This is a genomic window from Acinetobacter sp. (assembly GCF_036659555.1).
Taxonomy (GTDB): domain Bacteria; phylum Pseudomonadota; class Gammaproteobacteria; order Pseudomonadales; family Moraxellaceae; genus Acinetobacter.
Genome location: NZ_JAVXCI010000001.1, coordinates 1 through 55,745 on the forward strand (window position 1 = coordinate 1; position 55,745 = coordinate 55,745).

The 55,745-nt window shown below is 48.7% G+C and carries 59 protein-coding genes and 3 pseudogenes (1 of these 62 running past the window's edge); 26 read left to right on the plus strand and 36 right to left on the minus strand.

What is annotated here, in order from left to right; translation table 11 throughout:
• Positions 1–70: 70 nt before the first annotated feature.
• Complete coding sequence (locus RSA72_RS00005) at positions 71–295, plus strand: hypothetical protein (protein ID WP_332623081.1); 225 nt, start codon at positions 71–73, stop codon at positions 293–295.
• 271 nt (positions 296–566) lie between these two features.
• The gene (locus RSA72_RS00010) at positions 567–1,739 is read left to right on the plus strand and encodes an MFS transporter (protein ID WP_332623082.1); all 1,173 of its coding nucleotides are present in this window, start codon (positions 567–569) and stop codon (positions 1,737–1,739) included.
• 183 nt (positions 1,740–1,922) lie between these two features.
• Here the strand turns inward: RSA72_RS00010 and RSA72_RS00015 are convergent, their stop codons facing one another.
• The 5 genes from RSA72_RS00015 to RSA72_RS00035 all read right to left on the minus strand — a co-directional run bounded on the left by RSA72_RS00015 (position 1,923) and on the right by RSA72_RS00035 (position 8,987).
• Positions 1,923–3,107, minus strand: coding sequence for a PilT/PilU family type 4a pilus ATPase (locus RSA72_RS00015; protein WP_332623083.1), 1,185 nt, complete (start codon positions 3,105–3,107; stop codon positions 1,923–1,925).
• 223 nt (positions 3,108–3,330) lie between these two features.
• Positions 3,331–4,458: a 3-deoxy-7-phosphoheptulonate synthase gene (locus tag RSA72_RS00020; protein ID WP_443098257.1), complete on the minus strand. Its 1,128-nt coding sequence runs from the start codon at positions 4,456–4,458 to the stop codon at positions 3,331–3,333.
• 715 nt (positions 4,459–5,173) lie between these two features.
• A complete protein-coding gene (locus RSA72_RS00025) occupies positions 5,174–6,328 on the minus strand; it encodes a fatty acid desaturase family protein (RefSeq protein ID WP_332632584.1) in 1,155 nt (384 codons plus the stop codon).
• Positions 6,329–6,348: 20 nt separating this feature from the next.
• A complete protein-coding gene (locus RSA72_RS00030; RefSeq protein ID WP_332623086.1) occupies positions 6,349–7,371 on the minus strand; it encodes a ferredoxin reductase in 1,023 nt (340 codons plus the stop codon).
• A 500-nt stretch (positions 7,372–7,871) separates the two neighbouring features.
• The gene (locus tag RSA72_RS00035; protein ID WP_332623087.1) at positions 7,872–8,987 is read right to left on the minus strand and encodes an S-(hydroxymethyl)glutathione dehydrogenase/class III alcohol dehydrogenase; all 1,116 of its coding nucleotides are present in this window, start codon (positions 8,985–8,987) and stop codon (positions 7,872–7,874) included.
• A gap of 132 nt (positions 8,988–9,119) precedes the next feature.
• Between RSA72_RS00035 and RSA72_RS00040 the strand changes: the two genes are divergently transcribed.
• The 3 genes from RSA72_RS00040 (at position 9,120) to RSA72_RS00050 (ending at position 12,134) form a co-directional block, all read left to right on the plus strand.
• Positions 9,120–10,673: a phospholipase D family protein gene (locus RSA72_RS00040; protein WP_332623090.1), complete on the plus strand. Its 1,554-nt coding sequence runs from the start codon at positions 9,120–9,122 to the stop codon at positions 10,671–10,673.
• 276 nt (positions 10,674–10,949) lie between these two features.
• Positions 10,950–11,387, plus strand: coding sequence for a hypothetical protein (locus RSA72_RS00045; protein ID WP_332623089.1), 438 nt, complete (start codon positions 10,950–10,952; stop codon positions 11,385–11,387).
• Between the two features lie 252 nt (positions 11,388–11,639).
• On the plus strand, positions 11,640–12,134 hold the full coding sequence (locus tag RSA72_RS00050) for a pyridoxamine 5'-phosphate oxidase family protein (protein WP_332624236.1): 495 nt from the start codon (positions 11,640–11,642) through the stop codon (positions 12,132–12,134).
• A gap of 7 nt (positions 12,135–12,141) precedes the next feature.
• Here RSA72_RS00050 and RSA72_RS00055 read toward each other — a convergent pair whose 3' ends face one another.
• Positions 12,142–12,753, minus strand: a complete 612-nt coding sequence (locus RSA72_RS00055) for a uracil-DNA glycosylase family protein (protein WP_332624235.1) — start codon at positions 12,751–12,753, stop codon at positions 12,142–12,144.
• A 92-nt stretch (positions 12,754–12,845) separates the two neighbouring features.
• Complete coding sequence (locus RSA72_RS00060; RefSeq protein WP_332624237.1) at positions 12,846–13,556, minus strand: SGNH/GDSL hydrolase family protein; 711 nt, start codon at positions 13,554–13,556, stop codon at positions 12,846–12,848.
• 180 nt (positions 13,557–13,736) lie between these two features.
• On the opposite strand from RSA72_RS00060, the gene RSA72_RS00065 reads away from it, so the two are divergent.
• Positions 13,737–15,119, plus strand: a complete 1,383-nt coding sequence (locus RSA72_RS00065; protein WP_332624234.1) for an alpha/beta hydrolase-fold protein — start codon at positions 13,737–13,739, stop codon at positions 15,117–15,119.
• A 189-nt stretch (positions 15,120–15,308) separates the two neighbouring features.
• Complete coding sequence (locus RSA72_RS00070; protein ID WP_332624233.1) at positions 15,309–16,061, plus strand: hypothetical protein; 753 nt, start codon at positions 15,309–15,311, stop codon at positions 16,059–16,061.
• Positions 16,062–16,083: 22 nt separating this feature from the next.
• On the opposite strand, the gene RSA72_RS00075 is transcribed toward RSA72_RS00070, so the two are convergent.
• The 6 genes from RSA72_RS00075 to RSA72_RS00100 form a co-directional block, all read right to left on the minus strand.
• The gene (locus tag RSA72_RS00075) at positions 16,084–16,719 is read right to left on the minus strand and encodes an alpha-ketoglutarate-dependent dioxygenase AlkB family protein (protein ID WP_332632586.1); all 636 of its coding nucleotides are present in this window, start codon (positions 16,717–16,719) and stop codon (positions 16,084–16,086) included.
• Positions 16,706–17,566, minus strand: coding sequence for a methylated-DNA--[protein]-cysteine S-methyltransferase (locus RSA72_RS00080; protein WP_443098256.1), 861 nt, complete (start codon positions 17,564–17,566; stop codon positions 16,706–16,708). Before RSA72_RS00080 ends, RSA72_RS00075 begins: the two co-directional genes overlap by 14 nt.
• Before the next feature lie 159 nt (positions 17,567–17,725).
• Positions 17,726–18,469, minus strand: coding sequence for an SDR family oxidoreductase (locus RSA72_RS00085; protein WP_332623701.1), 744 nt, complete (start codon positions 18,467–18,469; stop codon positions 17,726–17,728).
• Between the two features lie 31 nt (positions 18,470–18,500).
• Positions 18,501–19,199 carry a histidine phosphatase family protein gene (locus tag RSA72_RS00090; RefSeq protein ID WP_332623700.1) on the minus strand — a complete coding sequence of 233 codons (699 nt, stop codon included), beginning with the start codon at positions 19,197–19,199 and terminating at the stop codon, positions 18,501–18,503.
• On the minus strand, positions 19,196–20,317 hold the full coding sequence (locus tag RSA72_RS00095; RefSeq protein WP_332623698.1) for a phosphotransferase family protein: 1,122 nt from the start codon (positions 20,315–20,317) through the stop codon (positions 19,196–19,198). Before RSA72_RS00095 ends, RSA72_RS00090 begins: the two co-directional genes overlap by 4 nt.
• A 120-nt stretch (positions 20,318–20,437) precedes the next feature.
• Positions 20,438–21,679, minus strand: a complete 1,242-nt coding sequence (locus RSA72_RS00100; protein WP_332623697.1) for an acyl-CoA dehydrogenase family protein — start codon at positions 21,677–21,679, stop codon at positions 20,438–20,440.
• A gap of 94 nt (positions 21,680–21,773) precedes the next feature.
• Here RSA72_RS00100 and RSA72_RS00105 point away from each other — a divergent pair, with 94 nt between their 5' ends.
• The 6 genes and pseudogenes from RSA72_RS00105 (at position 21,774) to RSA72_RS00130 (ending at position 25,836) form a co-directional block, all read left to right on the plus strand.
• Entirely contained in the window at positions 21,774–22,691 is a 918-nt protein-coding gene (locus RSA72_RS00105; RefSeq protein WP_332623696.1) for a LysR family transcriptional regulator, read from the plus strand.
• A gap of 265 nt (positions 22,692–22,956) precedes the next feature.
• Positions 22,957–23,511, plus strand: a complete 555-nt coding sequence (locus tag RSA72_RS00110; RefSeq protein ID WP_332623695.1) for a thermonuclease family protein — start codon at positions 22,957–22,959, stop codon at positions 23,509–23,511.
• Between the two features lie 267 nt (positions 23,512–23,778).
• A pseudogene (locus RSA72_RS00115) lies at positions 23,779–24,066 on the plus strand (IS5/IS1182 family transposase); the annotation flags it as partial.
• Positions 24,067–24,131: 65 nt separating this feature from the next.
• Positions 24,132–24,674, plus strand: a complete 543-nt coding sequence (locus RSA72_RS00120) for a YbhB/YbcL family Raf kinase inhibitor-like protein (RefSeq protein WP_332623745.1) — start codon at positions 24,132–24,134, stop codon at positions 24,672–24,674.
• Between the two features lie 92 nt (positions 24,675–24,766).
• Entirely contained in the window at positions 24,767–24,931 is a 165-nt protein-coding gene (locus tag RSA72_RS00125) for a hypothetical protein (RefSeq protein ID WP_332623744.1), read from the plus strand.
• Between the two features lie 98 nt (positions 24,932–25,029).
• Positions 25,030–25,836 (plus strand): AraC family transcriptional regulator, encoded by an 807-nt coding sequence (locus RSA72_RS00130; RefSeq protein ID WP_332623747.1) that lies wholly within the window; start codon positions 25,030–25,032, stop codon positions 25,834–25,836.
• Between the two features lie 286 nt (positions 25,837–26,122).
• Here RSA72_RS00130 and RSA72_RS00135 read toward each other — a convergent pair whose 3' ends face one another.
• The 7 genes and pseudogenes from RSA72_RS00135 to RSA72_RS00165 all read right to left on the minus strand — a co-directional run.
• Entirely contained in the window at positions 26,123–26,233 is a 111-nt protein-coding gene (locus RSA72_RS00135) for a DUF2474 domain-containing protein (RefSeq protein WP_332623743.1), read from the minus strand.
• 15 nt (positions 26,234–26,248) lie between these two features.
• Complete coding sequence (gene cydB, locus RSA72_RS00140; protein WP_332623742.1) at positions 26,249–27,253, minus strand: cytochrome d ubiquinol oxidase subunit II; 1,005 nt, start codon at positions 27,251–27,253, stop codon at positions 26,249–26,251.
• Entirely contained in the window at positions 27,246–28,685 is a 1,440-nt protein-coding gene (locus RSA72_RS00145) for a cytochrome ubiquinol oxidase subunit I (RefSeq protein WP_332623741.1), read from the minus strand. Before RSA72_RS00145 ends, cydB begins: the two co-directional genes overlap by 8 nt.
• Positions 28,686–28,885: 200 nt before the next feature.
• Positions 28,886–29,350 (minus strand): DUF2946 domain-containing protein, encoded by a 465-nt coding sequence (locus RSA72_RS00150; RefSeq protein ID WP_332623740.1) that lies wholly within the window; start codon positions 29,348–29,350, stop codon positions 28,886–28,888.
• 62 nt (positions 29,351–29,412) lie between these two features.
• Positions 29,413–29,544 (minus strand): hypothetical protein, encoded by a 132-nt coding sequence (locus RSA72_RS00155; protein WP_332623739.1) that lies wholly within the window; start codon positions 29,542–29,544, stop codon positions 29,413–29,415.
• 91 nt (positions 29,545–29,635) lie between these two features.
• Complete coding sequence (locus tag RSA72_RS00160; RefSeq protein WP_332623738.1) at positions 29,636–30,127, minus strand: hypothetical protein; 492 nt, start codon at positions 30,125–30,127, stop codon at positions 29,636–29,638.
• A 305-nt stretch (positions 30,128–30,432) separates the two neighbouring features.
• A pseudogene (locus RSA72_RS00165) lies at positions 30,433–30,639 on the minus strand (N-acetylmuramidase domain-containing protein); the annotation flags it as partial.
• Positions 30,640–31,062: 423 nt separating this feature from the next.
• Here RSA72_RS00165 and RSA72_RS00175 point away from each other — a divergent pair.
• A complete protein-coding gene (locus tag RSA72_RS00175; RefSeq protein ID WP_332632587.1) occupies positions 31,063–31,773 on the plus strand; it encodes a hypothetical protein in 711 nt (236 codons plus the stop codon).
• Between the two features lie 151 nt (positions 31,774–31,924).
• On the opposite strand, the pseudogene RSA72_RS00180 reads toward RSA72_RS00175, so the two are convergent.
• From RSA72_RS00180 to fumC, 4 genes and pseudogenes are all read right to left on the minus strand, one after another.
• A pseudogene (locus tag RSA72_RS00180) lies at positions 31,925–32,659 on the minus strand (portal protein); the annotation flags it as partial.
• 124 nt (positions 32,660–32,783) lie between these two features.
• Entirely contained in the window at positions 32,784–33,251 is a 468-nt protein-coding gene (locus tag RSA72_RS00185; RefSeq protein WP_332624645.1) for a hypothetical protein, read from the minus strand.
• A 299-nt stretch (positions 33,252–33,550) separates the two neighbouring features.
• Entirely contained in the window at positions 33,551–33,940 is a 390-nt protein-coding gene (locus RSA72_RS00190; RefSeq protein WP_332632589.1) for a hypothetical protein, read from the minus strand.
• 200 nt (positions 33,941–34,140) lie between these two features.
• The gene (fumC, locus tag RSA72_RS00195; RefSeq protein WP_332632592.1) at positions 34,141–35,535 is read right to left on the minus strand and encodes a class II fumarate hydratase; all 1,395 of its coding nucleotides are present in this window, start codon (positions 35,533–35,535) and stop codon (positions 34,141–34,143) included.
• A gap of 61 nt (positions 35,536–35,596) precedes the next feature.
• Between fumC and RSA72_RS00200 the strand changes: the two genes are divergently transcribed.
• On the plus strand, positions 35,597–35,839 hold the full coding sequence (locus tag RSA72_RS00200; RefSeq protein WP_332632594.1) for a hypothetical protein: 243 nt from the start codon (positions 35,597–35,599) through the stop codon (positions 35,837–35,839).
• Between the two features lie 220 nt (positions 35,840–36,059).
• Here RSA72_RS00200 and RSA72_RS00205 read toward each other — a convergent pair whose 3' ends face one another.
• Positions 36,060–37,067 (minus strand): SDR family NAD(P)-dependent oxidoreductase, encoded by a 1,008-nt coding sequence (locus RSA72_RS00205; protein WP_332624355.1) that lies wholly within the window; start codon positions 37,065–37,067, stop codon positions 36,060–36,062.
• 70 nt (positions 37,068–37,137) lie between these two features.
• Here RSA72_RS00205 and tusD point away from each other — a divergent pair, with 70 nt between their 5' ends.
• Genes tusD through RSA72_RS00225 form a run of 4 tightly spaced genes read left to right on the plus strand, consistent with a single transcriptional unit; the run spans position 37,138 to position 38,545 of the window.
• Complete coding sequence (gene tusD / locus RSA72_RS00210) at positions 37,138–37,506, plus strand: sulfurtransferase complex subunit TusD (RefSeq protein ID WP_332624357.1); 369 nt, start codon at positions 37,138–37,140, stop codon at positions 37,504–37,506.
• Positions 37,507–37,549: 43 nt separating this feature from the next.
• Positions 37,550–37,900 (plus strand): hypothetical protein, encoded by a 351-nt coding sequence (locus tag RSA72_RS00215; protein WP_332624359.1) that lies wholly within the window; start codon positions 37,550–37,552, stop codon positions 37,898–37,900.
• Positions 37,901–37,927: 27 nt separating this feature from the next.
• A complete protein-coding gene (locus RSA72_RS00220) occupies positions 37,928–38,209 on the plus strand; it encodes a hypothetical protein (protein ID WP_332624361.1) in 282 nt (93 codons plus the stop codon).
• Between the two features lie 24 nt (positions 38,210–38,233).
• A complete protein-coding gene (locus tag RSA72_RS00225) occupies positions 38,234–38,545 on the plus strand; it encodes a TusE/DsrC/DsvC family sulfur relay protein (RefSeq protein ID WP_332624363.1) in 312 nt (103 codons plus the stop codon).
• Positions 38,546–38,583: 38 nt separating this feature from the next.
• Here the strand turns inward: RSA72_RS00225 and RSA72_RS00230 are convergent, their stop codons facing one another.
• Both RSA72_RS00230 and RSA72_RS00235 read right to left on the minus strand, forming a co-directional pair.
• Positions 38,584–39,057, minus strand: coding sequence for a winged helix-turn-helix transcriptional regulator (locus RSA72_RS00230; protein ID WP_332632599.1), 474 nt, complete (start codon positions 39,055–39,057; stop codon positions 38,584–38,586).
• Between the two features lie 82 nt (positions 39,058–39,139).
• Positions 39,140–40,039 carry a LysR substrate-binding domain-containing protein gene (locus RSA72_RS00235; protein WP_332624484.1) on the minus strand — a complete coding sequence of 300 codons (900 nt, stop codon included), beginning with the start codon at positions 40,037–40,039 and terminating at the stop codon, positions 39,140–39,142.
• A gap of 101 nt (positions 40,040–40,140) precedes the next feature.
• Between RSA72_RS00235 and RSA72_RS00240 the strand changes: the two genes are divergently transcribed.
• Positions 40,141–40,596, plus strand: coding sequence for a CidA/LrgA family protein (locus RSA72_RS00240; RefSeq protein ID WP_332632600.1), 456 nt, complete (start codon positions 40,141–40,143; stop codon positions 40,594–40,596).
• A 1-nt stretch (position 40,597) separates the two neighbouring features.
• Positions 40,598–41,293 (plus strand): LrgB family protein, encoded by a 696-nt coding sequence (locus RSA72_RS00245; protein ID WP_332624488.1) that lies wholly within the window; start codon positions 40,598–40,600, stop codon positions 41,291–41,293.
• Positions 41,294–41,420: 127 nt separating this feature from the next.
• On the opposite strand, the gene RSA72_RS00250 is transcribed toward RSA72_RS00245, so the two are convergent.
• The 8 genes from RSA72_RS00250 to RSA72_RS00285 all read right to left on the minus strand — a co-directional run bounded on the left by RSA72_RS00250 (position 41,421) and on the right by RSA72_RS00285 (position 49,789).
• Complete coding sequence (locus RSA72_RS00250) at positions 41,421–42,164, minus strand: adenosylcobinamide-GDP ribazoletransferase (protein WP_332624478.1); 744 nt, start codon at positions 42,162–42,164, stop codon at positions 41,421–41,423.
• On the minus strand, positions 42,161–42,763 hold the full coding sequence (locus tag RSA72_RS00255; RefSeq protein WP_332632602.1) for a histidine phosphatase family protein: 603 nt from the start codon (positions 42,761–42,763) through the stop codon (positions 42,161–42,163). Before RSA72_RS00255 ends, RSA72_RS00250 begins: the two co-directional genes overlap by 4 nt.
• Positions 42,764–42,815: 52 nt before the next feature.
• Positions 42,816–43,868, minus strand: coding sequence for a nicotinate-nucleotide--dimethylbenzimidazole phosphoribosyltransferase (gene cobT, locus RSA72_RS00260; RefSeq protein WP_332624727.1), 1,053 nt, complete (start codon positions 43,866–43,868; stop codon positions 42,816–42,818).
• Positions 43,865–44,386 (minus strand): bifunctional adenosylcobinamide kinase/adenosylcobinamide-phosphate guanylyltransferase, encoded by a 522-nt coding sequence (gene cobU / locus RSA72_RS00265; RefSeq protein ID WP_332624726.1) that lies wholly within the window; start codon positions 44,384–44,386, stop codon positions 43,865–43,867. The genes cobT and cobU overlap by 4 nt, the downstream gene beginning before the upstream one ends.
• Complete coding sequence (locus tag RSA72_RS00270) at positions 44,383–45,009, minus strand: 2'-5' RNA ligase family protein (RefSeq protein WP_332632604.1); 627 nt, start codon at positions 45,007–45,009, stop codon at positions 44,383–44,385. The genes cobU and RSA72_RS00270 overlap by 4 nt, the downstream gene beginning before the upstream one ends.
• Before the next feature lie 126 nt (positions 45,010–45,135).
• On the minus strand, positions 45,136–47,247 hold the full coding sequence (mtlD, locus tag RSA72_RS00275; protein ID WP_332623208.1) for a bifunctional mannitol-1-phosphate dehydrogenase/phosphatase: 2,112 nt from the start codon (positions 47,245–47,247) through the stop codon (positions 45,136–45,138).
• A 194-nt stretch (positions 47,248–47,441) separates the two neighbouring features.
• On the minus strand, positions 47,442–49,097 hold the full coding sequence (locus RSA72_RS00280) for a tetratricopeptide repeat protein (RefSeq protein ID WP_332623206.1): 1,656 nt from the start codon (positions 49,095–49,097) through the stop codon (positions 47,442–47,444).
• 170 nt (positions 49,098–49,267) lie between these two features.
• On the minus strand, positions 49,268–49,789 hold the full coding sequence (locus RSA72_RS00285; RefSeq protein WP_332623205.1) for a lysozyme inhibitor LprI family protein: 522 nt from the start codon (positions 49,787–49,789) through the stop codon (positions 49,268–49,270).
• A 306-nt stretch (positions 49,790–50,095) separates the two neighbouring features.
• On the opposite strand from RSA72_RS00285, the gene RSA72_RS00290 reads away from it, so the two are divergent.
• Positions 50,096–50,461 (plus strand): hypothetical protein, encoded by a 366-nt coding sequence (locus tag RSA72_RS00290; protein ID WP_332623204.1) that lies wholly within the window; start codon positions 50,096–50,098, stop codon positions 50,459–50,461.
• Between the two features lie 189 nt (positions 50,462–50,650).
• On the opposite strand, the gene ybaK is transcribed toward RSA72_RS00290, so the two are convergent.
• Entirely contained in the window at positions 50,651–51,118 is a 468-nt protein-coding gene (gene ybaK / locus RSA72_RS00295; protein WP_332623203.1) for a Cys-tRNA(Pro) deacylase, read from the minus strand.
• Positions 51,119–51,543: 425 nt separating this feature from the next.
• Here ybaK and RSA72_RS00300 point away from each other — a divergent pair, with 425 nt between their 5' ends.
• The 4 genes in view from RSA72_RS00300 to RSA72_RS00315 are tightly spaced (at most 36 nt apart) and all read left to right on the plus strand, a layout consistent with a single transcriptional unit that may run on beyond the window.
• Positions 51,544–52,170, plus strand: a complete 627-nt coding sequence (locus RSA72_RS00300) for a CDP-alcohol phosphatidyltransferase family protein (RefSeq protein ID WP_332623202.1) — start codon at positions 51,544–51,546, stop codon at positions 52,168–52,170.
• 29 nt (positions 52,171–52,199) lie between these two features.
• Entirely contained in the window at positions 52,200–53,963 is a 1,764-nt protein-coding gene (locus RSA72_RS00305; protein WP_332623200.1) for a bifunctional alpha/beta hydrolase/class I SAM-dependent methyltransferase, read from the plus strand.
• A gap of 36 nt (positions 53,964–53,999) precedes the next feature.
• A complete protein-coding gene (locus RSA72_RS00310; RefSeq protein ID WP_332632605.1) occupies positions 54,000–55,361 on the plus strand; it encodes a phosphatase PAP2/dual specificity phosphatase family protein in 1,362 nt (453 codons plus the stop codon).
• A protein-coding gene (locus RSA72_RS00315; RefSeq protein ID WP_332623334.1) for a hypothetical protein crosses the window boundary here: on the plus strand, positions 55,358–55,745 show its 5' portion. The gene runs 56 nt beyond the window's last position; 388 of the gene's 444 nt are visible here — the first part of the coding sequence; the start codon lies at positions 55,358–55,360; its stop codon lies beyond the right edge, outside the window. Before RSA72_RS00310 ends, RSA72_RS00315 begins: the two co-directional genes overlap by 4 nt.

Genomic DNA, 55,745 nt, shown 5'->3' on the forward strand with positions numbered 1-55,745 from the left:
AAAGAGGGGTTAGGGGAGATTTATCAATCAGTAATAATGAAATTACGCTTAACTAGTCAGCATCAGCCGAATGGCTGATTTTTTTATGCCTGCAAACTGCGTATTGACCGGCACAGCAAAAAAATCAGGCAGCTGGAAGATAGATGCCGCGGATAAGCCAGCCCCCAATTATTTAAGCCGCCTTTTTGAAGGAAATTCCCTAAAGATAGCCTTGCCAGCTGTTCCTATGCAATTCTCACAGCTAAAAACCGCAGCTGATTTAACCGGAGATAGACGGCTTTGCGAATACTTTTAGGTATTTCATCAGCTGTTTCCGGCAGGTATTAAGCCCTGAAAAACAAAACCAAAATAAACATTAAAATAATCAAATTAAGATATTTCACCTATATTTTTATCCGTATTTAATATTAAAAATACATAAAAATATCACTTAAAACTATACTTTTCATCAAAACCGCCTTACACTCTTGGCCATTCCCATGACGCCTTGACTGTATTCTGAGCGGACAATAATTTTAAAACGCTTAAGCCAAGCCGCCTGTCCGACCTCTGTATTCAGGTGAATTATGAACACTGCTGCTCAACATTTATGGAATAAGCCGTTTATTCTGTGCTTGGCCAATAACCTTTTTCTATTTATTTTCTATTTCGCGCAAACCGCCATTCTGCCCATCTACATTGTGAATGACTTAGGTGGCAGCCTGTCTCAGGCGGGCCTAGCCATGACGCTATTCATGGCTTCAGCCATTGCGGTGCGCCCATTCAGCGGCTTGATTATTGAAAAGCTCGGCGCAAAAAAAACCCTCTATATTTCAGAAACGCTGTTCTGCCTCTTCAGCCTGGCCTATGTCATGGCGGATAATCTGACGGCGCTGCTGCTGATCCGCTTCCTGCATGGCATCTGGTTCAGCATCTTAACCACGGTTGCGGTGCCGATTGCCCACGAATTTATTCCCGCTGCGCGCAAAGGCGAAGGCATGGGCTATTTTCTGATGTCAATCAATTTAGGCATCGTGCTTGGCCCGCTGCTTGGACTTAGCCTGATTCAAAGCATGCCTTATACTGCCATCGCAGGCATTCTGGCTGGATTCATCGTGCTTGGCTTTATTTTCTGCCTGCTTATTCCTTTGCCTGCCGATAAAAAGCCTGAGCCGCGCGCTGAAAAGCGCAGCATCAGCATTCATGACTTTATTGAATTCAAAGCCCTGCCGGTGGCCCTAATGGCCATGATGATTTCATTCAGCTATGCCAGCATCATGTCTTTTATTGCAACTTTTGCAGAATCCAAACATATGCTTGCTTATGCCAGCATGTTCTTTGCGGTGTTTGCCATTTCCATGATGGTGCTGCGGCCAATAACCGGCAAGCTCTATGACCGCAAAGGGCCAAGCGCTGTGGTCTATCCCGCCTTGATCCTCTTTGCCATCGGGCTGGCGGTTTTAGCTCAAATTGAATCTGTCGCCGGCTTCTTATCCGCCGCGGTATTGATTGGGATAGGATTCGGTTCGGCGCAGCCCTGCCTGCAGACGATTTCCATTCAGCGCTCGCCGAAAAACCGCATCGGCCATGCCACATCCACCTATTTCACCGGTTATGATCTGGGCATTGCGGTCGGCTCAATTGTTATCGGCATGCTGATTGCGAATGCCGGCTACAGCGCGGCCTATCTCTGCTGCGCGGCGCTCGTTCTGGCCAGCCTGCTGTATTATAAATTTGCAGTGGCGCAAAAGCCTGCTTAACCGGAATGCCAGCCGGTTCAGCTGTCTGCTTTTTTATTTTCACGCCATTCATGCCATTGGATCTGCATAAACGCCATGCGCGGCTTAAGGCATAAAGGGCTGCATGAAAAAGGCATGAATCCATCATGCCTTTATACCTCAGGGATGCTGCAAAATGTTCAGCAGCATTCTGGCCTGCGGCCCTTAAGCCGGTTCCGCCGCCTCTTCTTCAGCTTTTTGCTCAGGCAGCATGCTGAAGTCTGAAGCTGCGCTTTGCAGCAATGGGTTGGCGCGCGGGCTTTTCAGCTTGATCTGCAGGCGCAGCTCATTGGCTGAATCCGCGTTGCGCAAGGCTTCATCGTATGAAATTGCGCCGTCATTATACAGCTCGAATAAAGCCCGATCAAAAGTCTGCATGCCCAGTTCGCGTGATTTCCCCATAATGGCTTTCAGCTCATGAAAATCGCCTTTTAAAATCAAGTCAGAGATCAGCGGCGTATTCAGCATGATTTCCACCGCCGCGCGCCGGCCTTTGCCGTCTTCGGTGCGGATCAGGCGCTGTGAAATCACCGCTTTCATATTGGACGATAAATCCATCAGCAGCTGATTGCGGCGCTCTTCCGGGAAAAAGTTGATGATGCGGTCTAAAGTCTGATTGGCGTTATTGGCATGCAGCGTGCCTAAGCACAAATGGCCGGTTTCGGCGAATGCGATGGCATGCTCCATGGTTTCCCTGTCGCGGATTTCGCCAATCAGAATCACGTCCGGTGCCTGACGCAGGGTATTTTTCAAGGCATTGTGCCAGGAATGGCAGTCCACACCGACTTCGCGGTGGGTAATCATGGATTTTTTATGCTTATGCACATATTCCACCGGGTCTTCCACGGTAATAATATGCCCTGCAGAATGCTCATTGCGGTGGTCAATCAGGGCCGCCAAAGAGGTGGATTTCCCTGAGCCTGTGCCGCCTACAACCAGCACCAGGCCGCGCTTTTCCATAATCACGTTTTTCAGCGATTCCGGCAGCTTTAGCTGGACAAAGTTTGGAATTTCATTGGTGATGGTGCGTATCACCATGCCGGTATTCAGCTGCTGCTGGAACACATTGACGCGGAAGCGCGAAACATTCGGCACGCTGATGGCGAAGTTGCATTCCAGCTCCGTTTCAAATTCCTTGCGCTGCTTTTCATTCATGAGGCTGTAGGCGAATAATTTAGTTTTATCTGCTGTCAGCGCCTGCTGGCCAAAAGCTTTCATTAAGCCCTGATGCTTGATGCTCGGCGGAAAATCTGCGGTAATAAATAAATCAGAACCGCCGTATTCCACGACTTTGGTCAACATATGGAACATTAAGCGGCGCGCGTCTTCCAGCAATTCGGCTGTGTACATAAAAAATTTTCCCCAAATAAATTCAGCAGCGCAAAATCACCGGTCAATTACAGTTTTTATTTTTGCACTGACTTATTATGAAGAAAATCAAATATTTACACAAATATAAATAATTAATTTTTCAATATATTTTTCACGAAAAATGTGCTTCAGATCAAACATCCGCATTATTGCTTGATGCACTGCCTTTTCAGCTCAAAAGGCAGTGCAGTTTTGATCCGGCTCAAGCTGGATGCAGTGAACACGCCCCCTTAAGCGTAGCACCGTCCCGAAGCAAATTCAGCCCTGAACCCTGCTTAGGCGCTGCGCTGCAGCGGCAGCCGCTCAGATTTTCGGCAATCTCCAGCAGCAGATGATGGGTTTTATCCCAGCCTAAACAGCCGTCTGTCACAGACTGGCCATAAGCCATTGCGCAGGAAATTTTCTGCGCGCCATCCAGCAGATGGCTTTCCAGCATCACACCGCGCACATTGCTTAAATGGCGCTCATCGACAATCGTACGCAAAACGTCAGGCTGCAGCATTGGGTTTTTACTGCTGTTGCCGTGGCTGCAGTCAATCACCAAAGCCGGCAGCTCGCCTTTCGCTTTGGCTTTAATCTGCTCAATTTCAGCCAGCCGGTAATTTGGCCCGCTGTTTGCACCGCGCAAAATCAAGTGCGCTTTAGGGTTGCCCTGTGACTCTAAAATGCTTGGCAGGCCCGACTGGCTCATGCCTAAGAACTGATGCGGATGAGAGGCGGACTGAATGGCGTCTAAAGCAATTTGAATCGAGCCGTCTGTGCCGTTTTTGAAGCCAATGCTGTACGGCATATGGCTGGAAATTTCACGGTGAATTTGCGATTCGCTGGTGCGCGCGCCAATTGCGCCCCAAGCCAGCAGATCATCGAAGTATGCAGTCGCTATTGGGCTGAGGATTTCCGAAGCAATCGGCAGGCCCATGGCCGCAATTTTAAGATAGAGTTCGCGTGATTTTTCCAAACCCAATTGCATATTGGATGAACCGTCTAAGTTCGGATCATACAGGAAACCTTTCCAGCCGACTGTTGTGCGCGGTTTTTCAATATAGGCGCGCATGACCAGAAAAATGTGATCAGACACTTGCGCCTGCAGCTGCTTTAATTTTTCTGCGTATTCTAAAGCGGATTCAGTGTCATGGATGGAGCATGGGCCGGTAATCACCAAGAGGCGCTTATCCCTGCCTTCTAAAATATTCTGTATGGTTTCGCGCTGTTCAGCAATTTGCCGCGCAAGCGGATTGGACAAAGGCAATTGCGCCTTGAGCTGATGCGGCAGGCTTAAAATTTTTTCTTTAGCCGTAGATTTTTGTAATGCGGTATTTAGAGCGTTCATTGGCCTTTCCTTGGGACTGCTGATCATTTCGCAGTCCGAGCTTTTATTTGAGCGTTATGGGTCTAATCGATTTCTGGTTAAGTGTTTTAATTTGACTAAAGTAAAACCAATATGCGCTGCTAAAATATGAACAGTTAAATGCCATCATGACGAATTCTCCAAAAAATTTATAAAAATCAAGACATAAAAAAACCTGACCAGGGTTGCCGATCAGGTATCAACTGGTGGGCAACCATTTCTTTGCCCAAACGCGTTCAGGCAATTATCTAAATTGCCAGAAATAATAAGAAGCGTTTGAAATTAGAGGCTGCTTTAACATCTTGATGTCATCAAAAAGTAAGTATCTGGAAATTAAAATACGCTGTATTCAGCGCTTTGACAATAGCTTTTTTTAAAAAAACTGATAAAAAATGAACAAAATCTGTTCATCATTCACATAATGCCTGCCCTTGAAAGGCTGATCAAAAACCGGCGCTATACAGCATGCATGAAACCACTTTTTCGCTTCCGCATCATTTTAATTCAGCTTAAGTTAACTGAGTATCCGCCAAAATGAAGCAGCTGCTATTCAGCCATCAAAAAGCTGAACACCTTTTCTCATTTTTTGGTGCGCAAAATAGTATGCTTCAGCGCGAAAAACCCCAATAAATAGCAAGTGCCAGCCAACTTCAGCACTGACTGGCATTAAACAGTGCTCTGCGGCTTGTCCGCAGGGTCAAAGTTTAAATTTCCGCAGCAGCTCTTTTGCCTTTGCCACAGAATGCTTCGCCTCCGCTTTCCAGTCATTCGGCAATGAGCACTCCGCTAAGCGCATCCAGACACTGGCAAACTGTTTAATAAAGCTGGCTTCGTTATAGCGGATGCCGTATTCCGCGCACAGCGCTTTAATTTTTGGCGCAGCTTCTGCATAACGGTTTGCCGGCATGTCTGGAAATAAATGATGCTCAATTTGATGGCTTAAATTGCCGCTTAAAATATGCAGCCATGCGGTGCCGGAAAAGTTGCTTGAACCGCGGATTTGGCGCAAGCACCATTCTGCGCGGCTTTCATTCTCCGTATTGTCCATTTCAAAGGTTTCTGCATCTTCAGTGAAATGGCCGTTAAAGATCACAGCCGACGCCCATAGGCTGCGGATCACATTCGCTGCGGCATTTCCGGCAAATACAGGAATGGCATTCGGCCCGGCGATGATTGGAAAAAACACATAATCTTTCAGCACTTGGCGCTTCATTTTCATGCGGACTTTGGCCGATTCATTCCACACATCGCGCCAGCTCTTGGTTTTATAGGCGAAAATATCTTCCAAATGTAAATTCTGAATGCCGACATACCATTCAAAGAACAGCATCAGCTGCACAGCTAAAGGAATATTGAATAAAAAGCGCGGCTCCCACGGCTGCGACTCACTGACGCGGATCAGGCCATAGCCGACATCATGATCCATGCCCACAATATTGGTATAGGTATGATGAATATAGTTATGGGTGTATTTCCAGTCATCGCCCGCCGCAATGGTATCCCAGTCATAATTGGCGCCATTTAAGGCCGGATCATTCAGCCAGTCAAACTGGCCATGCATCACGTTATGGCCTAATTCCATATTTTCCACAATTTTGGAAATTCCCAGCAGGCCTGTACCCAGCAGCCATACTGGCGGCAGCCAGCCGGCAAACATCAGCAGGCCGCGTGAAGCAATTTCGCTATAGCGGACAAAATTGCGGATCTTATAAATATACTGCGCGTCTTTTTCGTTCAGGCTGTCCATAATTTCACGGCGGACGGCTTCAATTCTGGCGCCCAGCTCTTCGGTCTGATCTGAGCTTAGATAATGCAGCTTGCTGTTTTCATTCAAATTAACGGGTTTATTCATTTTTTTCTGCCCTGCATTTTTTATAGATTAATCACGACCGGACTGATGGCTTGAGAAATGCACAGCTTAATTTGCGCATTGTTCCGGCTGTCAATTTCACCCGTGAGCATATTTTTTACCGAACCCTGAACCTTGGTGCATGAGCAGGTATTGCAAATGCCCATGCGGCAGCCATGCGCGGGCTTTAATCCAGCCAGTTCAGCGCTTTCCAGCAAATTGCTTTGGGCTTGAAATTCCTGCTGCGCGCACAGGAATTTCACCGGCTGCGACTCCAGGCTTTCATCTGCAGGTATTTGAAAATACTCTGTATACAGCTGCTCAGTTAAAGCCAGTTGCGCATAGAGCTGCTGAATGCTCTGCATCATGGCTAAAGCGCCGCAGGCATAGCAGTCGCGGCTTTTAAAATCTGGAACCCGCTGTTTTAAGAGCGCGGCATCTGCATGCTGTTTCTGCTGCAGCGTATTGATTAAGTGAAACTTAAAATGCGGGTATTGCGCCGCCAAAGCTTGAATTTCAGCGGCGTAGGCACCGTCCCGCGTGAAATAAATCAGGTCAATAGGCTGCTGGCTTTGACGCAAATGCGCTGCCAATAAGGCGTAAATTGCCGTAATGCCGCTGCCGGAAGCCAGCAGCAGCCTGGCCTGGGCCGATGGCTTAAGGACAAATCCGCCCTGCGGCTTGGAAATTTCCACCACAGCGCCCGCCTGCAAGGCTGTTAAGGCATTTGAGACCGCGCCCTGCTTTTTCACAGCAATCGCAATTTGCCCCTGATCTGAAATATCGACAATTGAATAGCTGCGCTGATGGCGCACGCCGCCAATAAGCACTGTCAGCAAAATGCTTTGCCCTGCCTGATAGTCCTGAACTTTAAAATTTTGATTTGGGCGCAGCCGCAGCTGAATAAAGTCAGAGCTTAATGCTTTAACACTGGCAATTTCAGCTTTAATTCTTTTCCATGCCCAAATTGAGTCAAATTTTTCGGCAATGAAATCAACAAAATCTTCGCGGATCCACTCCGGCTTATATTCTGTATTACTCTGCATGCGGCCCTCTCAAAAAATCCGTAGATAATATACAAGTGTTTTTTATTGTGATGCCAAGATAGTGCGCTGCCCGCTTTGAAGCTATGTCAATACGGGACATAATTCGTCTTTTCTGAGTTTTCAGCATTTTCTGTCAGACAAAATGCCATGTTTTCCCATATGCTGACCTGCAGATGGATGCTTTTTATGCGGAAAAAGCTCGTCACGCATCTTGCGCTTCATCATTCAGGATGCGGCTTACAACAGCCAGACATAAAAAAACCAAGCTGGAGCTTTAATGCTGATCAGTTAAGCGTAATTTAATTATTACTCATTGATAAATCTCCCCTAACCCCTCTTTGTAAAAGAGGGGGAATGCTTTTGAATTCAAGACCATTCTAAATTTCAAAATGCTCCCTCCTTTGAAAAAGGAGGGTTGGGGAGGATTAAAAAATCTTAACTGAATAACATTAAGCCGGAGCTTGGTTTTTATTCACTCAATTTTTCAGGTCTGTCCGCAGTCAGTCGGTAAAATGCACCACAGAGCGGATTGATTCACCGGCATGCATTAAATCAAAGGCTTCATTGATTTTATCTAGCCCCATGGTATGAGTGACAAAAGGCTCAAGCTGAATGTCGCCCTTCATGGCTTCTTCCACCATGCCCGGCAGCTGCGAACGGCCTTTGACGCCGCCAAATGCGGTGCCTTTCCATGTGCGGCCAGTCACCAGCTGGAATGGGCGGGTCGAAATTTCCTGACCGGCGCCCGCCACGCCAATAATCACCGACTGGCCCCAGCCGCGGTGCGCGCATTCCAGCGCAGAACGCATCACATTGGTATTGCCGATGCATTCAAATGAATGGTCTACGCCCCAGCCGGTCATTTCCACAATCACTTCCTGCACCGGACGCTCATGGTCTTTTGGATTGACAAAGTCTGTTGCGCCAAACTGCTCAGCCAGCTTGAATTTTTCCGGGTTGGTGTCTACGGCAATAATCCGGCCCGCTTTGGCTTTTTTCGCGCCCTGCACAACGGCTAAGCCAATGCCGCCCAAGCCAAACACGGCCACGCTGTCGCCTTCCTGAACTTTTGCGGTATTTTTTACCGCGCCCAGGCCGGTGGTGACGCCACAGCCCAGCAGGCAGACCTGCTCAGGGTTGGCTTCAGGGTTGATTTTCGCCAGGGAAACTTCGGCAACAACAGTATATTCAGAGAAAGTGGAACAGCCCATATAGTGGTAAATTGGCTGGCCATTATAGGAAAAGCGCGTGGTGCCGTCCGGCATTAAGCCTTTGCCCTGTGTGGCGCGGACAGCAACGCAAAGATTGGTTTTCCCAGACGTGCAGAACAGGCATTCGCCGCATTCCGCCGTATAAAGCGGAATCACATGATCGCCCGGCTTGACGCTGGTTACGCCCTCGCCGACTTCGACCACAACGCCGGCGCCTTCATGGCCAAGCACCGCCGGAAATACGCCTTCCGGATCATCGCCGGATAAAGTGAAAGCATCGGTATGGCAAACGCCGGTATGGCTGATTTTGACCAGCACTTCGCCGGCTTTCGGCGGCGCAACATCAATTTCCACAATTTCCAAGGGCCGGCCGGGAGCAAATGCGACAGCTGCGCGAGATTTCATGCGGTGAACATCCTTTGTTGGCTAGATTAGCAGTTAACAGATGATCTACAGTAACCCCTTTTTATTGCATGATTCAACCTTTAACATGATGATATTATGACCATATCACTTTTGGATGGCCTTAAAATAAATATGCAGATCCGCTTACCGATTCAAGCTGTTTCATTTGCCTTAATGTTATTGCCGCTCACGGGGTGCAGTTTGCCTATGAATGAATCTAAACCGGAATCTCCCGCTCAAGTTCATGCCGGACACTGGCTGAATGGAAACAGTGCGGAAGCACAGCTGGCGCAAGGCCTAACCGCCTATCTGGCGCTGGATGACGCCTTTATGAGCATCGCCTCGCGCGTGCATCTGATCCGGAATGCGCAGCGCAGCATCGACCTGCAGTATTACATTTGGAAAGACGATTATATTGGCCACATGGTGCTGCAGGAGCTTTTAAAGGCGGCCGACCGCGGGGTAAAAATCCGCCTGCTGATTGACGATCAAAACGGTACGCAGCTTGACGCTGTGCTGAAGCCCTTGGCTGCCCATCCCAATTTTGAAATCAAGCTATTTAATCCCTATAAGTTCAGAAAGCTGCGCGCGATTGATTATGCATTCCGCTTCAAGAACATCAATCACCGCATGCATAACAAGCTGATTATTGCCGACGGCGCGATTGCGGTGACCGGCGGGCGCAACATCAGCCGTGAATATTTCGATGCCAGCGACAGCTTTCAGTTTACTGACTTGGACATTCTGTTCTACGGCACCGCGGTTCAGCAGGCCAATGCGGTCTTCATCGACTTTTGGAATGACGATTTAAGCTATCCAGTCCCGCAGCTGCTGGGCGCAGGCGCCAAGCCGGATTTGGACAGCCTGCGCAAGGCATACGCGCTGGATGCCGTGCAAAAGAATAAGGTCGAAAACAAAATTGAATTTGCGCAGCAGCAGCTGGACGCCAGTTTAAAGCACCGCGCCTTTAACTGGGCGCCGGCGCACTTTGTGGCAGACAACCCGGATAAAATCCGCGGCCAAGCCAGCGGCCAGCAGCTGATTTACAACCAAATGCTGCGGATTATGGGCGAACCGAAACGGCATATAGAGCTGGTTTCCGCCTACTTTGTGCCGACACGGCGCGGCACAGACTACCTTGCAGGCTTGGCGCAGAGCAATATTAAGGTGCGGGTGCTGACCAATTCTTTCGCCGCCAATGATGTGGCCGTGGTGCATGCATTTTATAAGCAGTACCGGCATGACTTGCTGAAAAATGGCGTGCAGCTGTATGAATTCAAGCCTTATATAGAGCGCAAAAAGCGCACATGGTACGAAGTGATGACCGGCAATGTAATCCCTGCAAAAGGCAAAAGCGCGTCCAGCCTGCATGCCAAATTTTTTGATATCGACGGCATGGTGTTTATCGGCTCTTTCAACTTTGACCCGCGTTCGGCTAATCTCAATTCAGAAGTCGGCTTAGTGGTTGAATCTGAACAGCTGCAGAATGACATTTCTCAAGCCTTGAACCAGTATCTGCCGCAAATTGCCTATCAGCTGAAGCTGAATGAGCGCAATGAAATTATCTGGCTGGATCATCAGCAGGATGGTTCCGTTAAAGAGCACAAAACCGACCCGGACACTACCGGTTTTCAGCGCTTCGCCATGAAAGCGGTGTCCTACCTGCCGGTTGAATGGATGATGTAATGACGTAGCCATTGCATTTAAATACATATAAACCGTTATCTTCAAGTAATAGCGGTTTCTTTAAAATGCAGCCTGCTGCGCGCCAGCCAGATTTCTCAAGCCTGCCGGGCTGATGAAGTCCTGATGATGCATCGCCACCTTCTTATTCAGTTATGAATGCCATTTATACATAAAAAAGATCAGCGGCGGCAAAGGTTTTACAGCCCTGCCGCATTGCTTTAAAATTGCCTGCGCAGTGTTTTTTCCTTTATTTTTCTATTTTGCGATCTCCCTCCAATGCAGTTTTTTGATTTAAGCCGCCAGTTCAATTTAAGCGATATTCTAACCCCGCATAAGACTTTAAAAGACTTAGGCGGCATGCAGTGGACGCTTTCCAAAGTGCGTGTAGAACATGACTGCCTTTCCGGCAGCGATATTTGGGAAGGCCAGGCGGTACTGAAATCCTGCCAGAATATTCAGATTGAGCTGGAATGGCTCATTCAGGACACCAGTTTTGAACTGCAGGTCTTATTCAAAGGCATTGAAACTGCGGCCTGTGACGAAACACTGGTATTGGTGAAAGGCGCGCAGCTGGTGGATGCGGCCCAGCAGCAGCTGTCCGCTCAGGCGCTGAGCTTATGGATTGACGGCACGCTGCTGCCGATGTTGCCGAATATCCGCAAAGAAATTAAAGCCCGGCTGAACCTTTGGGACTATGCGGAATATGATGGCTGAATGATGCGCCGGATATTCCAATCTTTCAGTGTTACAGCAATCTTGCCGCTGCGCCCTCAGCCACCTAATCGAGTTAAATAACTGCCTGCTATCGGCGCCTGATCAATAATTTAGGTATTCAAGCATGCTCGATTGCTTAGCGCGGATTTTTCTTAAAGGCTGCGGCTATGCATGGCCATGCTTAATAGGCTATCTTCGCAAAGCAATAGAAATGCACTCTGTAAAATTTTAAATAAAAACAGGAGAATAAAAATGAATCTGCACAACTGGCAGCATATCCGCAAAGTCGTTGCCGATGCGCAGCGCGCAGCCATGCATTGCTCAATTGCCACAGTGGATCAGCATCTGCAGCCGACCATCACCCCAATTGGAACGCTGTTCCTGCATGAACAGGGCTATTCAGGTTTCTTTTTTGATGCCTATTCAAACGCGCTGGAGGAAAATCTGGCGGCAAACGCCAAAGCCTGCATTCAAGCCGTGAACAGCAGCCGCTTCTTTTGGCTGAAATCGCTGTTTAAAGGCGAATTTCAGGATTATCCCGGCGTGCGCTTATATGCGGAAATTGGCCCATTGCGTCCAGCTTCGGTTGAAGAATCAGCGCGCGTGAATGCGCGGATTAAAGCGCTGCAATGGACGAAAGGCAGCCAAAAAATCTGGTCTGATTTCACCCATGTCCGCGATTTTAAAGCGCATGGCTATAAATGGGTGCAGTATCCTGAAATGATGCCGAAACAGCTGGACTTTTAAATCTTACTTAAAGTAAGCCTATTTCAATAAATAACTGGCGGTAGGCTTCCGCTTTCTTTTCCAAAGCCAGCGGATAAGCCCGTGATGAAGACGGCATGCGGTATAAATGTAAATCACGGCCGGCAAAATGCGTCCGGCTGGACGCGCCAATCACCGGCTTTTCCGCGCTTTCAGGCATCGACAGCATGAGGGTATCGGTGGCCTTGTCGCCCGTGGTCATAATGCTGCGGCAATCCGGCATGCGGGCCAAAAGTGCCTTCAAGTCTGTCGGCGTATGAATCTGCAGAAATTTATCTGAAGCATTGCCCTTCAAGCGGATGACCTGATAGGCCGTATCAAAAATGCCGATGCCTTTTGCATTGAGGAAATCGCGGATCTGCTGCTCTTTAAAGCGTTTATTTTCAATATCCAGAAAATGGTTTTTGTCTTGAAAAAAGCACAGGCCAAAAATTTTCCACATATCATTCTGAAAGTTAGGATAGTAAAAATCCATTTTCCAGCGCGTTTTCGGCGGCGGAAAGCTGCCGAGCATTAAAAGCCTGCCGTTGGCAGGTAAAAACGGCGCCAAGGGATGGGTTTCGATTATGGCTTCAGCAGCGGAATGTTCGGTATCAGTCATGGCGGGTTCATTGAATGCGGTTAAATTTTACAGGCCTGTTTTCAGCAAAGTAAATTTACAGAAAGGCAATTTTTCAGCCAACAAAGGCGAGTTTAAAATTTCCGGCGGATTTTGGCCGCCGCTTCCTGCGCCCATATTTGGTAGATTTCCTTGCTGGGATGAAAGCCGTCAGCCGCCATTTCCAGATTCAGCGACTGATATTTCTCCAGATCATATTCAATCCATTGCATAGCGGGCCTGTGCTGAATAAATTGCGCCAGCTGCTTATTCATTTGCTTGGCGTATTGCCCAAACAGCCAGCCCAGCGGGTTCGGCAGCGCCGGAAACAAATGCATCGGCGGCACACCGGCAGCAATAATCAAACCCGGCGTGAATTTATCTTCAATTAAGCCATAAAATTTCCGCTGCTGCTGAATCCACGCCTCTGCAGACATCAGCTTGGTCACGTCATTGACCCCGACTGAAGTCAAAACCACATCATAATGGCGCGGTTCAAGCGCGCGCACATTTTCAATGGCCTGCGCCGTGCTGTCGCCAGATTTTGCGTGAAGTTTCCAGCTGATTGCATAATCAGCCTGCAGTTCTTTCAGCACCGCGCCCAGCAAAGCGTCTTCCTGCGTCGCTACACCTACGCCGGCCGCCGCCGAGTCGCCTGCAATTAAAATGGATAAGGCTTGTCCGCTGCCGGACTGCCCTTCACGCCTGCCTTCCGGCTCCGGCAAGCGTGGCGTGTTTTTCTTGACGCGCCAGCCTTGAATCACTAAAGCGGGAATTAAAGCAAGGGTGGCTACTTTTAAAATCATCATGGCGTGCCGCTGCAAGGAAGTCTTTAAAAGTTTAGCCGATTGATTCAGCGCATGCATTGACTGAAGCGACAATTGCGCAGCATTTTACACTGGATATTTCACATTTAGGCTGGCAGGCAAATTCAATAATGATTATCATTTACTTTAATTGTATTCACTGTTGAATTGATTTTTATCATGCTGAAAAAAATAAGTTTTGCGCTGTTCAGCAGCGGTTTTGCCTTTTATGCGCCGCAGCTGCAGGCCCAGCCTGCGCCTGTCCATGCCGAAAAGTATGCTTATGCTGCGCCATGTGAATCTGTTCAGCCTGAGAGCCGGCGCCTCAAGCTGCTTCAAGCGCAGCTGCTGGCCAAACCCACGCAGTCAGCCCAAATCATTGAACAATTCTGGCAGGATATTGCGCAGCAAGGCACGCCGCTGGCGGAAAAAATTGACGCGCAAAACAGCCGGATTATTTTCTTATGGCGCGGCGCCGCGCACAATGTGCGCCTGATTGGCGGGCCAAGCAATGACCATGAATGGCTGACCCGCCTGCCCAATACCGATATCTGGTTTAAAGAAGCAATTGTGGACAGCCGGTTTATCGGCAGCTACAGTTTTGCAGTAGATTTGCCTAATGTTGAAGGCTATTTATCCCATTATTGCCCGCATTTAAACCCGGAGCTGAAAGAGTCCCGTGCGCAGCGGCGCGCCGTGCTGCAGGTGCAGAAACTTGACCCTTTCAACCCGCAGACCTATTTGCCTTTAAATGACGCATCCGGCTTAAGAAATGAAAACTATACCGCGCTGGACAGTGCGCCGGCCTTTGCCAATCCGAAGGATTTCCCCGGCATGGCCAGCCCTGAAGTCAAAAGCTATACCTTGAACAGCAAGCTGCTGCATAATCAGCGCACGATTCAAATCTATCAATCTAAACGTACCAACCCCAAGCAGGACTATATTACCGCTATTTTCTTTGACGGCCGGCAGTATGTAGACCTGCTAGATGTGCCGAAAGCCTTGGATATTTTAGTCAGCCAAGGCAAACTTCCGCCAATTCAGGCGGTGTTTGTGTCTGCGCCAGATGACGCGCAGCGCCCCAAAGAGCTGACGCCGAATGCTGAATTTACTGCATTTTTTGGACAGGAGCTGCTGCCGTGGATAGACCGGCACTTGCCGGCTGAGCGCAATAAGCGGAAAACAGTGCTGCTGGGTTCCAGCTTAGGCGGCTTAAGCTCGGCCTATTTGGCTTTGAAGTATCCGCAGGAAATCAGCCACGCCGTGCCGCTTTCGGGTTCGTTCTGGTGGCAGGCGCAAGAAACTGACCTGCCGAATGGCATGAGCAGAATCATCCGGGCGCAGCCGCATCAGCCGAAGCAGCATTGGTTTATTTCCGCCAACAGCTATGAAAGTTCACGCAATAATAATGAGCTGAGCATTTTAGAAACTTCACCGGCCGTGGCTGCTGACTTGCGGGCCAAAGGCCATGATGTCACGTATAAAAGCTATATTGGCGGCCATTCCTATGCCATTTGGCAGGTCACGCTGCAGGAAGCGCTGCTGCATTTTTTTGCTGAATAGCGCTTTATCATTCTGCTGAGCATTTCCGATGCAGGCCTGGCTGCTCACAGCTTCTGCAGGTGTAGCCAAGCGCGGTTCAGCGCAAAAAAAACTGCGGATTTTTCTGATTCCCAGCCTGAAATTGGCTATGCTAAAGGCTAAGCTTTTTAAAGGCTTAGCATTCAAATAAAGCTATAGGGGAAATTGCCGATGATGCATAAAATTGTGGCGGCCAGCCTGCTGCTGGCCAGCAGCCTGCCTGCTTTTGCCTTAAATCCGGCAGAGCAAAAACAGGTGACGCATATCATCCAGCTGTTTAAGCAGAACAATGCGCAAGCGGTTGCGCAAAACGTTCAGTATCCATTGAACCGTGAAGCGCCGCTGCCGGCAATTCAAAATGCCAAAGAAATGCAGCAGCGCTTCGCTCAGGTCTTTGATGCCCAGCTGAAACAGGAGATTGCCCAGTCCAAGCTCAGCCAGTGGGATGCGGTGGGCTGGCGCGGCATTATGCTGGATAGCGGCAAGGTTTGGATGAGTGACGGCAAGATCACCGCCGTGAATTACAGCAGTCCGGCCGAACAGCAGCTGAAGAAGCAGCTGATTGCGCAGCAGAAGCAAAACCTGCACCCCTCTTTGCGCAGCTTTAAAGCGCCGGTTTTCAGCTTTGCGACCCAGAGCTTTGCAGTGCGCATTGACGAGCTGCCAAATGGGCAGTACCGCTATGCCTCATGGAAAGCGGGACAGGCGCAATCGGCAAAGCCGGCATTGGTCTTAAATAAAGGCGCGGTGCAGTTTGACGGCAGCGGCGGCAATCACCACTATGATTTTAAAAACGGCAGCTACACTTATACGGTAGAGCGCAATATTATTGGCGCCAGTGAAACGCCGGAAGTGAATTTAACAGTGAAACAGGCCGGAAAAGTGATTTTAAGTCAGGCCGGCAGCTTGACGGATGCCGAATAAGCCGAAACCGCGCTGCAAAGCATTATTTTGCGGAGTGGCCGGCTGGCGTTTTGCCTGCATCGGCAATGGTTCTGAACGTTAAGCTGATGTGCGGCTGCCGGATGCGCTTGGCAATAGGCAAATGATGCAGCCAGTGGCTCTGCGTCACATCCTTCATCAGCAGCAGGCTGCCGTGTTCCAGCAGCAGCTCAACTTTTTCGCCCGTGCGCTTGTGCTTAAACAGAAAGCGCCGTTCGGCCCCTAGGCTAAGCGAGGCAATTGCGCCGTTCAGCTTCAGATCTTTTTCGCCGTCGCTGTGCCAAGCCATGCCCTCGCTGCCGTCGTGATACAAATTCAGCAGGCAGGAATTGAATGTTTCTCCTGTCCGGCGCTCCACCCAATGCCGCAGCTGCAGCAGCTCTTCTGTCCACAGCAGCGCGTGTTTGGTTGTCTTGGAATAGGTGTAATAGGGCAGATTGCCATACCACGCCACCTTCCTTTTGGTGGCAATACGCTTGCCGAAAATCACCGCTTCATCATGCTGCCATGCTATACGCCGCATCAGCAGCTGAAAAAATTCATCGGCAGCTTTGCTGTTCAGGATTGGCCCGTAATACTGCACCATGCCGTCATACGGCAGCAGGTTTGGCGGCGCATCATTTTGATCAGGCAGGTTCATGCGCTTTTGCTCCTTCCCAGCCAATGATGGCTGTTTTGCGCAGCGCGCCCCATTTATAGCCGCCGATAATGCCCGTTGAGCGGATTACCCGGTGGCAAGGAATTAAAAATGCCACAGGATTGCTGCCAATTGCGCTTCCGACCGCCCGTCCGGCTTTGGGCTGGCCAATCTCCGCTGCAATTTCGCCATAGCTTGAAAGCTGCCCCTGCGGGATTTTCAGCAGGCTTTCCCAGACTTTCAGCTGAAACGCCGTGGCTTTTAAATGCAGCTTGATTTCCGGCAGGGAGTTTGACGCAGAAAAAATGCTTAAAGCGCTTTGCTGCAGAGCATCCCGCTGCTCAATAAATTCAGCTTGTGGAAAGGCCTGAACGAGCTGCCGGCGCGCAAGATGCCGGTCCTGCTCAAAAGCCATATGGCAAATGCCTTTCCCTGTCGATGCAATAATGACCTCGCCAAACGGGGTAGCGCTGAAACTGTAGTGAATTGAAAGATTTCTGCCCTGATTTTTATATTCTGCCGGGGTCATGCCTTCCAGCTGCACAAACAGGTCATGCAGCCGGCTGGGGCTGGACAATCCGGTATCATAAACCGCCTCTGCCGCCGCTTCGGATTTTTTTGATGCCAAAACATTCTTGGCGTATTCCAGACTGATGTACTGGAGGAATTTTTTCGGACTGACGCCTGCCCATGCCTTGAACTGTTTCTGAAAATGAATCGGGCTTAAATGCACAGAGGCTGCTATTTCATCCAGCGCAGGCTGATTTTTGAAGTTTTTATAAATGTATTCAATTGCATCTGCAATCCGTTCATATTGATAGTGATCTTGACCGTCATCCGTTTTCATCATGCATGCCTTCAGTACGCTTTGATAGAATCAAAACATAAATCCGGAACAGAAAAAATCTGAAACTTGTGTTTTGCAGCTTTCGCCATTTTGCGAAAATAAAAAAGCTCCTTGTGGAGCTTTTGCACGCTGAGCGTATAAAAATACAGTCAGCTTGAACAGTCAGCCCAGTTTATTGACTAATTTCAGCGGCAGGACTTTCATCGCTAAGCCCAGCGGCAGCCAAGGCCACTTCGGCACATAGGCTTTGACTGGGGCTTTTTCAATTTCCGCCGCCAATAAGCGCGAACCGGTTTTTTCATCCACTTCAAAAGGCAGCTTTTTCGCGCCTTCATTGATTTCTGTACGGATATAGCCGGGGAAAATAGTGCTGACTTTAATCGGCGTATCAAGCAGTTCCGCGCGGATGCCTTCCGCCAAAGCCGCCACGCCGGCTTTGCTGGCGCCGTAAGCCGTCAAGTGCTTAGGCATGCCGCGCATGGCGCTCATGGAGGAAATCACCACCAGATGGCCTGAATTCTGCGCGCGGAAAATTTCAACAGCTGCTTCGCACTGCGCCAAGGCGGAAATAAAGTTAGTTTCAACTGTCGCGCGGTTCACCTCAAAACTGCCCTTGCCGATGCGCCGCCCGCCGCCAATGCCGGCATTGACAATTACCCGGTCAATCGTGCCGAAGTCTTCTTTAAAAGCGCGGAAAACTTCAAATACCTGATCATAGTCGGTCACGTCCAAAGCCTTGGCAATCACCTGAATGCCGTACTGGCTTTCCAGTTCCTGCTTCAAAGCCTCCAGACGCTCCAAGCGCCGTGCGCAGATGGCCAGATTATAGCCTTTTTTTGCAAATTCGCGCGCCATGCCGGCGCCTATGCCTGAACTTGCGCCGGTAATTAAAATTGTTTTTGCCATGACCTTGCTTCCTGTTTGATTTTTTCTAAGATCAAATCCATGTCAGTAAATTGGGATTTTCCGCCTTAATGAAATGATGCTCATTCAGGCTCAGCAGCTGCGGTTCATTGCCGACTAAGCGCAGCGTGGTCATGCTGCTGTTGGCAATGGCCCAGTTCAATGCAAAGGTTTTATTCGGACTGAGGCCTAAAATCTTTCCGGCAGCCACGGAAATGACGCCGCCGGAAGTAAACACCACCGCATAGCGCGGCTGGGTCTTGGCCAGTTCATTGCATAAATTCTGCAAGGCGGTTTCGACACGGTGCTTAAAATGCGGCCATGATTCTTCATATTCATGGTGATAGTCACCGCCGGTCCAGCGCTCAATCGCGCCTTCAAAAATTTTAGCCAAATAGGCCCGCGGGTTGTCCTCTTTATCCACATCAGCCTTGAGCAAATGCGGCTCGTTGAAGCGCGGTTCATACTGGGCAAAAACCTGCTGATGGTTGAACTCATTCCAGGCGCTGTCTGTCACCACACTGGCTTCGGGAAAGCACTGCTCCAGCGCAATGCCGGCAGTCTGCTGATGGCGGCGCATTGATCCGGCAACCGCATAGGGCGCTTCTTTCAAAATGCTGTCAAAATACTGACCTAAAATTTTCGCCTGCAATTCGCCGTTGGGAGAAAGCTGGTCATAGCTTTCTGCGCCGAATGAAGCCTGCCCATGGCGAATAAGATAAATCGTGGTCATTTTCCTAAAATTTCCTTCATTTTCCCAATATATTTTTGCGCGACATCATTGGCTTCAAACTTCTGCTTGCCAATCAGCTTCAGCGCGCGGATATGCAGCGCATGAATGACAATCCAGAAATCCTTAAAAGCTGGATTCTTTGTTTGCCGATGGTAATAGCGGTAATAAATCTGCTGCGCAATCACCGCCAGGCGGAAAATGCCGAAGACTTCATAAAAGGTCCAGTTGTCCGTCTGCAGCCCGGTTTTTTCCAAGTAGTAGTCCACCACTTCTTTGCGCGTGAACATGCCTTTTAAATTGGTCGGCTGGCGGCGCGTGGCTTTGAAAATTGGGCTGTCATGCTCTTCCACCCAATAGGCCAATGCCGAGCCTAAATCCATTAAAGGGTCGCCCAGCGTCGCCATTTCCCAGTCCAGCACGCCAATCACTTCTGTCGGGTTTTCAGGGTTTAAAATGATATTGTCAAAACGCCAGTCATTGTGAATGATGCAGGTTTTCGAGTCGGCAGGAATATTGTCTTTCAGCCATTTGCGCACCAGCTTAAAGGAAGGCGCATTCAGCGTTTTGGCTTTTTCATAGCGCGCATCCCAGCCTTCAACCTGGCGGCGGCAGTAGCCATCGCCCTTGCCCAGCTGTTCCAGCGCCGTGCCCTGATACGGCACCTGATGCAGTTCAATCAGCTTGTCGATGACATTAATGCACAGCTCGCGCACCTGCGCTTCACTGAAATTCAGATTCTTCGGCAGATTGGCGCGCGGAATAATGCCTTCAACGCGCTTCATCACATAAAAGTCGCAGCCGATGACCGATTCATCCTGGCATAAGGCCACCATTTCCGGCAGCACGGGATAAAACGGCGCAAGATTTTTCTGCACATTGTATTCACGCGCCATGTCATGCGCAGATTTGGCTTTGGTGCCTTTAGGCGGCCGGCGCAAGATTAAATCCGCATTTTCATATTTTAAGCGGTAAGTCCAGTTGGAAGCGCCGCCTGAATATTGAGTGACTTCTACCGGGCCTGAAAGCTCTTCACCCTGCTCAATCAGCCAATTTCCGACAGCGCGGACATCTAATTCCTCACCATCACGCACTGATCCGCCAATATCAATCACTGACATTTTATTTCTTCCTAAAACCCTGAATTTGTATTTTATAAAAAAGGCTTAATATGAATTCACTGCATCTTTTTCTTATAGCATGACTCCCGGTTTGAAGTCACGGCTATAAGACCGGCAGGATTACTTTTTGCTGCGCGAGCTGTAGCCGCGCTTTGCCAGTTCCAGCTTGGCAATCATGCCTTTATGCACTTCGTCCGGGCCATCCGCCAGGCGCAGCGAACGCGCCTGCGCAAAGAAGCCGGTCAATGGCGTATCGCGCGATACGCCGGCGCCGCCGTGTATTTGAATCGCCATATCGACCACTTTTTCCAGCACGCTGGGCGCAACCACTTTAATTGCTGAAATTTCAGTCAAGGCCGCCATATTGCCCAGCGTATCCATTTTATAGGCCGCATACAGCGTCAGTAAGCGCGCCTGATCAATCGCCACGCGCGCTTCCGCAACACGCTCCAGATTGCCGCCGAGTTTCAGAATTTCCTTGCCGAATGCAGTGCGGCTCATGCCGCGGTCAATCATCAGCTCCAATGATTTTTCCGCCGCGCCAATGCAGCGCATGCAGTGATGAATGCGCCCCGGCCCCAAGCGGCCCTGCGCAATTTCAAAGCCCTGGCCTGCACCGCCGATAAAGCTGGAAACAGGCACGCGCACATCTGTAAAGCTGATTTCGCCGTGGCCGTGCGGCGCATCATAGTCGCCGAAGACCGGCAGCATCCGTTCAATTTTCACCCCGGCAGCATCGGCAGGAACCAGAACCATAGAGTGCTGATGATGGCGGTCTTTAGTTTCATCCGGCGTATGCGCCATAAAAATAATGACTTTTGCATTTGGATCGCCCAGGCCCGATGACCACCATTTGCGGCCATTCAGCACAATTTCACCGCCTTCGACAACCGCCGTGGCCTGCATATTGGTTGCGTCACTGGATGCCACCGCAGGCTCAGTCATGCAGAACACGGAGCGGATCTTGCCTGCCAGCAAAGGCTGCAGCCACTGCTCTTTCTGCTGTTCTGAACCGTAGCGCCATAAAACTTCCATATTGCCACTGTCAGGCGCGTTGCAGTTAAAGACTGCCGGCGCAATCAGGCTGCGTCCGGAGAGTTCTGCAATATGCGCATATTCCTGCACGGAAAGTCCTTGGCCAAGTTCAGCATCGGGCAGGAACATATTCCACAGTCCGGCGGCTTTGGCTTTGGCTTTCAAAATTTCCAGCTGCGCCGGCCATTGCCATTTGGTCCAGTCACCGCCCTGATTCAGCTCATGCACTTCATGCCAGAATGCTGTTTCAACAGGCTCGATTTCATCCTGAATAAATTTTTTAGTTCTTTCAATATAATCCTGCGCGCGCGCTGATAATTCAAACATGGCAGCTTCCTTTAAAATATTATGCTTTCTGATCTTTACAGCAGCATAACCTGAAAACTATTATGAATAAAATGATTTTACTCCATAGCAAATCATGAATAATATTCATAGCAAAAACATTCTCGATATGCGCGCTTTCCACCGCATTGACATCAATTTATATCCGCTTTTTGTTGCAGTATTTGAGCAGCAGAATATTTCCAAAGCGGCGCAGATTCTGTGCATCACCCAGTCAGCCGCCAGCCATGCCCTGCAGCGCCTGCGGCAGCATCTGCAGGATGACCTGTTTGTGCGCGCCGGCAGCAAAATGCTGCCGACGCCTTTTGCAGAACAGATTTATCCGGCCATTCAAAATGCGCTGGCGGCCATTCAAGGCATTTCCATGCAGAAGCAGCGCTTTGACCCCAGCATGGTGCAGAGCCTGAAAATTGCGGTGCATGATGAAATTGAACCGATTATTTTCCCCAAGCTGGTGGCGCATTTTCAGCAGCTGGATTTGGCCATTCAGTTTGTCAGCATCAAGCTGGAGCGCAAAAGCATTGCGGCGGACTTGGCTGCCCAGCAGATTGATTTTGTGATTGATCTGGAGCAGAACTTCGGCGAAAAAATTCAGTTTCAGAAGCTGCTGCAAGACCAGTTTGCGGCCTGCACCCAGCAGAATCAGCTGACTGAAGCCAGCTATCTGTCCTCGCCGCATATTGGCGTTTCTTCGCGCCGCACCGGCGTATTGCTGGAAGATGTGCATCTTAACCGCAGACAGCTGTCCCGGCAGATTTTTCTGCGCTGCCAGCACTATTCAACCGCCTTGCAGATTTTGGAACAGCAGCCGCAGGCGATTTTGACTATTCCGAAAAATATTTTGGCTCATTTGCAGGTTGCTGAGTGCCTGAAATTTTTTGATGTCCCTGTGGAACTGCCGGAAATTAAGTTGGGGATGCATTGGCATAAGGATTTGCAGGAAAATCAGCGCCATCAATTTTTGCGGAGCGAAATTTTTAAAATTTTCGCTTAGGCTATTTTGAATGGGTATAAATTTGCTTAGGCTATTTGCAGCATGCACGGCGCAACGGATCCGCGCTGGAAACACATCTTCAGCATCTGCAGACAGCCGCCTAATATTTCAGCAAAATATTGATTGTTCGATGTTTTTTAAGCCAATAGCGGATCAATCTGCCGGATATTCCAGCAGATTTCATTTACAATACAGCACATTCTAAGGTCTCCAACTTTTGCTGGATTTATTGGATACGGATCAATAGATTCAGCAGTCTTTTTTTATGCTCGCAAACTTATCTCCCGGCTGGCTGATTGCCTTAGGCATGGCGCTGTGCCTTGCCGCTTTATTTATTCTCCGCAAAATTTATCTTTTTCTGGCTGAGCTGTTTATTCCCTTTAAAAAAGGCAAATCGTACTGGTGCCGCGTGATTGCGGTCAGTGACGGCGACACCCTCACCTGCTCACGGCTGAATATCCGCCGTTCGCAAACCAAATTGCGTTTTGCCTATGTCGATGCGCCGGAATCTTCTCAGGCCTATGGCAAAGAATCGCAGCGCATGGTGCAGGCCATGGTGCACAAGAAGCTGGTTCGGGTCAAAATTACCGATGTCGACCGCTATGGCCGCTGCGTCGGCGTGATTTACCGCTACCGGCGCAATATGAATGAGGAAATGATCAAGCGCGGCGCCGCCTGGGTATATGAAGAATATATCCGTGATAAAAAGCAGCTTAAGCACATGCTGGCCCTGCAGGAACATGCCCGCAAGCATAAAAAAGGCTTATGGAAAAGCGCGAAGCCAGTCCGGCCAAGCGTTTACCGCAAGCAGCGCAAATGATAATGGAGCGGATTAAGCTGTGCTGATCCGTTCATTTTTATAATGCATTTCTTAAATCTTTGATTATTTACGGCGGGCGCTTGGTATTAAAGCCAATCTCCCACGTTCCTTGCAAAGCCGCGCTGGGCGAGGAAAGCGTCTGTCAGCTTGATGCGCCTCAGTGCAAAATCTATTTTAGTTCCTATCGGCTTTGTTGCATAAACCCATCTTCCAAGGTTTATGGCCTATAATTAATTGATGAATAAGCCTGCACCTAAAATTTATCGCACAACGAATTGGGCATCGTACAGCAACAATGTCAGTGATTTACTTGATCAAATCCCGCAAGAAGAGCAGTTTGATTCGATTTATGCAGGTAGAGCTTATGACACAAAACACTGCTGGCAGGTAATTCCACCCAGAAAAAATGCGGAACTTTGGAAAGATTAAAAAGCAAGTGCTATTGAACGGAATGAATTGCTTAAAACAGTAAAACATTTAGGCAGAACAATATGGAAAAAGCGGTCGAGTTATCAAAGATCAAAATTGAGCATTTCGGGCGAAATAATGACGTGATAAAGAGATTTAAACGGTAATAAAAACATTAAGATACCCTGCTTTTTTTAAATACTGAGAATCTAATGTATAAATCTATTTTAAAACTCTTGTTTCCGTTGATTGGCCTTACTGCCGGTTACAGCCATGCACAAGAGTTCAAACTAACAAGCAGCGATATTTCTCATGGCAACTTCATGAAGAATACGTTTGAATTTAATGGTTTTGGCTGTACAGGTGGAAACAAGTCACCTCAACTGTCATGGAGTGGTGCGCCAAATGGGACGAAGGCATTTGCAATCTTCGCTTATGATCCTGATGCACCGACTGGAAGTGGCTGGTGGCACTGGCAAGCAGTGAACATTCCTGTTGAAGTTAACTCGATTACCTCTGGCGATGGAAAGCTCAATTATAAAGATGTGATTAACGTGACAAATGATTATGGTCAAAAAGGGTTTGGAGGCGCTTGCCCACCTAAAGGCCATGGTGTTCATCGCTACCAATTCACCGTATATGCTCTCGACCAAAAACTCGAACTGCCAGCTGATGCATCTGCTGCATTAACTGGCTATATGGTAAAAGCCCATTCATTGGGTTCAAGTACCATCGAAGCTCTATACAAGCGTTAAGTCAATTTAAAGCCCTTTGAGCTGCAGAGAAAGTGGCTCATAAGGAATTGAATCAAATTCAAAATGCATGTTTCTTAGTCAAAGGAAAAAACATGTCTGCGCATGAAATCGAATCATCGATGAGAAAGCCCCACATTTTAGCCCTTCATGGCGATGCGATTTATGGTTTTAGTCAGGGGGCCTACATTGCAAATCGGGTCAATAATCTTCAAAACGATCCTGTACTCTTTGATAAACTTAAAGAATATGGGTATTAAACTATGTAATAAAAGATGTTATTTTGATTAAGGAAGCTTAATTTGAATACCTCTATATTTTACATCATAAGCACATGAAAAAACTAAAACTTTGCATTATGAATAATGTTATTGATGTTGCTAAAAATATGATTAAAAATGAATCACAATTGCCATTCTCTGTATACTCATCTTATAAGGTTCAGAAGATAACTAATGTTCCAATTCTAAAACCATTGCTTATTTTCATACTAAGCGGGACTAAACAATTAGGGAAAAGTGACTCAATAGAATGTCAGTCTGGAAGTTTTATTTTTCTATCAAATAACCCTCGAATTGATATGCGGAACATTCCGCTTCAGGACGAGTATTTTGCGGTACTGATTGATTTTGATCATGATGATTTTTCAGAACTTCCTAAAATGCCGCTGCCTTCTGCGAAGTTTTTTCAAGGTGAAATAAATTCACTGCTTTCCAGCGCACTTTGCCAGTTTATGGAGATGTCAACAATCGCGCCATCCCATGTGATGAAACGCAGAAAGAGAGAAATTTTAGAAATTATCTATCATTCTGGATATACCGATGTTTGCAATATCGTCAAATCTCCAAATTTGAGCGGGAAGGTTCAATCCCTGATCTCGAAGGATTTTTCCTGTGACTGGTCAGTAGAGTTGATTGCTTCCAATCTATTTATGAGTGCTTCTACGTTAAGAAGAAAGCTTAAAAGTGAAGGTAATACGATTCAAGATATTCGAAATCGAGCACGTTTAGGATACGGACTTCATTTATTACAATCGACTCAATTGCATATTGGAAATATTGCGGAGCAATGCGGCTATCAGTCTCAATCTCGATTTACTGATCAGTTTAAGCTTCTTTTTGGCATGACACCACGGGAAATACGGAAAACGAAAATGATCGATTAAAGGCAATTTCTGACGCTTTCAGATGTATTTCACCGCTGCAAATGAATATAGCTCCGCACACAAAATCTAATGAAATCATATTTTATGGGCAATTATGTGTAATACAGACTTTAGAATTTAGCTATAGCGCCTGCGTCCAGCCTTGCGCTGCACAATAAAGCCACGCTTTTTATTTACCGCTTAAACTGCGGATGGCATTTCAGCGCACCTAATGGCAGCAATGATTCCAGAAAAGAAAAAACCAGTCAGCTTTGACTGGTTTTTCCCGCAGGTTGCCCTTTTTACTTTAAGGATAAGCCAGCTGAATCAGCAGCCTGAACGCGCCGGCAACCGCCGCCAGCGCTAAAAAGCCGCCCAAATACAGCGCAATAAACCACTGCGTTTTTGAAAGCTTCATTATAATTCCTCCATTTTAATGGTAGCCGTCATCCCCTATCCGGACTTTGTCACGGAAAACCCAGTAAGAAAGCCCTGTATAAATCAGGATGACCGGTATAAGAATCAAAGCGCCAATTAGCGCAAACAGCTGGCTGCTTTGCGGCGCTGCCGCCTGCCAAATGGTCACTGACGGCGGAATGACATAAGGCCACAGACTGATGATAAAGCCGGTATAAGCCAAGAAAACCAGCGCCAGCGTATAGATAAATGGGCTTAATTCCTTGCGCTGCCTGCATGCGCGAAGCGCAAGGAAGGTAAACAGCAATACTAAAATAGGCACTGGGCTGAAATACATCAGCTGCGGCTGGCTGAACCAACGCGCGGCAATTTCAGGATGCGCCATTGGCGTGTAAATGCTGACACAGCCGAAAATAATGAATAAGGCAATAATCATCTTCGGCATCAGCTGGTACATGCGGTTTTGCAGCGCTTGATCTGTCTTGAAAATCAGCCAGCCGCAGCCTAGGGCAGCATACAGCGCCACAACACCAATGCCGACAAATACGGTGAATGGGCTGAGCCAGTCCAGTCCGCCGCCCGCATATATGCCATTGACGGTTTTAATGCCTTGAATATAGGCGCCCAAAATCATGCCTTGGAAAAAGCTGGCCAAAATCGAACCGCCAATAAAGGCTTTGTCCCACCAGTGCCTGCTCTTATTGGCCTTGAAGCGGAACTCAAAGGCTACGCCGCGGAAAATCAGCGCAATCACCATTAACATGATAGGCATATACAGCGCAGACAGCACGGTTGAATACACTAAGGGAAAAGCCGCATACAGCGATGCGCCGCCCAGCACCATCCAGGTTTCATTGCCGTCCCAGACCGGCGCAACGGTATTCATCATGACATCGCGCTCTTCCTTGCCTTTAATGAAAGGAAAAAGAATGCCGATGCCCAAGTCAAAGCCATCCAGCACCACATAAATCAGCACGCCAATGGCAATAATTACAATCCAAATGAGCGATAAATCAATCATTGCCTTTCTCCTGCTGCTGAGCGCTTGGCGCATCAAGGCCTTCATCAATGCTGCTTAATGGGCGGTGTGAGGCCTGAATGACTTCGGCTTCACTGTGCGGCGCAGAATAAATAAACTCCGGGCCTTTGTGCATGATTTTCAGCATGTAGTAAATGCCGACGCCAAATACAACGCAGTACACCAGCACAAAAATGATTAAAGTTAAGCCGACCTGCTCTGCAGAAACCGGCGACAGGCCGTCTGAAGTGCGCATAACGCCATAAACTACCCACGGCTGGCGGCCCACTTCGGTCGTAAACCAGCCGGCAAGCAAGGCGATAAAGCCTGAAGGTCCCATGGCAAAGGCAAAGCGATGCAGCCATTTGTTTTCGTACAGTTTGCCGCCTTTGCGCAAAAACAGGGCCATGACGGCAAGCAGCATCATCAGCATGCCTAAGCCCACCATAATGCGGAAGCTCCAGAACACCACCAGCGAATTTGGACGGTCTTCAGGCGCAAACTCTTTTAGGCCTTTGACTTCGCCGTCCATGCTGTGCGTCATGATCAGGCTGCCGAGATTCGGAATGCCGACGGCATATTTGGTTTCTTCGGCTTGCATATCGGGAATGCCGAATAAATACAAAGGCATGCCTTCATCCTTATTGGTTTCCCAATGGCCTTCAATCGCAGCAAGTTTTGCAGGCTGATGCTTTAATGTATTCAGTCCGTGGTTATCGCCAATCAATACCTGCAATGGCGCCAGAATTAAAATCATCCACAGCGCCATAGAAAATGAGGTTTTTACCAATGCATCGCGCCGGCCTTTCAGCAGATGCCAGGCGGCCGTGGCAGCCACCAGCAAGGCGGACACCAGAAATGCAGCGGCGGCCATATGCGCCAAGCGGTACGGAAATGACGGATTGAATACAATGGCAAACCAGTCCTGCGGCACAATAATGCCGTTTTCAATGCTGAATCCTTGCGGGGTCTGCATCCAGCTGTTGGACGATAAAATCCAGAACATGGAAATGCAGGTGCCGACCGCAACCATAAGCGTTGCAAAGAAATGCGCACGCTTGCCCACGCGCCCCCAGCCAAACAGCATAATGCCGAGAAAGCCGGCTTCCAGAAAGAACGCGCTCAGCACTTCATAGGTCAGCAAAGGGCCTGTCACGCTGCCGGCAATGCGCGAAAACTCGCTCCAGTTGGTGCCGAACTGATAGCTCATGACCACGCCTGACACTACGCCCATGCCAAAAGCGACCGCAAAAATTTTGACCCAGAATTTAAACAAGTCTTGGAAAACAGGGTTGCCTGTTCTAAGCCAGCGCCACTCTAAAACCGCTAAAAAGCTGGCAAGGCCAATGGAAATTGCAGGAAAAATAATATGAAACGAAACCGTAAAAGCAAATTGGATTCGCGCCAATTCCAGCGCTGTTAAACCCAGATTCATAGCGCTGCCCTCAGCATATCAAGCGGTGACCGCAGCGGCGCCAGATTTGCAGCATTCGGCTGCATAAGGCTTTCAGCCAAATTCAAAGCATAGGCTGTCTGTTTCCCTGCATTTCGGGAAATGAATAATTGATGCATATTCTGTCTCTGTTAAAAACTTTCTGAAGGCCCTATGCAAAAGGCATAAGGCCGCAAAATCATTTAAAACAAAGCGGCTGGCGGCGCCCTTCCTTGGGGCATAAGATAAAGCTTTTGCAGCGCAAAATAGACATGCTTAAACGCTTGCTCAAAGGCAATTAAGCGCACCTGCACACGGTCAAAAACTTCTGCCACCCCCAGAACTGGAGGCATGACTAAATCACCGTAAACGGTGCAGTACTGGCATTGATGATTGTGCTCATTATGCGCTGTATCGTGATGATACAGCTTATAGTCATCGAGAAAATTCAGATGATGATGACGGTGTCCGGCATGGCTTGCATCGCTGCTGTGCAATGACGCGGCAGGTTCATGCTGATGATGAGAGGAAGCGGACAGTAAATTGTGCGTAATAGACATGCAGACCGGGGCAATATGATATTGCTCCGGCAGAAGCGGCTGTAAATATACAGCGATCTGTAAAAGTATTGCCGCTGCTGCCAGCAGCAATCCACCGCGTATAAACAAATTACTGTCTCAAACTTTGCGCTTGGCGATGCATGAATGCACCTAATTAAATACCAAGCAAATCAATCAACTTTATCTTTTTCACTATAGTTTATAAAAACATATTTTAAAAGCTTTAAATCGACTTTTTTCATGCGCTTTTCTGCTGGGCGCATGGCAATAGCTGTCTGATATTCTGCAGATAATTGCTTCAACAGATAGAAGCAGGATGCGTTAAGGCAGCTGCAGCCGCACATGCAAGCGCCGGCTGCAGTCAGTGAAGGGATTTTTTGACGCTTGGCAGAACTAGAAAGTCGCCTGCAGCACTTTGGCGGAAACTTTGCCTTTCCATAAGTCGCGCAGCGCCGGCAAATAGAATTTTTCGCCTAACTCGACCAGTTCTGCATCAATTAAACCATGAACTTCATGCATGAACAGATAGTCCAAATCTACAGTTGAAAGTAAAGGCTGCGCTTTAGAAAAGTCTTTGCGCTTCTGCTGCGCCTGCTTGACTAAGCTGTCTGCATATTTGCGGTCTTTGAATTGCGCAATGGCGTTTAAGCGAAGCTCAATCACGCCCCAGCCGCTGAGCAGCAGCTTAAAAATTTCGAAATCTTTAGCAGTTGATTCCCAAGTCATTTCTTCCAAGTTTTCATTTTCTGGCAAAACCGGCAGCATCAATTCCATTACGCTTGGAAAAATCTTTTTAAAACTCAGAACAAATTTAACAGGATGCTCACCCGGATAGTCCTTGAATTGCACCTTTTTTTGAACATCTGTTAAATAAATATTGAACATTGAAAATTTCCGCATGTAAGTTACTGTTTTTCTAAAGTTAAAAAATAGCCTATCAAAATTCTATCAAAACTTTAGAAAAACAGTATTTTAAAGTGTTGCATATTTTAGCAATTTTGACATGTTAATCAATGAAAACATCCATCTAAAATCGAGTGCTAAAAAAGTATAAAAGACCAAATAAGAAAAAACTCAAAACAAAGGCTATCAATTTACGCACTGAACGCAAACAGTAATATGCACTTTTGTTGAAATTGAGTGCGCTGTGCAACCTGAAAGCAGGATGCATAGCAATAAAACAGCCAGCCTCACTTAGCTGTCCACTTTTTATAAGCATTGTCCAGCTTTACATCGTAATTATTTTTAGCAAACGCCGGGCCGTTGTAGCCTTTGGCAAAAGTCTTCCAGTCCTTATTTTTCAGGGCACTGATCAGGCCATTCACTTTAATGTAGCGGCACATCGCCTCCAGCTGTGAAGCTTCATCCTGGTACATTGCATTGACAAAGGCCTGCAGGAGCTGCTGAAAAGTCACCTTTTCGTTATTTAGAAACCGCCATACGGCCTGCGTTGCTGAAAAGCTGGACTTCTGGGCCGAAGCAATATCTTTAAGGGCTGGAGCGAGTGAGGCAAGTGGATTCATATTGAGCTGAACTAAATGCCCGTAGCGCTTGACTAGCCGGGCATCCAGTTTTGAAATGTTAAATTGAAGAGCATGCTGTTCAATTTAACCCAACTTCTTATATTTGTGTAGATACCTATGCTTACAGGGGGGAGGATGAAAATGGCAGAATATTGCACCCAATTTTAAATCCTATTGAATGAAAATTTGCTTAAACCTAATTCAGATTAATTAAATATAAAAATAATATTAAAACATAGAGTTAAAACTTAAACTCTTTTACAATTCTCATCTTCATTGTGCTGTGATCAATAAAAAATGAAGAAATTAATAGGCTTATGTGTATTACTGACGCTAATGGGATGCAGTAAGCAGAAAACCCCTGTCAGTGTGGAAGAGGAACAACAAAAAGCAGAAGACAGTACTCAATTTACTGAGAGTTTGGAAGTTGAGCCTGAGTTATTTGGATTTCATTCTTATGAGTTGGGTGAGCTGGTTAAAAATTTAATGCCTGATACTCAAAAAAATGAAATGCTTGAAGTTTGGCAATGGGATGATTTAGCCAATGATGCAAAAATTAGATGGGTCACGGAAGGTTATAAAGAAGAATATAATTCTAATACTTTAAGTACCGTGTCTTCTCGTGAAGGTTTGGTGCGTGTACATCAATTGGGTGAGCGTGTTTCACAATTGAAAGACCGTAAATATGAAGTGCCTTGGTCAATTCGTTATGAAGGTAAAGATGCAAAATTTGGAGTAAATTTAATCACTTTACAGCCAAAAACTAATTCCATGATCAGCTTTAATGATCCTATCCCATCACTTAAAAAACAAGGCATAAAGATTACTGCTATTTGTAGCCAAAGTTTTGCTGGAGAAGCGATCGATGTTTCTTTATTGGAAGCCCGAAAAAAACAACCAGTCTATATCATTGATCGTTCTAGTGGTGGTTCGGGAGGAGAAACTCGTTGGTTGGAACTTAGTTTACAAAATTTAAGTACTGAATGGTGTCCAGATGACAGTACCTAAGAGATATAAGTAAACTAAAAAAGCAGGATTAATCCTGCTTCTTGTTTTGGTCTTTTTTCAGTAGTGTCATGCATATCAAAGCAAGCTCAATGAAAGACAACAACCCTTAGCATTCTTTGTTCCCCAAAAGCGTTCTGCTTGTTTAATATTCTTATCCTAAATTATCTGCTGGACTTGGTGTTTCAATCCCCTGCATAGATGATGTCCCATGCTGTGGCACCGGTGGATTCATTGGACTGGTATTCTGCTGTACCTGCATATCCGCCAAGCCTTCACTTCCCATCTGCGCACCGCGCCCCTCCAGATACGGCGAACGAATATCACGCGCTGCAGTTTCTTGCGCTGTCGGGAAGTTCGGATCTTGGCCCATTGGATTCGGGCGCTGATATCCAGCACCTTTCATAATTTCATCAGCAATAGGCGCAATCTACGGCATCTGAGCGCCACCCTGCATTGCAGAGTAGCTTGCCTGAACGCGCTTCGCATCTGTATAGAGAATTTCGCTGTCTGTTTTGCGCTCTTTCAGCTCAAGCTCTTTGGCTTTCTACTCATTGCCGGCATCTTTAAGCGCTTGGGTGACAGCCTCCTTAATGCGCTGTTCAATTTCTTCTTCTGTCGGCAGCTTAGCCGCATTGCGGATTGCTTCCACAATTTCTTTCTTAAACGGCGTGTCTGAAAGCGCAATGATATACGGCAAGACGGTCACTTGAATGTTTTGAGGCAATGACTTGGTAACTTCGGATAATGATTGGAACTGCTGTTCACGGAAACCTGCCGTAGTCGGCACATCATCAAGAATGACTTTTAACCGGGTGCGCTGCAAATCATTTGACAGATACGCATAGCCGCGCTCATCCGTTTCAGGCCTGTTAATGACTATCGTGCGGTTCCTGAAAGCTCTGAGTTGGCGGCGGTATAGTTAATAGCCGCTTGCTTGCGGGCACTGAACCAGCGTGTGATTGCGGAATACTGATTGCAATTTGATCAAAACAGCACATTGCTGATCATCTTTATAGCGGTTCTCCCTGTATTAGGTAATTATCACCATCTTTCTTGAAATCAAATCTAAAATCTAAGGACTCAGTATTGCTAAGTACCAAATTAACATCACATACAAGTGCAGAGTCTTGAGAAAAATCAACAGCTTGCTCATTTTGAACTTTGATAGCCTTGATATGGGTTTGCAAAGCATACGGCGACTCATTAAATGTATTCAACATTTGCATTTTTATCCGATCATTACTGCAATTTTTTAGGTCTTTAGCGCCAACAATTCCAACATTAAAATAATTTAAAACTGGGTTTCCAAGAAAATATACCCCACCCAATAATGCACCAAATAAAATTAAAGCATTTACACCGCTAAACATGCGGTCACTGGTACTTTCATAATCACTATTCGGAGCAGCGCATTGCGGGCAGCTTTTTGCTTGATTGCTGTAGTTATGTCCACATTCCGGGCAAGGCTTAAGGCTCATTTTTATACTCAACATTAAAATTTTTAGGCACTATACTATAGAATATACTGTTTTTTTTGAATTTATTATGATTTCTGGACAGTAATATTTCTATCATTCGCTTTTGAATACAATTCAGAAAATATCAGATTCTGAATATTCAACATAAAATCTTTATACGGAACAGCCTTCACTTGAGGACTGCTAATTCACACACTGAACACAAACAGCGGTATTCACGTTTTCTGAAATTAAATATGCTGTGCAGCCTAAAAACAGGCTGCAGTTCATTCAAGCGGTTTTAATCAAAACTTTAAGATTTATAAATTAAAGACATCCAGCGTTTGCTGCGGTACTGGCGTATTTTTAGGAACCAGCTTGTAATCTTTTTTATTTTCCCTGATTGGGCATCCTTTATACCCCCACTTTGTTACTTTACCTTGTTCCAATTCAAATACACTGGTACACCCCATCAGAATGTAAGGATTTTGCGCATGGTATACAACAATCTTTGAGGCGCTTGAACTCTGCTTAATCTCACTCGGTTCTCCCCAATGCGCTATTAAGTCTTTTTCCGGCTTTCCAACCCACGCATTCATGATATCGCTATGGGTTTCGTATCTATTGCTGCTGCCAGTCATAGTTCCTGTTGGCGATAAGGTGCAGGCAGATAGAGTTATGCAAGACGCTAACAGTATTAAAATTTTCATAAACTTCTCTTTTATTATAAATAATCAACAGTATAACAATAAAATTCACAAAAACTATCCAATACGATAAGGCATTCTAAATAGGGCGCGCTCCAAAATCAGCATTGATCCATGCAGCATAATGGCCGCAGGAAACGGCCTTCAGATGATCATTGAGTAATAAGTTAGGCGGACAAGCCTATGCGGATTGCCCGGCCTCCTTATTTGGCGTTCGGAGAAACCATCTGTTCAGGACGCACCACATCATCAAACTGCTGTTCAGTCACCAGCCCAAGCTCAACAGCCACGCGCTTTAAAGTTTTGCCTTCTTTATAGGCGGTTTTAGCCACTTTGGCGGCATTTTCATAGCCAATGACCGGATTCAAGGCCGTTACCAGCATAAGTGAGTCATGCAAGAAGTGGTCAATTTTTTCACGGTTCGGCTCAATGCCGGCAGCGCAGTGCTCATTGAAGCTGTTGCATGCATCGCCCAGCAGCTGAATCGACTGCAGCAAGTTGTAGGCAATCACCGGCATAAATACGTTCAGCTCAAAGTTGCCCGATGCGCCGGCAATATTGATGGTCGTGTCATTGCCCATCACCTGCGCCACAACCATAGTCATGGCTTCGCTTTGCGTCGGATTGACCTTGCCCGGCATAATGCTGGAACCCGGCTCATTTTCAGGAATGCGCAGTTCGCCAAAACCGCAACGCGGGCCGCTGGCCAGCCAGCGGATGTCATTGGCGATTTTATTCAGGCTGGCCGCCAAAGTTTTCAACGCGCCGGAAGCAAATACCGCGGCATCGCGACCTGCCAGCGCTTCGAATTTGTTTGGCGCAGTCATAAAAGGCAAGCCCGTCAGCTCGCCTAACTGCTCTGCAGCTTTCACTGCATAGTCCGGATGCGCATTTAAGCCAGTACCGACTGCGGTGCCGCCCAAAGGCAGTTCATACAGTCCGGAAAGCGCCTGCTGCAGGCGCTTCAGGCCATGATCCAGCTGCGAAACATAGCCGCTGAATTCCTGCCCCAAAGTTAAAGGCGTCGCGTCCTGCAAATGGGTGCGGCCAATTTTGACAATGTCGGAGAATTCTTTGGATTTGGCCGCCAAAGTGTCGCGCAAAGCGGTAACTGCAGGAATCAGCAGCTCGTTGATTTGCAGGCTGGCCGCTACATGAATTGCGGTTGGAAATGAGTCATTGGTAGACTGCGCGCGGTTGACGTGATCATTCGGATGCACCGGCTTTTGCGCGCCTAAAGCATTGCCCAGCTTATGATTGGCGATATTGGCAATGACTTCGTTGCAGTTCATATTGCTTTGCGTGCCGGAACCGGTTTGCCAGACCACCAGCGGAAATTGCGCGTCCCAATCTCCGGCAATCACTTCTTCCGCAGCGCCGACAATATAGTGCGACAGTTCCTGAGGGATTTGATTCAGTTCGGCATTGGTCATGGCGGCGGCTTTTTTAACCAGCCCCATGGCCCGAATCATTGGCCGCGGCAGGCGTTCGCCGCCAATTTTAAAATTCTGCAGACTGCGCTGCGTCTGCGCGCCCCACATTGCTTCACTTGGCACTTCCACTTCACCCATAGTGTCGTGTTCAATACGTGTTTGCATGTTCAAACCTCATTTCCTTGTTAAAGGTTAAAGACCTTGGCTCTAGCAAAAACAGCGTGCTATGGCTATTTCCAGCAGTTTATGCAAGATTGAAATATTTGTAAATGATAATTATTTTCAACAGCTAGCTGTTTTATTGAAATGCCCTGCTCCAGTATCTGTATTCGGCTGCTTATTCTATTTTGGCGGGTTTGGGCAGATATGCAAGCCTGCAGTTCAGAAATCAACCGGCTTTTCATTTTTAAATTCTAGACTTTATTTGATACGCGGAAGCGTCATCCGCCTTTTTACTTTAAAAGCTTAAACACCTTTGCGCAGGCAAGGCCATGCGGCGCGCGGTATCTGAAGTTTGCTTTACTTAATTATCGGACAGCAATAGCTCTAAGTATTGGGTTTAAAACACTAAGACTCTGCCCTGTGCAGCTCAAAAGTTAAGGAATATTGCAATAAACGCCTTAACTGGTCAGTATGAAGCTTTAAATCAGAATCTGAACAGGCGAAGTTCACAGCCGGGGATAGGCCTGCTATTGCCCACGCAATGTCAGCTGATAGAAGCGCCACTCATCTTCTAGAGTTTTCTTCAGGCTGTTCCCGGCTTTCCATTTTAAAATTTCCTGCGCCTTCTCTGTGCTGGCCCCCAGCTGGTCAAATTCCGCATTTGAATAATAGCCGGCGTCAACGGTTTTAATTTCGCTGCCGGTGACTTCTGAAACCTGATCCAATAATTTCTGAATTGAAATCAGCTCCCCGGCAATATTGAACGCTTCACAGACATGCATCTGCCGGCTGAGCCAATGCAGCGTCAGCAGAATGGCCTGGCAGCAGTCCAGCACATGCAGAAAACTGCGTTCCGCAGTCTTATCTTCAGTATTGGCCTGCCGGCGCAGTTCAAGAAACTCGCGCTGCATCGCACCAACCTGCATGGCCAGCGGCACAATATTTTTCGGCAGCGGCGTGATGAATTCGCCCAATACGCCATGCTCAAATGCGCCGGCAATATTACCTAAACGCAGAATGGCAATTTTCCATTCGCTGTCGGTATGCGCGGTATCGCGGATGATTTCCTCAATCATCTGCTGCGATTTTACATAGGGGTTGGGGTAAGCATAGTTAAACGGCGTATCTTCCTTCAATTCTGCGGACGATTGGCCGTACACCGCCAAGCTTGAAAGATGCACCAGCGTCCGCACGCCGGTTCTCTGCATGGCGCGCATCAGGCTCATTATGCAGCTGACATTGTCATTGTAGTATTCCAGCGGCTTCAGCACCGATTCTTCTAAAGACTTGAAGCCGGCCGCATGCACCACCGCACTGACGGAATACTGCTCAAACACTTTATTCAGCGCCGGGGTGTTGCGAATGTCCAGCTTAATAAAAGGCACATACATGCCGGAAATATATTCCAGGCGTTCCAATACCTGCAGGCCTGCATTGGACAAATTATCAACAATGATGACTTCTTGTCCCTGCGCTAAAAGACTTAAAGCAGTGTGCGAGCCTATAAAGCCTAATCCACCAGTCACTAAAATCATTGTATACTACCTTTTTCTTATGAAGTCCGGATAAGCAGCCTGCCGCTGCCTGTTCCTGCAGTGAATTTTGATGAGCACTTTATTACTGATTACCTCCGCGCCAACCTCCATTCATGCCTGGCATGCGCTGGGCCTTGCCCAAGCCTTACAGCAGCAAGGTGAAGACTTCCGTGTGTTCTTTTATCAGGACGCTGTGGCTGTTGCCAATGCTTTGCAATGGGTGCCGGATGATCAACGCAAGCTTACTGCAGAATGGCAGAAGCTTGCGCTTCGGCTGCCGGTGTGTGTCAGCGCAGCATTGGCGCGTGGAATTACCGATGAAGAAAATGCTCTGCGCCATAATATTCAGCAGCATAATCTAGCTGCCGGCTTTGAGCTGGTTGGCTTAGGTGAACTCGCTGATGCTGTTCAATCCTCACAGCGCCTAATTCAATTCTAAAAGCTATTTTTTGGGAATTTGCTGCATTTAAAAGGTTTATTGTGTGAAAACTGTACTCGTTATACTGACTCAGGCCAATTTAGCCAGCCTGCAAGTGCATGAGAGCTTGTCCGCGGCGATGGTGCTGGCAACTTTTGGCTGTGAAGTCAAAGTTCTGCTGCAGGATGGCGCACTGAGCTTGCTGGCCTCCGAACTTGAATTTGACCGGTTCAAGCATGCCTTTAAAGTCGCCTCCAACATGGTCGACAGCTTTGAGTTCTATGACCTGACGCCGGTGCTTGTCGAAGCAAAAAATCAGGGCAATGCCTTTGTTCAGGCCGCTGAACAGGAAATTGAATTTATCGAATTGAATGCCGCCCTGATTCAGCAGTTTGATCATGTGCTGTACTGGTAAGCGGTGAGAAAAATGTCAGAAAAAACCATGTCAAATAATACGCTCTATCTCATTCAGGCCAGCTATGCCACTGCCCCGCTGGCCCTTGCCAAGCTGCAGCAGCTTTATGCGCCGGGCGATCAGGCCGTGCTGATGGGCGAATCCGTGCTGCATGCAGACCATGAAGCTATTGCACAGCTATCGAATTGCCATGTACTGGACACTGAACAGCAGCTGCTGAATCCGGCACTAAGCGCAGTTCAAATCATCAGCTACGGCGCTTTTGCCGATTTGTGCCTGCAGTTCAGCCGCTGCGTGACGTTAAAATAACAGTTTAAGATAACGGTTTTACAGATGAATTTAGAACTCGATCAAGATGGCCATTTGGCGGATTACAGCATTTGGACTGAAAGCGTGGCGCAGGAGCTGGCCAAAAGCTTAGATCTTGAATTAACGCCTTGGCATTTTGAAATTCTGCAGGCGGTGCGCCAGTTTTATCAACAGTTCGGGCATGCGCCGGCAACGCGCCCGCTGATTAAATTCCTAATGAAAACCGTCAGCGCCGATCTCAATAACGCGGTACTGCAGGAAAAATTCAATACCGGCTTGGTGGCGCGCCATCTCAGCCGCTTGGCAGGCGTGCCTAAGCCGGCCAACTGCCTATAAGCGCTTTTTCGATTTGATTTATTGACCTGTTCTGCAGTTCAAGCCTGCTTAGGGAGATAGCTGAAATAGGTCTGGGTAAAAACCGGCTTCACCTGCCTGGCATGCAGCCGGTTTTTGCATTCTGAACAAACCATGACGGGCTGAAACGCCTGACCGCAGCTGTTGTGCACATACTGCACCGGCGCGCCTTGGCCTTGATCCATCCATTTATCAGCCCATTGGGTCATTGCCATTAAAATTGGATACAGCTCCAGGCCTTTTTCGGTCAGCCGGTATTCAAAGCGCTCCTGCCGGTCAAAATACGGCGCTTTGACTAAAATTTCATGCTCAACCAAGCGCTTCAGGCGCTCAGACAGCACATGGCGCGTAATGCCTAAATTCTGCTGAAAATCATCAAAACGGCGCATGCCCATAAAGGCATTGCGTAAAATGAGCATCGTCCAGCGGTCGCCAAGCACTGACAGCGTGCGCGCGATTGAACACGGCTGATCGCCAATATCTTCCCATTTCATGCTGATGAACCACCTAAGATCTATGCCCTAAAATTAATGGATTAAGCGCATTTTGAAAAGGGGCTGCGGGGCTAATGCCAGGCTAAAAATGAATTTGATCCAAATCCTGCGCAATAATTTCCAGCCAAGCCCGCGCAGCCGGGCTCATGGCGGCAGCCGTGTTCCATGCCATGCTGAGCGTCCAGTTCAAGCTGGGGTTTTCCAGCAGGCTGACACTGTATTTCTGCAGATCCAGCTGTTCACAGTAAATTTTTGGCAGAAGCGCAATGCCGACATTAGACTCCACCATTTTGGCGATAAAATCCCACTGGCTGCTTTTGCACACGGCATTCGGCTCAAAGCCGGCATCATTGCAGGCCTGAATAATCACATTATTCAAAGTGAAGCTGTCGGCATACAGCAGAAAAGACTCTTCCTTCAGTTCAATTAAAGACACCTTCCCGCGGTCGCGCCACTGCGACTGCCGGCATGAAAGCAGGCACAGCGGCGAATCCATAATCTGAATACCGCTGAGCATGGGCTTTAAGTCGCCTAAAAGAATGCCGACATCAACGCGCTTTTCCAAAATGGCATCTTCAATTCCGGATGCGCCGACTTCTAAAAAGCTCAGTTCAATATTCGGGTACTGCTTGTGAAATTTAGCGATCAGCGTGCTGAGCAGCACCGAGCCTAAGGGCGGCAGGCCCAGCGTCAGCTTACCCTGCTTCAGCGCCCTGACCTGCGCCACGGTTTCCGCAATGCGCTGCTGCTCATTTAAAATCACTAGGGCATGCTGATAGATTTTCTCGCCCATATAGGTCATAACCGCTTCACGCTTGCGCCCTGCCTCGCCTTTATGAAACAGAGGCACGCCGATTTCATCTTCCAGCTGGCGGATCATTTTGCTGATGGTCGGCTGAGTAACGCAGAGTTCTTCTGCGGCCAAGCTGAAGCTTTGCTTCTGCACAATAGCAGCGAAAACCTTCAGGGCTTTAATATCCATGGCTGAATTATTCCAATTAAGCATAATTATAATTTTATTATTCATAATTAAGCATGCCGGTCAATTTTAAAATAGCGCCAATCCCACAAATTCAGCCGGTTATGTCCAGTCCATCTCAGCATCCGAAAATGCTTCATTTTGCCCAAGCGCTTGCCCAGCTTGGCCTGCTCTTCATGATTTGGCTGATCGGAACGGCCATTCAAAAATGGCTGCAGCTGCCGATCTCAGGCGGCGTCATTGGCCTCTTGCTGCTGCTGGCTGCGCTGCTGCTGGGCGTGTTCAAGCTGCAGTGGATTAAGCGAGGCACTGACCTGATTTTGGCGGAGCTGATGCTGTTTTTTATTCCCTGCCTGGTCGGCCTGATCAAGTATCAGCATTTATTTGTGACGCAGGGCTGGCAGCTGATAGTGTCTGTAGTAAGCGGCACGGTCTGCGTCATGGCGGTTACCGCCTATGCCGTGCATTTGGGCTTCAAGCTTGAAGCGCGCTTAAAGCAAAACAGCCAAGGACAGAAAAACCAACATCCTTCCGGCAGCAAAATGGCGCATGGTGAATAAGATGCACAGCATGTCGCTTTTATGTTTTGCCCTGACCCTGGCCGCCTATGTGCTGGTGAAAAAGCTGTACCGCAGACACCCTTATCTGCTGCTGTCGCCGGCACTGTTTGTGCCCTTTCTGATGATTCTGTTCATGCTGGCCTTTGATGTGTCTTATGACACCTATATGGAGGAAAATCAGTGGATTGTCTGGATGCTCGGCCCTGCGACCGTGGCTTACGCCATTCCGATTTATGAATACCGCCAGGTGATGAAAAATCATGCCATCGCCATCAGCCTCGGCATTGTGCTGGGCATGCTGGGCGGCATTGTCAGCGCCTTTTATTTAGCCAAGCTGTTCAGCTTCAATCAGGAAACCGCCTACAGTTTAATGGCCCGCTCCATTTCAACGCCGTTCGCCATAGAGCTGACCGAAAATCTTGGCGGTTCTGTTGAATTGGTGATTTTATTCACCATGATTACCGGCATTGCCGGAGTCGCGCTGGCGGATTTGGTGCTGGCGGGGCTACAGCTGCATTCGAAGTTTGCGCAAGGCGCAGCCTTGGGCAGCGCAGCGCACGGCTTTGGCACCAGCAAAGCCTTTATGCGCCATAAAGAGGAAGGCGTGGCTGCCTGCTTAAGCATGGTGCTGGCGGGGGTCTTTATGGTGCTGCTGGGGCCAAGCCTAATTCATGCGGTGATTTGGCTTTTAGGCTGATTACCGCAGCGCGCCGTTCAAGGCTAAATGCAGGACGGTACGCGGTTTTCAGGGCTGATGCCTGTCAGTTAAGCATAGTTCCCCAAGCCAGCGTTTTTGCATCTGAAGATCAGGCCGTTTTACCGGCCTAGGCAGCGTAAAAACTGCAAATCACAAAAGCCAAAAGGCTCACGCATTCCACAATTTCAATGCTGGCGCCCACGGTATCGCCGGTAATTCCGCCAATGCGCTGAATGAACTTATGGCGCAAATAGATCAGGCTCAGCAGGAAGCATAAGCTGGCCACCCATCCCGCCCATGAAAAATAGCCGGATGCGCCAATGCAGGCCATAAAAATACCGATTGCGCCAACTTTGGGAATAAAGGCATCCATAGCGCTGCCCAGGCCGTTTTCACGCACATAAGGCGCGGTTAAAAATAAAAACAGCGGCGCAAGCCGTCCCAATACCGGAAATAAAATCAGCGCAGCATACAGCCCCTTTTCCAGCAGCAGATAAACAGCCGACCATTTCAGCAGGCACGTCAGAATCAGGCTCAGCACGCCAATCGGCCCGCAGGCCGGGTCTTTCATGATTTTTAAAGTGCGCTCAGCATCGCCAAAACCGCCCAGCCAGGCATCGGCCGTGTCGGCTAGGCCGTCCAGATGCAGGCCGCCGGTCAGCCAGATCCAGACCGTCAGAATCAGGCTGGACAGCAGCACGGCAGGAACCGCATGCAGCACGCTGGCTATTGCAAACAGCGTCAGGCCAATCATCAGCCCAATGACAGGATAAAACAGCAGCGACCGGCCATTCTGCTCTTTGCTGGGCATGGCTTTCAGCTGCACCGGAAAAACCGTCAGAAACTGCAGCGCAATCCAAAATGGCGTCATGCTTCTTGCTCCAAAATACGGATGGAATCTGCATCGGCCAGTTCAAAGCTGTTGAGCTGGCCCAATTCGGCAGTCATTTTCAGCACATCATCCAAAGGCTGGCGCTGCGCTTTGCATTTCAGCAGCTTAATCACCCCGCCATGGGTAACCAGCAAGGCCCGCCGATGGCCACGCTGACGCATATGCTGCAGCAGCTGTTCAAGCCCGGAGCGAATCCGCTGTTCAAAAGCCAGCAGGCTTTCTGCATTCGGCGGGGTAAATTGCGTGGGCTGCAGCCAGAACTTTTCCAGCGCTTCCGGCTCAGTTTCATAAATCTGCTGCGCCGAAACCGCTTCCCAGTCGCCAAAATGCATTTCCTGCATCAACGGCGCGGGAATGAGCGGCAGATCCAGCTGCGCTGCAGCCTTGGCTGCAAACGCATGGCAGCGCTGCAATGGCGAACTGAAAATTGCATCCCAGCGTATTTTAGCCGCCAAGGATTGATCCAGCGTCTGCTCCATCTGCTGCCAGCCTTCCGCCGTCAGCGCGTCATCGGTTGAACCGCGCAGCGTATGGCTCAGTTCTGTTGCTCCATGCCGAAGCAGGTCAATCCTATACATGCTTTTCTTCCCGCGCCTGATTTTGCAATTAATTTTCCGCTTAACGTTGCAATTAAACCTTTTCGCCAATAACGGCAGCTTCCGCAAAAGTCGCCATATTATTATGCAGGCTGCAGGCCAGCTTGATTAAGCCCAGCGCAGCCCCCGCGCCGCTGCCCTCGCCCAAGCGCAAGTTCAGCTTCAGCAAAGGTTCCGCCTGAAGTTCATCCAGCAGGCGGCGGTGGCCGTATTCGGCAGACTGATGGCCGAACAGCATCCAACCGCGCACCGCAGGATTCATGCGCACCGCAGCCAAAGCGGAAACTGTGGCAATAAAGCCATCCACCACAATAGGCAAGCCTATTTGCGCACAGCGGAGATACGCGCCGGCCATAGCGGCAATTTCCAAACCGCCCACTGCGCATAAGGCCTTAAAGGCGTCATTGCCGGCATAATCTTTGTGCAGGGCTAAAGCCTGATTAATCACATTTTTCTTATGCGCCAGCTGCTCAGCACGGATGCCTGTGCCGACGCCTGTCAGCTGTTCCGCCGGCTCATTCAGCAGGAAGCAGGCCACCGCCGAAGCTGAACAGGTATTGCCGATGCCCATTTCCCCAGCAACATAAATTGACGCGCCCTGCTGCAGCGCTTTGTCTGCGCTTAAGCGCCCTAAATTCATAGCCTGCATGCACTGCTGTTCAGTCATGGCGGCCTGCTTGGCGAAGTTGGCCGTTCCCGGAATAATGCAGTGGCGCTCTACGCCAGCATATTCATAAGCACCGCCTACCGAACCGCAGTCAATCACCTGCAGAGCCGCATTGTATTCTTTCGCAATCACGCTGATGCAGGCGCCGCCGGAGGCGAAATTCTGCAGCATCTGGCGGGTAACCGCCTGCGGATAGGCCGAAATATTTTCTTCCATCACGCCATGATCGCCGGCAAAAATTGCGATCCACGGCTGATTGATCTCCGGCTTGGCCCGATGCTGCAGCGCCGCCAGCAGAACTGCCGTGCGCTCCAGCTCAGACAGTGAGCCTGTCGGTTTGGTTAACTGAAGCTGGCGCACTTCGGCCTGCTGTCTTGCTTCTTCACTTGGCGCCTTGCACGCCTCCAACCACCAGTTCACGCTTTCTCTCCTTTTAAAATCATTGGGAATCCTGCCACGCAGAACACCACTTTATCGGCAATCTGCCCCAGCTGCTGATGCAGGCGGCCCGACTCATCGACAAATTTTCGGCTGATCTGCCCCATAGGCACAACGCCTAAACCGGTTTCATTGCTGACTAAAATGATATCAGACTTTAATTCAGGCAAAACTTTCAGCAGTTTTTCGCATTCATCCGGCTGCATCCGGGCATCTTCCTGCATCAGCAGATTGCTCATCCACAGCGTCAGACAATCCACCAAAATCATCTGGCCGGCCTGATCAATCCGCTGCAGGCGCTCGGCCAAATGCAGCGGTTCCTCAATCAGCGGCCACTCCGCCGGGCGCTGCGCCTGATGATGCGCAATCCGCGCCTGCATTTCATCATCCCATGCCTGCGCAGTGGCAATATAAGTCACTGGCAAAGCGGATGAAATGGCTGACTGTTCGGCTAAGCGGCTTTTGCCGGAGCGCGCGCCACCTAAAATAAGCTGAATCATAGATTACCTAAATTAAATTGCTGATAGCCTGACAGCAGCCCCTGCAGCTGCTGGGTCGCATAAGTGCCGAAAGTCAGCTGCCGTATTTCAAGCTCAAAGCTTTGCTGCTGAATTGCATCCGCACGGCGGAAGACTTCACCGCTATTAAAAGCATGACTGTATAAACCCAAGGTAATATGCGGGCAATAGCTTAAAGGCGCAATTTCGCCTGAACACCGCGACAGCTGCTGGCGGATTGCATCCAAGGCCTGTTCTGCATCTTCAATTTCGATAAACAAGGCGCTTTCAAAACTGTTGATTTTTCCAGTTTTCAATTTGAATGGCGCAAGATCAAGCCGCTGCAACTGCCGCAGCTGCGCGTTTAATTCCAGATCAGTGAAATCATCATCATAGCGCTTATGCTGATGCAGAAAGCCGCAGACAAACAAGGTGATATGAAACTGGCGGGTATTCGGATGAAATAAGAAATCGGCAAAATGCCGCCGCAGCTGCGCCAAATAAGCCAATACTTCCGGCTGCTGGATTTCCAAATACCATAGGGCATAGCGCTGACGGCCCTTATGCCACTCAGGGTAGTCCTGAGCGGCGGTCGGCACAGCAGGCATAGAGGGCAAAAGAAACACGCAGCATTCACAACAAAATCAGTTGCGCTATTTAATCATGAATCACCGCTGCACGGCGCATGTGTTTCTTTAACAATATTCACCTTAATCGTGAATTTTCTTCATGCACCGCGGTTCGGGGCTATTTCAGCTGCCAACTGCGTCAAGCCTTTCCGCTTGCGCTCCAGCCATAAGCATCCGGTCTATGCCCTGCTCGATGCGGCTGCACAGTTCCCGCTGCAGTTCGCTGCCGATTTTCATGCGCCCGATATTGCTTTGCACATGGGCCAGCGCCTCTGAACGGCTGGCCTGGCCGTGCTGAATGGCATACAGGCAGCCCAAAATGGCGCCGCGCAGCAGCGCCTCATGCGGCAGCCCGTGTTTCAGATTCGTTTCCAGCGAACCCAGCACGCGCTCCCGCGCATTCAGCTTGCGCAGCGGATCACGCGCCACGCGCGCGCAAGGGTCTTTATAGGCGCTCTGGCAAGAGGCCAAAAACGCATCCGCCAGCCGGTCTAAATCCTGCCGATATTCCGGCACTTCAAGGCTCAGCCCCTGCTTGACCTCGGCCATCAGCTGCGCAGCAAACCGCTGCACGCGCGCATCGGCCATAGCCAGCCCAATGGCTGGATGCCCCAGCTGGCTGGCATGCCACGCGGTCATGGCATGCACGCCATTCCACAGCCGGTTTTTAATCAGCTGAATATCCGCAATATTATCCACCAGAATCATTTGGCGCATTTTGCTCAGCAGCGGGCTGGCATTTTCAGCATAAATCGGCATGTCGGTTTCCGCATTAAACAGAATCAAGTCCATATTCTGCAGAATATGGCTGGGCTGAAAATTGCGGCGCAAATCTTCCACATACAGCGCTGCCTGGCGTTCCTGATCTGCATTGAGCCGGGTCGCATCTTCCAGTTCAATTTGATCACCCTCGCCTTCCTGCCGGTGCTGCTGGAAAATGCTGTGCTTAATCCGCAACTGGCGGTACAGGTTCTGGTCACTGAGCTTGGATACCATGCGGTTCACCACCGTGTCGCAGAAATAGTGCTGCGCCATAATTTTTTCGGCGATTTCTGCATCGGAAATCTCCAGCAGGGCTTTTTTGACCTTTTGCATAAACAGCTGCTTTGCGCCGACTTTATTCAGGATAATCAGCAAAGTCAGCGGCGCTTCCTGCTGTTCAAAAGCCATGTGGCGCGCCATCAGCCCCTGGGCAATTGTTTTGGCTTCCTGCGCAATGGCCTGTTCCGGCAGGCACACCGCTATCATGCAGGATTCCGTATACATTTCCTGCATCTGCTCCAAATTTCCCGCATCAATGACCTGCATATTTTCAATCCGTTCATCGTAAGACACCTGGCCGTAGCGGATGCAGTAAGCGCCAAATGCATTGACCGCGGACTGATACAGCGGGTTGCGGGTCGATGCATAGATGCGTTTCGGCCGGGTATAGCCATCCCACTGCGAAAAAATCTGCGCAATATAGCCGCCGCCGATGGCGCCAAAGCCGTGGATGCCTACACTGAGCTGGTTCAGGCTTTGCGGAAAGGCATCCGTGAGCTTCGGCATGGCCAGATGGCTGACAAAGCGGTCTAAATCTTCAAAGCAGGCATACATATCTTCATAGTAGAAATCCGCATTGCGCATCATTTCATCATTCGGCGCTTTAATATCTTTCAGCAGAATGGTCAGGCCGCGCGCTTGACGCGCTGAACGCAGGCCGTTGGCCGAATCTTCAAACATCAGGCAGGCTGCCGGGTCCAAATTCAGCTTTTCGGCAGCCGTGATGAAAATTTCAGGATGCGGCTTGCCCTGCTTGACTTCATCGCCGCAGACCAACACATCAAAGAATTTATAGACATTGGCATTGATCAAGTATTCTTCCGCAATGGCGCGCCGGCTGGAAGTCGCAACCGCCATGCGCAGGCCGGATTTGCGCAGGCGTTCCAGCACCTGAACCAAGCCTTTTTTAATCGGCACGCCGTATTGGCGCACGCTTTCCAGTTCCAGCGCATCTGCGCGCTGGCGGATTTCCGCATAGGGAATGTCTTCGCCGTATTCCTGCTTGGCCAAGGCTTCGGCGCTGGCGGCGCTCAGCCCTAAACAGGCCATGAGATAGGCGTCGGAAAATTCAACGCCATGCAGCGCCAGAGACGCCTGTTTCAAGGTTTGAAACCGGAGCCGTTCAGTATCAAACATGGTTCCGTCCATATCAAAAATTGCGCCATTGATGTTTTTTTGATGAAATTTAAGCATTTATATCCCTAAGCATTTTTTTCAGGATTTATGCTATAGAACAATATGCGCTCAAAGGAAAAAGCATAAAGATTGAAACAATATTGAGTATTTTTTAATCAAAAATTGCCTGTTTGCTTTATTTTTTGTATTGTTTTTCCAACTTTTAAGTTAATCCATGTAAGCATTCCGCGCAAAAAATCCGCGGAATGCGCTTAATTGCGGCTTGCTTCCTGATGACGGCGCTGGGATTCTAAATAAAACCGCGCATGCTGATGCCCCTTAGCTGCAGCCATGTTCATCAGCTTTTCTGCTGTTCCGGCTTTATTTAAGGGGCTGCTGCTGAGTGCGCCCTCTGCATATGACATCGCCAATTCAAACTGCTGGCTGGCCGGGGCGGTTTCCGCCAGCTTCAGCATTTTCTGTTCGGCAGCGCGGTTTTTGCGCATGGCAGCCTGCAGGTAGCAGTCATAAGCTGCTTGGCGGTCTTTAATGACGCCTGCTGCGCCTTTCATATACAGATCGCCCATTTTTTCCAATGCCTGCGGGTTGCCCCGGTCGGCCAGGCGCTTATACCAGTACAGCGCCTGCTCTTCATTTTTAGCCGTGCCCGTGCCGCTTTCATAAAATTGCGCCAGCTGGAAAATCGCCTCTTGGCTTCCCAAAGCTGCCAATTTTTCCAAATCCTGCATGGCTTTTTTCATTTCCGCCGGCGTGTGGGCATTGCGCGCATAGAGCAAAGCAATTTTGTCCCCTGCGCCGGACGGCCTTTTCTTTTGATATTCCTTAAACCAGTACAGCGCTTTTTGGTCATTCTGCACCATGCCGGATGCGCCATTCAAATACATTTCACCCAGCCGGTAAGACGCCTGCCAATTTCCAGCCTGATGCGACAGTTCATACAGCGCTGCGGCTTTGACGGCATTTTGCGCAGTGCCCAAGCCCTGCCGGTACATTTCCGCCAAGTGGTAGCTGACGCCTTCGTGATGAATATCCAGCTGATTGAAAATTTTAAAGGCTTGGGCATGGCTGCTGCCGGCGCTGCTGTGCAGATAATCCAAGGCCAGATTATACAGCTGATAGAACCGCTTGCTGTCCTGCTCAAAATAAGCAGAAGGCTGGCCTTGATTGTTCCCATTGATTTCCGCCTGTGATTTGACCCGCTCTGCAATGCTGCTGTCATCCAAATCAAACTCTGGAATAATGCTTCTTCCCTGCTTAATCTGCTCACGATACGGCGCCACGGCATCAAACCAATGCTGAGCCTGCGCTGGATTGACTGCGGTTCCAACACCCTGTTCATACATATGGGCAAGCAGCAGCTGGGATTCTTTCTGGCCTTTTTCAGCAGCCTTTTTAAACCATTGAAATGCTTCTTGGTTGTCGCCGGCCACGCCCATGCCGGTAAAATACATGAAACCCAGATACTGCATGGAATAAGCATGCCCCTGTCCGGCAGCTTGGATATACCATTGCAGGCCTTCATCAAAATTGCGCTCTGCGCCATAGCCGTTGACCAGCAGCCATGCCAGCTGCGATTGGGCAAGCGCATTGCCGGTCTTTGCCAGCTTCAGGCTGTATGCATAGGCTTGGTCATAGTCATGAAACGGCGATTCACGCCGGATAAACCGGTCAATGGCTTCTTCCTGCGCTAAGGCATGGCCGGCATCGGCAGCTTTCAGCATCCATTCAAAAGACAGCTTGGCATCGCTGGATTTCAGGCGCATGGCCAGCTGGTACATGGCTTCTGCATCGCCTTGTTCCGCTTTTTTCTCAATCAGATAATCTTTGAATGCGCTGACCTGCCGGTCACATCCGGAAAGCCCGAATAGCGCTGAAAAGCAGAGAAAAATTAAAAAGCGCTGATGCATGCCGATGGTTCATATTTTATTTTTAAGCATTTGAGTATATAGGATTTTTTTAGGAATTCTCCAGCCATTAACGGGTCATTACCGGGTCATTACCGGGTCATTACCGGGTCATTTCCGGCTGTTTTTTAATGCAGCCGGCTTTTTTAACTCACGTTAACTCTCAACAGCCCTTAATATAAATCAGATAATGCATTTAAATAATCTTGGTTTAACTGTACTGAACATCGAGCATAAAGGGCCGGCGCCAGAGATCCTTGACCGGCAGTATCTGAAATTGCTTCACATTGAGTTGCCGCATAGTTTTTCCATGCAGAAAATGCCTTCTTCGCTTTGGCTGTTGTATATTTATTTTCTTCAATTTCAATTTGATTATAAATATCATTAGCTAAATCCTGCAAACACCCTATCATTTCAATATTTGCGAGTTGTGAGCATTGATCTTTAATGTAATTTATTTCTAAGTTGTTTTTTTCTTTTTGCAGCGATTTATTGAATCCAATATCATTTTTAAATTCTTGATAAGTATTCATATTAGCTTCACTTACATAAATGGCGCCAATATAATCATTATGAGCCTGATCTGATTTTCCATATTTTTCGGCTAAGCTTTCTGCAGCATACGAATAACTAGAAATACAGCCAATCATAAATAGAACTGGCGGCTTGCTGATAAATGATTTAACAATAAACATAGATGTCTCAAGCTTCTGTATAAAATAGTTTTTCATAAAAAACGATCATATATGATATTTTTAATACTGTAGAGGGTTTTGATTAAGAGCCATTATTTTCTATAAGACTTTCGTGAGATATACGCGGAAAAATTAAACTTATGCAATAAAAAACCATTGAAGTGTACCTGCATTTAATATAGCGGACGTTACATAAAGTGACCCTGTTAGAACCCGATAAAATGTCTGGTTTATAATGGCCTTACAACCTGCTACGCTAAGCAATCAATCCAGTCGAGCCACATACCTTAATCAAGAGAAAAACGAATGAAAAAATTACTCCTCTTAGCCATTGCATCAGCTTGCAGCGCTGCCGTTTGGGCTTCCCCATCATGTGACCGTCTTGCAAAAATTGCTGATGATAATGGGACGATGTTTGGAACAAAATACAGCTTTGTCGTTCAAGGGAATAAAGGCTTCCGCACATATTTCCATTCAGCGCCATCAAATCAATGCAAGATCAAAAACCTATTCGTAATACCGAAAGACTCGGTCATTGCATACCAAGAATTCAAAAATGAAAATCAGACTTGGCTTTATGTCATGTACATTGACAGGAACGGCAATGACACATCCGGCTGGGTTAAAGCGCGGGATTTCAAAATTTCCGGCTCCTTAAGCCCTGCCCGATAATTAACAAGCAAGTAAAATCAGCAAGCAAGACATAGCCTTATGGAAAAACTGATCTTTTTTGCAATGAATTCAACCTTAAGGCTCTAATTCTGCACTGTTTTACGCTTATTTTGGGTTAAAATAAGAAAGCGTAAATTATGTGAGCAGCGGTAAAATTCGCACGCACATTTATGCCGCTAAGCAAGATGATTACTCATCAATCACATCAGCAAACTGCGCGCCCAAAACTTTGGCCAAGTCTTGCGGCTTTAAGCCGATGTCCAGGCCTCGCTTGCCGCCGCTGACATACATTTTCGCCAAGCTTTCTGCAGAAGCGTCAATCACGGTTTTTAAGCGTTTCTTCTGCCCGACTGGGCTGATGCCGCCGACCAGATAGCCAGTTAAACGTTCAGCAACTTTCGGGTCTGCCATATGCAGTTTTTTGCAGCCGAAAGCAGACGCTGCTTTTTTCAAATTCAGCTGATATTCCACAGGCAGCACGGTAATAAAGTAATTCTTATCATCGGTGACCATCAGCGTTTTGAACACTTCTTCAACCGTCAGCCCCAGTTTTTCAGCAGCTTCAAGGCCAAAGCTTTTGGCCGCGGGGTCATGTTCATATTCATGAATAGAAAATTCAATTTTGTTCGATTTTAAAAGTTTACAGGCGGGCGTCATTTCTTTTTTCAGGATTATCTAAAAACAATCACTGCATTATATGCTTTTCATTGCAGATTTTGCAGCGCTTGGCAGATTCGGCTGCTTTAATTCACTGGCTTTAAATCGCACATCTTTCAAATTCAGCAAATAACTGAGAAAAACTGCTGCGCTTAAAATAACCGCAGCCGCACAAGTCCTAAGCAGGATGCCAGCTTTAGAATAGGAAAAGCACTGAATGCTTTTTAGGGCCAAGCCAGCTGATTTACGGCGCTACTATCTTATATGCATGCAGAAAGCGGATTGGATGATCAACATCCTGCGCCATTCAGAAAAACTTAATGCGCACATTTTAAACCTGAAAAACGGCAGAATATAAATACAATTGAAAACAGCTGAGAAAAACGTTTAAAATCCATGCAAAATCAGACGCTAAAATAAAGACAATGCCTTCTATTTACCAATTAAAGCCCGCATTTCAAAATTTATTGCGTCCATTGGTCAAAGCGCTGTACCGCATGGGCGTGAGCGCAAATGCGGTGACGCTGAGCGCCATGTTCATTTCAGTGGGGCTGGCTGCTGGCCTGTACGCTTACTACCTGAAGCATGCAGTCAATTGGCTGATCTTGCTGTTTCCATTGTGGATGCTGCTGCGCATGGCGTTTAATGCCATCGACGGCATGCTGGCGCGCGAGTTTCAGCAGCAGTCCAAACTGGGCGCTTTCTATAATGAACTCTGCGACATCATTTCCGATACCGCGCTGTACCTTTGCCTGATTGCTTTCAGCGCTGTGCAGAATGAACTGCTGCTGCTGGCGGCTTTCCTTGCTATTTTAGCTGAATATGCCGGGGTAATGGCGCCTCTAGTGGGTCAGGAACGGCGCTACGATGGCCCGATGGGGAAAAGCGACCGCGCCTTCTGGTTCAGCCTGATTTGCATCATTTTACTGGCGCAGCACTGGCTGGAATTTTCAGCGCAGCTGCTGTTTTACCTCTGCAGCGGCTTGCTTGCGCTGATTAACCTGCTGCTCTGCCTTACGGTCTATAACCGGATTAAAAACAGCTTGAAATAATTTTATCACCTTTAAAAATGGGATTAGCAATGCATAACAATAATCAGCACACCTTTAAAACGCATGACGGCACTGAGCTGTTTTACCGGCATTGGCGCAGCACCGCGTCCAAATCCAAACCCAAGAAAGCGGTTTTGCTGTTCCACCGCGGCCATGAACACTCCGGCCGCATGGCGCATCTGGTTGAAGAGCTGCAGCTGCCCGAGTTTGACTTTTTCGCCTGGGATGCCCGCGGCCACGGCGAATCTCCCGGCGAACGCGGCGATGCGCCGAGCTTCTCCGCCTGCGTCAAGGACATTCAATACTTTGTACAGCATATTCAGCAGCGCTACAGCATTGATTCTAAAAACATTGCCGTAGTTGCGCAAAGCGTTGGCGCGGTCATGGCCTCCGCGTGGGTGCATGATTATGCCCCTAAAATCCGCGCGCTTTGCCTAGCCTCTCCGGCCTTTGACATTAAGCTGTATGTGCCTTTTGCCAAACCCGGCTTAAGCGTCCTGAGCCAGCTCAAAGGCAATTTTTTCATTAACAGCTATGTCAAAGCCAAAATGCTGACCCATGATGAAGAACGCGCGCAAAGCTACGGCACCGACCCGAAAATTGCCCGGGCGATTTCCGTGCGCATGCTGCTGGGGCTGTACGCTGCGTCTAAACGCATTGTTGATGATGCGCAAAATATTTATGTGCCGACGCAGGTGCTGAGTTCAGGCTCAGATTTTGTGGTGCATCAGAAACCGCAGTGGGACTTTTATCAAAAACTGCCGCATCCGCATAAAGAATTCCATATCTTAGACGGCTTTTACCATGACACTTTAGGTGAAAAGCAGCGCGGGATTGCCCTGCAGAAAATCCGCCGCTTTATCGTGCAATGCTTTGCCAAGCCCTATCAGGCGCCGAATGTGCTGCATGCCGACAAAATTGGCGCCAGCTGCGCCGTGGCGGAAAACCTCAGCGCAGCGCTGCCGCCTAAATCCATCAAGCAGTCTTTTTGGGCGCTGACTAAAAAGAACCTGAAAATAGGCAGCCTGCTGTCCAAAGGCCTGAAAATTGGCGAAGAAACCGGCTATGACTCCGGCAGCACGCTGGATTTCGTCTACCGCAATCAGGCTGAAAGCGCCAATCCCATCGGCAAAATCATTGACCGCCAATATCTGAATGCGATTGGCTGGCGCGGCATACGGGTGCGCAAGCAGAATATAGAAGCGCTGCTGAACAAATACGCGAAGGTTCTGCTGGAACAGGGCAAAGCGCTGAAGATCATGGATATCGCTGCGGGCCATGGGCGCTATATTTTAGACGCCGCAGCGCAATTGCCTCAGCGCCCGGCCTCCATTTTACTGCGCGACTACAGCCCGGTGAATGTCAAAGCCGGCCAAGCCCTGATTGCGGAGCGCGGCCTGCAGGATATTGCGCAATTTGCCGAAGCGGACGCCTTTAATGCCGAATCTTTGGCCCATGTCGAACCGAAGCCGAATTTGGCGGTGGTGTCCGGACTGTATGAGCTGTTCAATGATAATGACCTGCTGCGCCAGTCGCTGCAAGGCCTGAGCCAAGCGCTAGAAGATGAAGGCTATCTGATTTATACCGGTCAAATTTGGCATCCGCAGCAGGAATTCATCGCCCGCGCGCTGACCTCTCACCGCGCAGGCAATGCATGGGTCATGCGCCTGCGCTCTCAGGCGGAAATGGACGCGCTGGTGGAAGAAGCCGGCTTTCAGAAGATCGACCAATGCATTGATGACTTTGGCATTTTTACCGTTTCCGTAGCGAAAAAATTAAAAAGCAAGCCCTAAGCGGCCCATCCATAATTCATCATGAAAGAGGTCTGCATGCAGGAACTGACTAAGCAAAGCGGCACATGGCGATGGGGGCTGCTCTGCCTGCTGTTTCTTGCGCCGCTGTTTTTTTTAAGTTACGGCTTCGCCAACCAATATGCTGCAGGGCTGGCTGAGGTTCCCGTGATGGTCTTTGGCTGGGAAAAGCATATTCCGCTCTGGCCTTGGACAATTGTGCCTTACTGGTCAATTGACCTGTTTTATGGCCTGTCGCTGCTGCTGTGCTGGAATAAATTTGAACTGCGCCAGCATGTATTGCGCCTGTTAGCGGCGCAGTTGATTTCTATCAGCTGCTTTCTGCTGTTTCCGCTGAAATTCAGCTTTGAGCGCCCCGAACTGCAGGGCTTCTTCGGCTTATGGTTTGATGTGCTGATGGGCTTTGACAAGCCGTTTAATCAGGCGCCCTCGCTGCATATTGTCCTGCTGATCATCCTGTGGGATTTTTACCGGCGCCATGCGCCCGGCCGCTGGAAGCGTGTTGCCGATATTTGGGCATTTTTAATCGGCTTATCGGTGCTGACCACATGGCAGCATCACTTTATTGATATCCCGACAGGGCTATTAGCCGGCGCGCTTTGCCTCTGGCTGTTTCCTGTTACGGCTAAAGCGCCTTGGCGCAATAACCGCCTTTCCCGCACCTCGCCCAAACATTTCAAACTGGCGCTTTACTATTTAAGCGCTGCCATTATGTTGACCCTGACGGCTTATCTCCTCCGGTCATGGACTTTATGGCTGCTGTATCCCGCCGCTAGCCTGCTCATGGTCAGCAGCGCTTATGCGCTGAACCGCCCGCATTTTTTTCAAAAGCAGGCCAATGGCAGAATGACTGCAGGCGCTTGGCTGCTATTTGCGCCTTATTTCTGCTTTGCATGGCTGAACAGCCGCTTTTGGACCCGCAAGCATCCGGAAGATTCCAAGATCATCCGCATTGAACACACTGAAATTTATTTAGGCCGGATTCCAAATACAAGCCATGCGCAAAACTATGCGGCGCTGTTTGATGCCTGTGCAGAGCTTCCCGTGCAGGCGGGCTGCGCTTACCGGCAGTTCATCAGCCTGGACCTTATGCCCCTTCAGGCAGCTCAATTGGCGGAGGCAGCAAACCAGTTTCAGCAGCTGTTTGCAGAACTGGATAATTCTTCAGGCCAAGCGCAAAAGCTGCTGATTTTCTGCGCCTTGGGCTACTCCCGCAGCAGCGCTATTTTAGCGGCGTGGCTCATGCAGCAAGGCCATGCAGCATCCGCAGCGCAGGCGGTTGCGCTGATTCAGTCCGCGCGGCCGTGGGTGGTCATCAGAGCACCGCAAATGCAGCAGCTGGAAAGCTATCAGCGCCAGTTAAAAGGGCCTGCGCCATGAAAATGAATTTGACGGTACTGAGCAAGCTGCTGCAGTCCACGCGCGGGCTGCTGCTGTCAGGCTATGCGGCCTTTGGGCTCAGCTTTATGCTCCTGCTGCAGTTCAATTCATTCAGCCTGTACCGCTTTTCCGCGCTGATTTTCTGTTCACTGCTGCTGGCGGCGCATCATTACCTGTCCATACGGGTGCTGTTCGATGCCCGGCTGCTGGAGGCCTTAGCGCAGTCTGAACAGCCTCTGCATGAAATCACGGCAGATTTAGACCAAAGCTTAATTCAGCTCAAGCTGATGCCTCAGGCGAAAGCCGGCCGCGGCTGGACTGAGCGGCTTCAGGGCTGCATCCGGCTGTTTAAAGCGCAAGCCTGTTTGCTATTTATGCAGTATC

Coding starts and splice junctions, on each gene's coding strand:
- RSA72_RS00035 (WP_332623087.1), bottom strand. CDS start 8,987: ATGAAATCTCGCGCAGCTGTCGCATTTGCTCCCGGCCGGCCCTTGGAA.
- RSA72_RS00050 (WP_332624236.1), top strand. CDS start 11,640: ATGAATCTGCACAACTGGCAGCATATCCGCAAAGTCGTTGCCGATGCG.
- RSA72_RS00305 (WP_332623200.1), top strand. CDS start 52,200: ATGCATAACAATAATCAGCACACCTTTAAAACGCATGACGGCACTGAG.
- RSA72_RS00045 (WP_332623089.1), top strand. CDS start 10,950: ATGCAGTTTTTTGATTTAAGCCGCCAGTTCAATTTAAGCGATATTCTA.
- RSA72_RS00145 (WP_332623741.1), bottom strand. CDS start 28,685: ATGAATCTGGGTTTAACAGCGCTGGAATTGGCGCGAATCCAATTTGCT.
- RSA72_RS00280 (WP_332623206.1), bottom strand. CDS start 49,097: ATGCATCAGCGCTTTTTAATTTTTCTCTGCTTTTCAGCGCTATTCGGG.
- RSA72_RS00020 (WP_443098257.1), bottom strand. CDS start 4,458: ATGAACGCTCTAAATACCGCATTACAAAAATCTACGGCTAAAGAAAAA.
- RSA72_RS00290 (WP_332623204.1), top strand. CDS start 50,096: ATGAAAAAATTACTCCTCTTAGCCATTGCATCAGCTTGCAGCGCTGCC.
- RSA72_RS00055 (WP_332624235.1), bottom strand. CDS start 12,753: ATGACTGATACCGAACATTCCGCTGCTGAAGCCATAATCGAAACCCAT.
- RSA72_RS00220 (WP_332624361.1), top strand. CDS start 37,928: ATGTCAAATAATACGCTCTATCTCATTCAGGCCAGCTATGCCACTGCC.
- RSA72_RS00005 (WP_332623081.1), top strand. CDS start 71: ATGGCTGATTTTTTTATGCCTGCAAACTGCGTATTGACCGGCACAGCA.
- RSA72_RS00135 (WP_332623743.1), bottom strand. CDS start 26,233: ATGAAGCTTTCAAAAACGCAGTGGTTTATTGCGCTGTATTTGGGCGGC.
- RSA72_RS00120 (WP_332623745.1), top strand. CDS start 24,132: ATGTATAAATCTATTTTAAAACTCTTGTTTCCGTTGATTGGCCTTACT.
- RSA72_RS00230 (WP_332632599.1), bottom strand. CDS start 39,057: ATGAAATGGGAAGATATTGGCGATCAGCCGTGTTCAATCGCGCGCACG.
- tusD (WP_332624357.1), top strand. CDS start 37,138: ATGAGCACTTTATTACTGATTACCTCCGCGCCAACCTCCATTCATGCC.
- RSA72_RS00060 (WP_332624237.1), bottom strand. CDS start 13,556: ATGATTTTAAAAGTAGCCACCCTTGCTTTAATTCCCGCTTTAGTGATT.
- RSA72_RS00110 (WP_332623695.1), top strand. CDS start 22,957: ATGCTCGCAAACTTATCTCCCGGCTGGCTGATTGCCTTAGGCATGGCG.
- RSA72_RS00160 (WP_332623738.1), bottom strand. CDS start 30,127: ATGTTCAATATTTATTTAACAGATGTTCAAAAAAAGGTGCAATTCAAG.
- RSA72_RS00085 (WP_332623701.1), bottom strand. CDS start 18,469: ATGGCAAAAACAATTTTAATTACCGGCGCAAGTTCAGGCATAGGCGCC.
- RSA72_RS00015 (WP_332623083.1), bottom strand. CDS start 3,107: ATGTACACAGCCGAATTGCTGGAAGACGCGCGCCGCTTAATGTTCCAT.
- RSA72_RS00070 (WP_332624233.1), top strand. CDS start 15,309: ATGATGCATAAAATTGTGGCGGCCAGCCTGCTGCTGGCCAGCAGCCTG.
- RSA72_RS00075 (WP_332632586.1), bottom strand. CDS start 16,719: ATGAACCTGCCTGATCAAAATGATGCGCCGCCAAACCTGCTGCCGTAT.
- RSA72_RS00105 (WP_332623696.1), top strand. CDS start 21,774: ATGAATAATATTCATAGCAAAAACATTCTCGATATGCGCGCTTTCCAC.
- RSA72_RS00175 (WP_332632587.1), top strand. CDS start 31,063: ATGAAGAAATTAATAGGCTTATGTGTATTACTGACGCTAATGGGATGC.
- RSA72_RS00245 (WP_332624488.1), top strand. CDS start 40,598: ATGCACAGCATGTCGCTTTTATGTTTTGCCCTGACCCTGGCCGCCTAT.
- RSA72_RS00090 (WP_332623700.1), bottom strand. CDS start 19,199: ATGACCACGATTTATCTTATTCGCCATGGGCAGGCTTCATTCGGCGCA.
- RSA72_RS00200 (WP_332632594.1), top strand. CDS start 35,597: ATGGCTATTTCCAGCAGTTTATGCAAGATTGAAATATTTGTAAATGAT.
- RSA72_RS00025 (WP_332632584.1), bottom strand. CDS start 6,328: ATGAATAAACCCGTTAATTTGAATGAAAACAGCAAGCTGCATTATCTA.
- RSA72_RS00125 (WP_332623744.1), top strand. CDS start 24,767: ATGTCTGCGCATGAAATCGAATCATCGATGAGAAAGCCCCACATTTTA.
- RSA72_RS00100 (WP_332623697.1), bottom strand. CDS start 21,679: ATGTTTGAATTATCAGCGCGCGCGCAGGATTATATTGAAAGAACTAAA.
- RSA72_RS00065 (WP_332624234.1), top strand. CDS start 13,737: ATGCTGAAAAAAATAAGTTTTGCGCTGTTCAGCAGCGGTTTTGCCTTT.
- RSA72_RS00010 (WP_332623082.1), top strand. CDS start 567: ATGAACACTGCTGCTCAACATTTATGGAATAAGCCGTTTATTCTGTGC.
- RSA72_RS00300 (WP_332623202.1), top strand. CDS start 51,544: ATGCCTTCTATTTACCAATTAAAGCCCGCATTTCAAAATTTATTGCGT.
- cobU (WP_332624726.1), bottom strand. CDS start 44,386: ATGATTCAGCTTATTTTAGGTGGCGCGCGCTCCGGCAAAAGCCGCTTA.
- cydB (WP_332623742.1), bottom strand. CDS start 27,253: ATGATTGATTTATCGCTCATTTGGATTGTAATTATTGCCATTGGCGTG.
- RSA72_RS00250 (WP_332624478.1), bottom strand. CDS start 42,164: ATGACGCCATTTTGGATTGCGCTGCAGTTTCTGACGGTTTTTCCGGTG.
- RSA72_RS00130 (WP_332623747.1), top strand. CDS start 25,030: ATGAATAATGTTATTGATGTTGCTAAAAATATGATTAAAAATGAATCA.
- ybaK (WP_332623203.1), bottom strand. CDS start 51,118: ATGACGCCCGCCTGTAAACTTTTAAAATCGAACAAAATTGAATTTTCT.
- RSA72_RS00040 (WP_332623090.1), top strand. CDS start 9,120: ATGCAGATCCGCTTACCGATTCAAGCTGTTTCATTTGCCTTAATGTTA.
- RSA72_RS00190 (WP_332632589.1), bottom strand. CDS start 33,940: ATGAAAATTTTAATACTGTTAGCGTCTTGCATAACTCTATCTGCCTGC.
- mtlD (WP_332623208.1), bottom strand. CDS start 47,247: ATGCTTAAATTTCATCAAAAAAACATCAATGGCGCAATTTTTGATATG.
- RSA72_RS00225 (WP_332624363.1), top strand. CDS start 38,234: ATGAATTTAGAACTCGATCAAGATGGCCATTTGGCGGATTACAGCATT.
- RSA72_RS00240 (WP_332632600.1), top strand. CDS start 40,141: ATGTCCAGTCCATCTCAGCATCCGAAAATGCTTCATTTTGCCCAAGCG.
- RSA72_RS00030 (WP_332623086.1), bottom strand. CDS start 7,371: ATGCAGAGTAATACAGAATATAAGCCGGAGTGGATCCGCGAAGATTTT.
- RSA72_RS00205 (WP_332624355.1), bottom strand. CDS start 37,067: ATGATTTTAGTGACTGGTGGATTAGGCTTTATAGGCTCGCACACTGCT.
- RSA72_RS00255 (WP_332632602.1), bottom strand. CDS start 42,763: ATGTATAGGATTGACCTGCTTCGGCATGGAGCAACAGAACTGAGCCAT.
- RSA72_RS00185 (WP_332624645.1), bottom strand. CDS start 33,251: ATGAGCCTTAAGCCTTGCCCGGAATGTGGACATAACTACAGCAATCAA.
- fumC (WP_332632592.1), bottom strand. CDS start 35,535: ATGCAAACACGTATTGAACACGACACTATGGGTGAAGTGGAAGTGCCA.
- RSA72_RS00080 (WP_443098256.1), bottom strand. CDS start 17,566: ATGATGAAAACGGATGACGGTCAAGATCACTATCAATATGAACGGATT.
- RSA72_RS00310 (WP_332632605.1), top strand. CDS start 54,000: ATGCAGGAACTGACTAAGCAAAGCGGCACATGGCGATGGGGGCTGCTC.
- RSA72_RS00285 (WP_332623205.1), bottom strand. CDS start 49,789: ATGTTTATTGTTAAATCATTTATCAGCAAGCCGCCAGTTCTATTTATG.
- RSA72_RS00235 (WP_332624484.1), bottom strand. CDS start 40,039: ATGGATATTAAAGCCCTGAAGGTTTTCGCTGCTATTGTGCAGAAGCAA.
- RSA72_RS00095 (WP_332623698.1), bottom strand. CDS start 20,317: ATGTCAGTGATTGATATTGGCGGATCAGTGCGTGATGGTGAGGAATTA.